Below are 57,671 nucleotides of genomic sequence, written 5' to 3' on the forward strand. Positions count from 1 at the left end.
CGAAGAGGACTACGGCATCCAATATGCCCAGCTGTCGAAACATCTGATCCGCGATGCGCGCCGCAACGGCCAGTCGCAGAACCACCTCTACAAGCTGGTCCACCGCGGCTACACCGGCATGATCAATTCCGGCGAAAGCCCGCGCGGCGTCGCGGCCTGCCCCTATGATTTCTACAAGAACTGGATCGCCGATCCGGAAGGGACGCGGGACATGGTCGAGGCGATGACCCGCTCGACGCCGGGGACGGAGGAATGTCCGATCGACGGCATCCCGAATGGGTCGGCGGCGAGCAATTACTGAGCTATTGCGGACGGCGCGCTTGCCATTCATGCGAATGCGCCGAGGAATGGGGGCACGGGGCGCGGCCCTGGATGATCAGCCAAGATGTGAACGGCTGTACATGGAGCGGACATTCTGACGCATGGGCGCATGCGCGGGGTAGGAATTGAGCCCGGCAAAACCGTGGCTCGGTTGCAACATGAGTTGTTGAATCTGCCCAAGTTGCGGTCCCGTTGGCTGATTCTCGAGGAACCGTAGTTCTACCGGCCAGCCTCATGGCCTAAGTTCCTCGCGGCGCCGCTGGGGAGCGCCGCGGGTGAGGGGAAGAGCGTGGGGGCTTGGTTGCCATCGAGCGGGCGGGGTTGCTCGCGTCGTGCCACCGCTGTTCGCGCGGCATTCTGGATCGGCCTCGCCTTGAGCGCGGCGGCGGCGGCGAGCCCCGCAGCAGCGCAGCAAATCTTCAACGGGTCGCAGACCACGCCGAACGGCGCCGTCAACGGCGGAGGCGGCGTCTGGGACACCACCACCACGAATTGGACGGACGTCTTCGGTTCGACCAGCACTGCTTACGATCCCTCGTCAGTCGGCACGGTGTTCGGCTACTCGGGAGTCTCGACGCCGGCAAGCGGTGGCACGGTGACGGTTACGCCAGGCGGCGTGCAGCTCACCAGCCTCGTGGGCTTCGACCTCACCGGCGACGGTTCTGTCTACACCATTCAGGGCGGCGATCTCAGGCTAGCCTCCGGGGGGACGACGTTCTTCACCAACGATGTCACCGGCACGACAGACCCATCGGCCGTGATCGCCTCGCGCATCACCGGCAGTGGTGGCATCTCCGTGCAGGGACCCGGCATCCTGGCGCTGCTCGGCGCCAACACCTATACCGGCGACACTTTCATCTGTTCGTGCGCAGCGCTGCAGCTCGGTGACGCCACCCACACCGCGAGCATCATTGGCGCCGTTAACAACGAGGGCCTCTTCAATATCGTCAATGCCGATACGTCGGGAATTACATCGCTCCTGAACGCTATCTCCGGCACGACGATGTTCCTCAACGCGACCTCCGCCAGCTCTATGGTGATCACCAATAACGGCCAGCTGTACTTCGGTGATCCGCTCGGGGGCGGCACCGACACCGCCACGGCCGGCCGGGCGACCATCATCAATGACGGCGGCTTGACCGGCTTCTTTGGCCGGACCAATGCGGGCACGGCCAACATCACCAACCAGAATGGCGGCGGCACCGCATTCCTCGATCAATCCTCGGCGGGCTCCGCGACCATCGTGAACAAGGATTTCAGCGGGACCGTGTTTGGTACGCTGTCCGGGTCCGATACTGCGACCGCCGGCAATGCAACCATTATCAACGAGGCCGATGGCCTGACCAATTTCGGTGCGTTCACGACGGCCGGCAACGCCACGATCATCACCAAGGACGGTGGCAAGACCGAGTTCTTCGATAATTCCACCGGCGGCAATGCGCGCTTCATCACCACCGGCACAGGCGTCGTCGATTTCGGGATCAGCCTCGGCCCGAAGGGCGACGGCCGCATCACGGCCGGTTCGATCGAAGGCAATGGCACCTACTATATCGGTGGCGGCAACACGCTCGTCGTCGGCAGCAATAACCGCTCCGCGCTGGTCGATGGCGTCATCGGCGACTACGATCCCTGCGGGTGTGGTTTCATCGGCTCCGGCTCGCTGGAAAAGGTCGGCAGCGGAACGCTGATCCTCTCCGGCACAAACACTTACACCGGTACGACGACGGTGAATGGCGGCATCCTGCGGGTTGATGGCGACATCTCGCAATCGAGCCTGACCACCGTGAATGCCGGCGGTGCGTTGTTCGGCGCCGGGATTGTCGGCAACACCGTTATCGCCACCGGTGGCATCTATGCGCCCGGCGACGGCGGCCCGGGCTCAAGCATGCAGGTCCAGGGCGATCTCACCTTGCAGCCCGGCTCGGTCTATGTTGTGCAGGCCGGTAGTGGATTCAGCACGAGCCATGCGCTCGTCAGCGGCAACGTCACGCTGGACGGGACCGTGGGTGTCGCGCTGTATCCCGGCAGCAAGATAATGCAGCACTACTCGATCATGCAGTTTTTCGGCAGCGCCACCGGTAATTTCGCCGGCGTTGCCGCGCCGGGTGGCCTAGTCGGCACCACGACGGTCGGGTCAAACGAAGTGTTCCTCGATTTCACGCTGAACTATGGCGCGAAATACGCGCTCAACATCAACCAGCAGAACGTCGCCACGACGCTTCAGAATTTCTTCAACGCCAATGGCTTCCTTCAAGCCGAATTCGCGGGCCTCGGCCCCAACGGCCTGACCCAGGCCTCCGGCGAACCGGCAACGGGTTCGCAGCAGACGACCTTCAATGCGATGAACCTGTTCCTTGGCCTCTTGACCGATGTGTTCGGCTCGGGACGTAGCGGCACATCAGGTGCGACGCCCTATGCCGACGAGCCGGGCGCGAATGCCTATGCCGCAACCGGCAAGGGCGGGCGTGACAAGAACGCGCGCGACGCCTTCGCCTCGATCTACCGCAAGGCACCGGCCGCAACCTTCGAGCAGCGCTGGGATGTGTGGGCGGCCGGCTATGGCGGCTCGCAGACCACCGACGGCAATGTCGCGCTCGGTTCGAACAACACCACCAGCAGCGTCTATGGCACCGCCGTCGGCCTCGACTATCGCTTCTCGCCGTCGACGATCGCCGGCTTTGCGCTTGCCGGCGGTGGGACCGGCTTCAACGTCAACGGGCTCGGCTGGGGCCGCTCCGACCTGTTCCAGGCCGGCGCCTTCGTTCGTCACACGGCAGGACCTGCCTATATCACGGCGGCACTGGCCTATGGCTGGCAGGACGTCACGACCAACCGCATCGTCACGGCCGCCGGCGTCGATCAGCTGCGGGCGCAGTTCAACGCCAACGCCCTCTCGGGCCGTGTCGAGGGCGGTTACCGCTACGCTACGCAGTGGATCGGCCTCACGCCCTATGCGGCGGCCCAGGCCACCATGTTCAGCCTTCCGAACTATTCGGAGTTCGCGGTGGTCGGCAACAGCACCTTCGCGCTCAACTATGCCGCCAAGGACGTGACCAGCACCCGCACCGAGCTCGGCCTGCGCGCCGACAAATCATTCGCCGCGGCCGGTGGCCTGATGACCCTGCGCGGCCGCGTCGCCTGGGCGCATGATTACAATCCGGACCGCACCGTCGGCGCGGTGTTCCAGACCCTGCCGGGATCGGCCTTCGTCGTGAACGGTGCAGCGCTGGCGCGCGATTCCGCGCTGACCACGGCGGCGGTGCAGATGAACTGGATGAATGGCTGGTCTGCGTCGGCGACCTTCGAGGGCGAGTTCTCGAACGTCACCCGCTCCTACGCCGGCAAGGGCGTCGTGCGCTACGCGTGGTAGGGCGCTGCCACCCTCCCCCTCCAGGGGAGGATAAGAAAGAGCGTCACTGCTTCTTCTGCGGAGGCTTGCGCGGCGGGCGCGGGGCGGCGGCAGGCGAGGGCGTGCCAGCCATCTTGTTGGCGGCCTCGCTGACGTCGAGCAGCGAGCGGCGGATGTCCTCGACGTAGGCAGCCGACTTCTTCTTCATGGCATCGGCGAGCTCGTGCAATCCCTTGATCTTCTCGAACAGCTCGTCGGCCTTGCCGTCGGCGAAGCCGGGGACCACGCCTTCGATCTTGGTGACCGCCTTGTCGAAGCCCGCGAAGGCGCTGTCGACCTTGGCCATGACGGAGTCGATTTCGCCGCCCTTGCTTCTGAGATCGGCGGTGTAGTTCTCGAACGTGCGCAGGCCGTCCTTGATCGCAGGGGCATTGCTGACGATCGTGCGATCGACACTGTGCAGGGTGTCGACGATGGATTCGGCGTCGCTGAGATCGGCGATCAGCATGGGGATGCCGTCCGTATCCAGCGGCACCGGTGGGGCTGAGGGCGCGCCGCCGATCAACGAGATCGCGGCAACGCCGGTGAGACCCTGGAACTCGATGCCCGCAACCGTGTCCTTGCGGATCGGCGCGGTGTTGTCGAGCATCACCAGCGCCACGATCTTGCGCGGATTATCCAGCTTGATCGACAGGATCTGGCCCGCGGGAACACCGTCGAAATTGACCGGCCCGCCGCGGCGCAGGCCGCTGGCGGAGCCGCCCTCGAACACCACGCGCAACTGGCTCCGGCTCTGGGCGGTGCGCCATTTCTGCACGCCGAGCACGCCGCCGAACGCCACGGCGATGACCGCCAGCGTCGCCGTTCCGATTACGAGGTTGCTCGCGCGTGCCATGCAGGGCGATTTTACGGCCAAAGCGGGATGGTTGGAAGGACGATGCTGCGGCCGCAATACTAGAGCGGGCGGGTTAACGACTTGTCCGCCGTAGCTCGAAGAGCGAAGGCGGAAGCGTAACCCGCCAATCCGCCTTACGCGACATCAATGCCCGGCCGCGCGTTTTGCAGCAGCATTGTTCAATACGATTAGCGCGTCGACGGCGACGCCCGTTTTGGTGTTGATCAGGAACGGGTTGACGTCGATCGAGGCGATCCGGTCGCCGGCATCTGCGATCAAATTGGACAGGCCGACCAGCGCTTTCACCGCGGAGGCCTCGTGCAAGGCCGGCTTGCCGCGATAGCCACGCATCTTGATACCGGCCTTGGTGCGGCCGATCAGGAGCCGGGCCTCGGCCTCGTCGAGCGGTGCGCCGGCGAGTGCGACGTCCTTCATCAGCTCGATGTCGATGCCGCCGGTGCCGAACAGCACGACCGGACCCATCTCGGCATCGAGCGACGCGCCGACCACGAGCTCGAGATCGGCCTTGACCTGCTGCGCGATCAGGATGCCGTCGAGCTTCGGCTTGCCCTTCAACTTCGCCACCCGCGCGGTGATGTCGGCGAATGCCTTCTTCACCTCCGCCGCGCTGGCGAGGTTCAGCACCACGCCGCCGATGTCGGATTTGTGCAGGATCTCGGCGCTGACGACTTTTGCCACGACCGGGAAACCGATCTGCTTCGCGATCTTCGCGGCGTCCGCCGCCGTCTGCGCAATCGCCTCCTTCGAGATCGGGATGCCGTAGGCCTTCAGCAGCTTCTTCGAGGCAACCTCGTCGAGCGCGGCACCGCTCGCCGATTTCAGCGCCTTCTCCAGCACGGCGCGGGTGGCAGGCTTCGAGCTCGAGGCGATGTCGGGCACTGCCTTGCGCAGCTTCGCATAGTCGAGCAGCGATTTGATCGCGGTCACCGCGCGGTCCATGCCCTGCATGACCGCGAGATGCGGCAGCGATTTGCGCAAGCCTTTGGTGAATTCGGTGAAGCCGACCGACATCGCGCTGATGTAGATCACCGGCTTGCCGGCCCGGCTCGCCATCCCATCGACGATGCGCAGATTGCGCTCGCGCAACTCGTGCGGCGCCTTGGGCAGTTCGGCATCGATGATGACGATGTCGATATCGGGGTCGTCGATCGTCAGCTCGATCGACTTCATGTAGACGGAGGGATCGACCACCGCGGCAAAGCCGGCATCGAGCGGATTGCCCACGATCGAGCCCGGCCCGAGCATCTTCGCCAGTTCGGAGCCGACGTGCGGGCTCAGCGGCGCAAAGTTCAGGCCTTCGGCATAGAAGGCGTCAAGCAGCATGCCACGCTTGCCGCCTGATAGTGTGACCGCGGCGAGCCGGTCGCCCTTGGGCACGGCCGCGTGAACGAAGCATTCGGTGGTCTCGATCAGCTCGTCGAGCCCGCCAACCCGGATCACGCCTTCACGGGTCGCGATGGCGTCGAACGTCTCGATCGAGCCTGCGAGCGCACCGGTATGCGCCATCGCCGCCGCGCGGCCGCCCTCGGACGAACCGAGCTTGAGCGCGATGACCGGCTTGCTTGCGGCGCGCGCGGCCTTGCAGGCGTCGCGAAACGCCTTCGTGTTGCGCACGCCTTCGAGGTAGACCACGATCACCTTGATGCTCGGATCCTCGGCAAAATAGCGCATCAGGTCCGGCGTCTCGAGCCCGGCCTCGTTGCCGGTCGTCACCATGTAGCCGACCCCGACGCCGCGATCCTCCAGCGCCTGCCGGATCGCCATGACGATGGCGCCGGATTGCCCGGCGATCGCCACCGCACCCTGTTCCATGGTGACGACGCGGTCGTCGATATTGGTGAAGAGCTTCTCGCCCGCGCTTAAGTTTCCGAGGCAGTTCGGGCCGGTGACGGCGAGCCCCGTTTCGCGTATCGCAGCTTGCAATTCGGCAGCGAGCTTCTGGCTCTCCTCATCCTGCAACTCGCTGAAGCCCGAGGTGACGATGGTGGCCGAGCGCGCGCCGGCCGCGGCGGCGTCGCGGATCACCTGCACGGCAAAGCGCGCGGGCACCAGCACCAGCACGTGATCGGGCTTTTCCGGGAGGCTCGCAAAATCCTTGTAGCAGGGCACGCCCCAGACGGTGTCGCGCTTGGCGTTGACCGGATAGAGCCCGCCCTCGTAGCCGTACTTGACGAGGTTGTTCCAGATGCGCTCGGCATAATTGCCGGGCTTGTCGGTCGCGCCCACCAGCACGATGTTGTGCGGGTGCAACATGGCGTGGATGCCCTTGACGACATCGCTGGCATCGGGCGCTGGAGACCATGGACGCGGAGAAACAGACGCAGCAGGTACCTGGGCTTCCATGGCGCTTTACCTCTTGTTCTTGTTGCAGCGCCCTGTCTTGCGCCGGCGTCTGGCGGGGCTGATCGTGATGGCTCCATGCCGCGTGGCGGAATGCTGCGTGCTTCGCGACAAGGCTAGCATCACCAGACTTTTGGCGAAAGTGCGAACGATCGGACGACGTGCCACGACTGCGTGACGCGCATTCTTTCAAATGGTGATCACGCCTCTGCCATCGTTCAGTAGCGCAGCAGGCGCAGCTTGTAGGCGTAGTGATAGGCCAACTGCTTCGCGAGATAGGAAGCGATGGCGCGCCGGATCTGCATCTGCGTCGGATCGAAGCCAAGAACGCGGCGCCGCAGGATGCCCATCTCCCTGACGCCGAGCGCGTAGGTCGAAGCCGTCTTCTGTGCATCGTGGATGCGGAAGCAGGCGAGAAATCGCGGCAGGCGCACGAACTTGAATTCCGCGGCTTGCGCCCGCAGGATGAAATCCCAGTCCATCGCGTAGTGGAAGCTCTCGTCGATGGGCCCGATCCTGTCCCACACGCGCTTGCGCCAGAACATCGTCTCCTGCGGGATGTAGTCGGCATATTGCAAAGCCTTGCCGTCATGCGGCGGCAGCACGGCGCGTCCAACCTCGAGCCCCTCGCGGTCGACGAAGACGCGATGGCCGTAGACGACGTCGACATCGGGATGCGCCATGAAGTAGTCGGCGACATAGGCGAGCGCTCCGGGAAGCAGCATGTCATCGCTGTTGAGATAAGCCATGATCTCGCAATCGGCACCGGCGAAGCCGAGATTGATGGCGTTGGACTGGCCCTTGTCCGGCTCGCTCGTCCAGCTGATGTTCTCGCCTCGGCTCTTCAGGAGATCGATCGTGCCGTCGATCGAGGCGCCGTCCTGCACGTGATAAGTGAGCTTCGGATAGTTCTGACTGACGATGCTCTCGATCGTGGCGCCGAGATATTGCGCCTGATTGTAGCTTGGCGTGACCATCGTGATCCGCGGCGCATTCGCCGGGATCGCAGGCGCAGGCGGGAAGGCAGTCAGGTTGAGCAGGCGCGGCGGATATTGCTCGAAGGTCCACATCGGAGGGCGTCGCCAGAGGCTCCGCAGCGAGGATCGTCTCTGTCCGGCAGCAATGAGGTCCTGATTCCGTTCCAGGAGCGCGACACGATTTTCGAGTTGTTCCAGCCGCTGTTCGAGGCGCTGCCTGAACTCGTCGTCCATTACAGGTTGTCCTGAAAATTACAGCGTCAAAAGATCAATCGGCTGTTCTTACAGGTCTATAGGAGACGACGCCAGTTCAGCGGCCCGATCAAGCGCGGTTCCCCGGCTGTTCGGCGCGGTCTCTATCGATCCCGGATGGCCGATTGCGAACCGCTATTCACCTGTTTCGATCAAGGTGGCATGCAGGGTGTAGCGCTCGGGTCCGGGCGTGACGGCGTCGAAGGGCCAGCAGGTTGTGAGCACCAGCTCGACATCCTGCGCCGCGGGATCGATGCCGGACTCATCGAAGCGAACCACAGCGGAGGAATCCGCCCGATAGCGAAAGTGCTTTCCGTCACGGCGTGTGACATCGATTACGTCACCAATGGCGACATTCCGCAGGAAGCGGAAATGTGTATCGCGGTGCGCGGCATATACCGCAATGCCGCGCTCGCCGGCATCAGCCGTTTGGTGGATATGGCCGGGTCCGAACGCGAGGGCCTGGCCGCTGGTGCCTTCCAGCACGATCGCGCTGGCGCCGATCCGCTTCACCTCGATCCGTGCGACCGGCCAGGTGTCGGCCCATGACCATGGCTTGACCACGCCGCCGGTCGCAACGCTCCTGTCGAACGCGCGCTCCAGCAGCACCTGCGCGAGCCAGGCCTTGGCATGAATGTAGGCGCCGTCGCCGAACAGGATGAGGCCGACAAGTGCGAGAGCGAGAGGGGAGATCAGGCGGAGCATTGTTTCCACACGCGTCATTGCGAGCGCAGCGAAGCAATCCAGAGTCCTTCCGCGGAGGCAGCCTGGATTGCTTCGCTGCGCTCGCAATGACGGCAAGAAGAAAAAGGCGCGCGCGGCCGTTGGTACGGGACGGGCAGCCGCGCGCGCTAACAGAGGAGTTCGGGGGGCTCCTCTCTCAAGCGGCGTCAGTGAGCAAGGGCTGACGCCGGTTGAACACGTACAGGATCAGGGCGAGCACGATCAGGATGAAGCCTGCGATCATCTTGAGCTCGGCAGAGGTCGCGGTCTTGGGCAGACGGATCGCATCCGGCGCGGCGGGCGTCGGCCGCCTCGCCGTCGGCTGGTTGCGCGCATCCGCATGGCGTTCGCGCAATTGTGTGGGCGTCAGATGCGGTCGCTCGCCAAAGACCTTCTCGAAATCCCAACCGGCCGGCAGGTTGAGCGGCAGCTCGCTGAGCTTGAGCGGCGCGCCCTCGGGGCGGCTCGGCGTCTTGTTGACCGCGACGAGGCTGGTCAACCGCGTGACGATCTGGTGGTCGAGCGCCAGCGCGAGGATCGCCTTGTCGGAGTCGTCGGGCGTCATCTCGCGCATGGTACGCGCCACCTCGGCATCGCCGATCTTGCGCTTGGCCCAGAGTTTTGACAGGCCCTTGCCTTCGGCGGCGTTTTGCAGCGGCAGCGTCACCGACCACGGGCGGTCGCCAACGCGTCCCTTGATCTCGAGCGAGCCGGCGAGCTTGTCGAGCTTTGCCGCCAGCACCAGCGGTTCGTCGCGATAGACGTCGGGAATGATCGCAGGCGTCACGTCCGCCTTGGTATCGGAGAACTTTACGCTGAGCCCGGTTACCGCGGGGTTCTCCAGCTTGGCGAACAGGCCGCGCATGCGCTCCTCGACCTGCTCGACGGAGCCGATATGGGTGAAGGCCCCACGGCCGAGCTCGGCGGCGCGCGTCATCAGATAGGTGTTGGGCGCGGATCCGATGCCGACCATGAACACGCGCGAGCGGCCCCGCATCGCAGTGATCGTTTCGAACAATTGCTGCTCGTTGCCGATCGCGCCGTCGGTCAGGAACACCACCTGGCGGACCATGCTGGTGTCGCCAGCCTTGTCGGTCAGCGCGGCGCGCATCGCCGGCACCATCTCGGTGCCGCCGCGGGCCTGCAAGGCACTGACGAACGACGTGGCTTCACCGACATGCGTGGCGTCGGCCGGCACGGAGGCCGGGAACAGCACGTCCATGGTGTCGTCGAAGCGGATGACGTTGAAGCGGTCGCCGGGTTGAAGGCGAGAGAGCGCGTAAGTCAGGCTGGCCTTGGCCTGAACGATCGACGTACCGCCCATCGAGCCCGAATTGTCGATCACGAACACAACCTCGCGCGGCAGCGGCTTCTGCGTCGCCTGCTCGGCACTGGGCGGGGTGACGAAGGCGAGCAGATAGTCGGCATCGCCGACACGCTCGCGGAACAGGCCAACCGACGGAGCCTTCTCCGCGGCCGGCTTCCAGGTCAGCTCGAAATCGCGGTCGGCGGCCACGGCGCCGTCAGCGAGCGTGACGATTCGCGTCGCATTGTCCGGGCTCTCGACCTTGACGTTATGGTGGTGACTCCTGACCTCGCCGAGCACGAAGCCTGCCTTCAGGCGCACCGTGATGCTGGTCGGATTGACCGGCGCGTTCCTGGCGGGATCCAGCACCGGCGGCGAGATACGGTCGCGGTCCGGCACCGGCTCCGAATTGGTCGCGCCCCAGCCTGAGCCGTCCTGGCGGAAGTCGACGCTCTGCACGATCGGCGCCGGATTGTAGCGCGGCCCGACCACCAGCGGCAGCCGCAGCGAATATTCATTGCCGGATTGATGCACCGGCTCCTGATATTCGATCTGCACCAGCACGGTTTCGCCGGGACCGATATTGGCGACCGAATTGGTGAAGATGTTCGGCCGCTCCTGCTCGGTGAGCGCGGCCTTTTGGCCGGCGCGGCGCGCCTGCTCGTAGATCACGCGTGCCTGCTGCCGCTCCTTGATGCCGCCGATGATGACGCGGTCGCCGACCACCATCTTCAGCGTGTCGACGGCGCCGCCGGCGGGAAGCGGATAAACGTAGGTCGCCTCGACCCAGTCCTTGGTCGGATTGCGGAAGACCTGGGTGACGCGGGCGCGCAGCGTCGGGCCTGATACCGTGATGTCGACGTCGATGCCGAGGCGGATCGCCTCCGTGTAGGCACCGTCCTCCTTCAGGAGAAGGGTGCCGGATTTGGCATCGCCGGGCTGGAGCAGGCTGGCCTGCTCCGTCGTCGCCGACCATCCGGGCTCAAGACTCACGAGCAGGGCCACGAAGGCGACCAGCATCACCGCGATGCCCTGCACCAGAAGAAACAATCCGAGCTTGATCAGCCGCCCCAGCATGGGGTGCCCGTCGCTGTCGGCTGTGTCGTAGCTATCCATTTCGCCTGCTCCCGAAGGGTGTTCGCTGGCTCGGAGCATCCGTCGGGAGCGCCTATATGCGCGAGCAGAATGATCGGCAATGTTCCGCCGCGGCCGGCCCCGGCAGGCCAAGGCCGGGATCGCCATGTACGGTTTTGTGCTGGTTTGTCTGCCCTGCTAGACTGGCGTCCGTGGAGCAGGGTTGACGATGCAGACGCAGGATAAAGTCACCGACAGGCAGCTTTCGGACGAGCAGAGCCGCGAGATCGCGGAGACCATTCGCGAGGAGCTCGCCAGGCGCCGGATTTCCCGGCAGGCGTTGGCCGAGCAGGCCAAGCTCAGCCTGTCGACGCTGGAGAAGGTGCTCGGCGGCCGGCGGCCGTTCACGCTGGCAACGACCGTGCGGCTGGAGCAGGCGCTGGGCGTCTCCTTGCGTAAAAGCGCCGCCGTGGTGACGCCTCCGGCCGCAAACGATGTCGCGCCCGACAGCCTCGGCTCCTATGCGCATCGCGCGGTGACCTGGCTCGAGGACGTCTACATCACGCTGCGACCGTCCTTCGGCGACAAGGATGCGATCTTCGCCTATCGCACCGAGATCGTCTGGGAGCCGAAGGTGTCTTCACTGGTGTTCCGCGAGGGCGAGCGGACCGATGCCGCCTATGAGCATACCGGCGAGGTTGCGGTGCCGCATCAGTCCGGCTTCATCTATCTCGTCATCATCAAGCACGGCCAGCATCGCGTGATCACGGTGTCGCGGCCGACGGTTGCCGGCGAGATGTACGGCATCATCTCGACGCTCCGCGCCGGACCCGGCTCGCAACTGACGCCGATCGCAGCGCCGATCGCCTATGTGCCGCTCCGCAACGTCGCGAAGCCGTCCCTGGGACGGGTCGGCCCCGACGATGCCAACCACGCATTGTATGGAAAGCATCTGCGCCGCACGGTGGAGGAATCGTTCGCGTTGTTTCTGTCGGTATAGTCCGCGAGAAAGAGTCCGGAATGGCGTCGCGTGCATCTATAAGGGAACATGCAGGACGTGCCCGCACCATACGGTGGTGAATCTCCGCTGTTCTCCATCATCATCCCGCTGGAACATCACCGCGGGCAGTGGGAGCTGTCCTGGCTCGGCTGGACGTCGCAGACCGCCGACAAATCGCTTTACGAAATCATTCTGGTGGTGCCGCCTGATTTCGAGGCACTCAATGAGCTGAAGGCGCTGGCCGGCGGCAAAGCGCGCCTCGAATTCACCAATTCGGACCATGACATCGGGCTCTGCGCCTTCGGCGCCGCCAAGGCCCGCGGCAAATATCTGTTCTTTACGGAGTCGCATTGCCGGCCCGAGCCTGACGTGATGGAGGCCTGCATCCGCGCGATCGGCGCTCGTCCCGACTGGGCGGGGTTCTCCTGCCAGTCGGTGCCGATCTGCCATAATCGGCTGTCCGTGGCGGAGGCCGCCATGTACCAGGCCGACATCGAGTTCGGCATGAAACAGCATCCCTGGCGCAAGGTGCTGGACCAGTGCTTCGTGACGCGGCGCGACGTCTATTGGGAATGCGGCGGCCTGCGCGAGGAGCTCGGCCATTTCGCCGAATGGGTGCTCGCCGCCGCGTATCACGCGAGGGGCCATACGATCGGCTATCTCGAGGAGGCGCGCTTCCATCACTACTATATCGGCGAAATCGGCGAGCTGAAGACATTCACGCTCGATTTCGTGCAGGGCGAGATCCGCCATCTCAGCGAAGCGCGCAACGATCCCGGCAGCGAGCTGCTCGAAACTCCGGTCGAGTGGAGCAGCCGCGGCGACTTCAACGTCGTGCTGGCGCGTAGCGCCCTTGGTGCACGGATGCGCGCCGGCCGCGTGACAAGCGAAGGCCTGCAGGCGATCGGGCGTTGGGGCGCGATCGCACTGGCCGGCGACCGCCTTGCGCTTGGTCTTGCACGTGTGTCGGCAGGCTATGCGCGCTGCAGTCTGACCCTGCTCACCATGGGCGGCTCTCGCGGCAGCATCGCGCGCTGGCTGAAGCGTTATATCGCCGCGCTGATCCACTATCAGCGCCTCTATTGTATCCGTGGCATTCGGGGGAGCCTTGGCGGAGCTGCGCAGAATCTCGGCGATCAGATGGTCGCACAGGCCGGCTTCCATGCCTGGGAGGTCTGGCAGGGCCGCAGCTTCCGCTGGAGCGAGCCGGAAGCCGCCTTGCGGATCGAGGCGCCACCGGGGCGCACCATCATTCGGATCGCGTCGCCGGAGATTCGCGGGCCGCTTGATCGGATCGGCGTGCAGTTCTATCTCGACGGCGTGCGCGTTGCGGATACCGCGACTGCGATCGACGCGGGTGCCTTCGTTCTTCAGCTCGATCTGCCGCCATCGGGCAGGGCGATCCTGGCATGGGCCTGTCCGCGCTTTGCGGCCATCGATGACCCGCGCCGGCTCGGCCTGCCGGTCGCGGGGATCGACGTCAGTGCGGGCGAAGACGTCAGCTGGACGTCTCCACCCGTTGCTGCGATGCGTGGCTAGCCGCCCGTTTCGGCGCTGATGATGTCGCCGAACAGCTCCCACTGGCCCTTCTTGAACCGCCACATCTTGAGCTGCTCGATTGGCGCGAAGTCGGTGGCCGAGGTGTTGATCTTGATCCCCGGGATCAGCGTATCAGGGACGAAGTCCTTCAGGCTCGCGGCCTGCTTCATCACGTTCTCTCGGGTCAGATTGTCACCCGACTGCTTCAGCACCTGCACCATCGTCTGGGCCGCGGCATAGGCGTAAACCAGATTGGCGTCCGAGATGTTCGCGCCGGGCATGTACTTGTCGATAAAGGTCATGAACTTCTTCATGCCCTCGTCGTCCTTCCACTGCGGATCCGACGCATCCTTCAGATAGCCGGCCGACAGCACGCCCTCGGATGCATCGAGGCCGGCCGGCTTCATCACCGCGCCGATCGACACCGAGACGTCGGTCATCAGGTGCATAGGCTTCCACTCCAGCTCCGCGATCTTCTTGATCGCCTGGGCCGCGAACTTTGGGGTCGCGATGTTCACGAAGACATCGGCGCCGGTGCCCTTGAGCTTGACGATATGGGCATCGATCGACGGCTCCGACGTCTCGTAGCTCTCCTCCGCCACGATCAGCTTCGACGCCTTTTCGCCGAACACGTCCTTGATGCCGGCGAGGTAGTCTTTGCCGAAATCGTCGTTGGCATAGAAGATCGCGACCTTCGCGTCCGGCTTCTCCTTCAGAATGTATTTTGCGAAGATCTGTGCCTCGACCCGGTAGCTGGGCTGGAAGCCCATGGTCCAGGGAAAGTTCTTCGGGTCGTTCCACTTGCTGGCGCCGGTGGCGAGGAAGAGCTGCGGCACCTTCTTTGAATTGTGATATTTCTGCACGGCGGTCTGGGTCGGCGTGCCCAGCGCGTTGAAGACCAGGAAGACCTCGTCGCTCTCGATCAGCTTGCGGATCTGCTCCACGGTCTTCGGCGGCGAGTAGCCGTCATCATAGGAAATCCAGTTGATCTTGCGGCCGTTGATGCCGCCCTGGTCGTTGATCATCTTGAAATAGGCTTCCTCGGTCTTGCCGATGATGCCGTAGGCGGACGCGGGACCGGAATAGGCCTCGACATTGCCGATCCTGATCTCGGTGTCGGTGACGCCGGTGTCGTACGCCTTCTGCGCATACGCGGACGGGGTCGCAAGCAGCGTCAACGCCGTTGCCGCGGCAAGCAGGGAGAGTTTCTTGTTCATGAAAATTCCTTGGGGTTTTCTTTGCGGTTTCTTCTGGGTTGGAGCAGGCACGTCAGAAACGAAGAAGCGCCCCCAAGGGGCGCTTTGATCAGGCGTTGGCGACTTTCTTGTCGACTTCGGACGCCACCGAGAATTCTTTCCGCAACGTCGGCTTGTGGATCTTGCCGGTGGCGTTGCGCGGCAGCGCATCGACGAAGCGCACCTGTCGTGGGCATTTGAAGCGCGCGAGATTGGCCGCGCAGTGCGCAAAGACATCCGCCTCGGTCAGCCGCTGACCGGGCTTGGCCGCGACGATGGCGAGGCCTACCTCGCCCCATTGCGGATCGGGAATGCCGATCACGGCGGCTTCCGCGATCGCGGTGAGCTGATGCAGGACGTTCTCGACCTCGGCCGGATAGACGTTCTCGCCGCCCGAGATGTACATGTCCTTCCAGCGGTCGACGATATAGTAGAAGCCTTCCTCGTCGACGCGCGTCGCATCGCCCGTGTGCAGCCAGCCGTCGGTGAAGGACGTCTTGTTCGCCTCCGGCCGGTTCCAGTAGCCCGGCGTGATGTTCGGGCCCTTGACCCAGAGCTCGCCGAGTTCGCCGACCTCGGCGTCGCTGCCGTCGGGGCGCACGATCCGCACCTCGGTGTGCAGCACCGGCTTGCCGGCCGAGCCCGCCTTGCGCGCCGCATCCTCGCGATCCAGTACCAGTACGGCCGGCGAGGTCTCGGTCATGCCGTAGCCCTGCTGCAGTGCGACGCCGCGTGCCTCCCAGACTTTCAGCAGGGGCACCGGCATCGGCGCGCCGCCGACACCGCAGACGATCAACCGGGTCAGGTCGGTGGTCGCAAAGGCCGGATGCTGCGCCATGAACTGGTAGATCGCGGGCACGCCGAAGAACACGTTGATGCCCTGTGCGGGATCGTTGATCAGGCCGAGCGCCGTACCGGGATCGAAGGCACGCATGATCATCACGGTGCCGCCGGCATGCAGCACCGGGTTGGTGTAGCAATTGAGCCCGCCGGTGTGGAACAGCGGCAGCACGGTGAGCAGCACCGAGGCCGGGCCGATGCAGGCCGGGCCGCCGAGATTGACGCAATTCCAGAACGTCATGCCATGGGTGATGGTCGCGCCCTTGGGATGGCCCGTGGTGCCCGATGTGTACATGATGGTCGAGACGTCATCGAGCGTGACCTCCTCGGCGCGGGCAAGCGGCTTGGCGGACGCGATGCCGGTCTCGTAAGCGCCGCCGGGGCCGAGCAGCAGGCTGGTCGCGACGTTGCAGAGCTTTGCGACGGCGAGCGCGGTCTCGGCGAGATCAGTGTCGTGAATCATCACCTTCGGCGCGCAATCGCCGGTGATGAACTGGAGCTCGGGAACGGTGAGGCGGGTGTTCAGCGGCACGAAGACCGCGCCGAGCCGTCCGCAGGCGAACTGCACCTCCAGCGTGTCGGTCGTGTTCAGCGCCAGCACCGCGACGCGGTCGCCGCGCGACACCTTGAGTGCGTCACGGAGAAATCCGGCCAGGCGCGAGACGCGGGCATCGAGCTGCGAATAGGTGAAGCGGCGCTCGCTCGCGAGGTCGATCACCGCGACCTTGTCAGGCGTGCGGCGGCCGTGATGGACGATCCAGTCGTAATAACGAACGGCCAAAATCCCTCCCTCGGCGGTCTTGTGCCGCCTGCGTCCCTATTTGCCGGGCACCATGCCCGGCGTGGCCCTGGGGCCAGCCGGAGTTTGTGCGCACGTCTTTTTTTGCCCCGGAGTTGGCCTGCGAGCGGCGAAAATCGTCTTGCGTTGAGTTGCTAGGCGATGGGCTCCCGTGCAGCGGTTCCCCCGGTCAGCCACTCTGCGCAAGTGAACGGCAGATGTTCCGGCCATGGTGGCCAACACGAATCCGCCAGCAGGGCGAGACGACGATGAAGAGCCCGTTCTATACCGCCGAGCATGACGCCTTCCGCGAGGTGATGCGCCGCTTTGTCGAGAAGGAGATCACGCCCTTTGCCCATGAATGGGACGAGGCCGGCGAATTTCCCCGCGTGCTTTATCGCAAGGCGGCCGAGATTGGCCTGTTGGGGCTCGGATTCCCCGAGGAATATGGCGGGATCGCCGCCGACCAGTTCATGAAGATCGTGGCGAGCCAGGAATTGGCGCGCGCCGGCGCCGGCGGGGTCAGCGCCAGCCTGATGAGCCACACAATCGGCTCGCCGCCGATCGCGCGGGCGGCGCGCCCGGAGCTCAAGGCACGGGTGCTGCCGCAAGTGCTGTCGGGCGAGAAGATCTCCGCGTTGGCGATCACCGAGCCGGCCGGCGGCTCCGATGTCGCGAACCTCCGCACCAAGGCGCGGCGCGATGGCGATCACTACGTCGTGACCGGCGAGAAGACCTTCATCACCTCAGGGGTGCGCGCCGATTATCTGACCGTTGCGGTGCGTACAGGCGGCGAGGGCGCCGGCGGCGTCAGCCTGCTTCTGATCGAGGGTGACACGCCCGGCCTGTCACGGACGAAACTGAAGAAGATGGGCTGGTGGGCCTCCGACACCGCGACGCTGCATTTCGATGACTGCCGCGTGCCGGCCGAAAACCTGATCGGCGAGGAAGGCCAGGGCTTCAAGATCATCATGCGGAATTTCAACAGCGAACGCATGGGCATGGCGGCGGGCTGCACCGCCTTCGCGCGGGTCTGCCTCGACGAAGCGATCGCCTATGCCAAGGAGCGCAAGACTTTTGGCAAGCCGCTCGCCCAGCACCAGGTCATCAGGCACAAGATCGTCGACATGGCGCAGAAGGTCGCGGCATCCCAGTCGATGCTGGAATTACTGGCCTGGCGGCTGGAGCAGGGCGAGAGCCCGGTCGCCGAGATCTGCATGATGAAGAACCAGGCCACGCAAACCATGGCGTTCTGCGCCTCGGAAGCCGTGCAGATCTTCGGCGGCGCCGGCTTCATGCGCGGCATCAAGGCCGAGCGCATCTACCGGGAGGTCAAGGTCAACGCCATCGGCGGTGGGACGGAGGAGATCATGAAGGATTTGGCCTCAAGGCAGATGGGGTTGTGACTTTCTGTCATTCCGGGGCGACGCGAAGCGTCGAGCCCGGAATCCATCGGGCCGCACACACCGCAGAGGAATGGATTCCGGGTTCGCGCTTCGCGCGCCCCGGAATGACGAGAGGAAAAAATGCTATTCACCGCCGACCACGACGACATCCGCCGCTCCTTACAAAAATTCATCGCCAACGAGATCAACCCTCATGTCGATGAATGGGAGAAGGCCGACATCTTCCCGGCGCATGAGCTGTTCAAGAAGATGGGCAGCCTCGGCTTCTTGGGGCTGAACAAGCCGGTCGAATTCGGCGGCTCCGGCCTCGACTATTCCTATGCGCTGATGATGGCGGAGGAGCTTGGCGCCATCACCTGCGGCGGCGTGCCGATGGCGATCGGGGTGCAGACGGACATGGCAACGCCGGCGCTGGCGCGGTTCGGGTCGGACGAGGTGCGGCGCGAATTCCTCAGCCCGTCGATTACCGGCGACTACGTCGCCTGCATCGGCGTCTCCGAGCCCGGCGCGGGTTCGGACGTTGCCTCGATCAAGACAAATGCACGCTCCGACGGCGACGATTACGTCATCGATGGCGGCAAGATGTGGATCACCAACGGCACCCAGGCCGACTGGATCTGTCTGCTCGCCAACTCCGGCGATGGGCCGGTTCACCGCAACAAGTCGCTGATCTGCGTGCCCATGAAGAGCAAGGGCGTCACGGTGGCGCGAAAGCTCGACAAGATGGGCATGCGCTCCTCGGACACCGCGCAGATCTTCTTCGACAATGTCCGCGTGCCCAAGCGCAACCGCATCGGCGAGGAGGGCAAGGGCTTTACCTACCAGATGATCCAGTTCCAGGAGGAGCGGCTCTGGGGCGCGGCGGCCTGCCTCAAGGCGCATGAATACATCATCAACGAAACCATCGAGTACACGCGTAACCGGAAGGCATTCGGGAAGTCGATCCTCGACAACCAAATCGTGCACTTCAAGCTCGCGGAGATGCAGACCGAAGTCGAGCTGTTGCGCGCGCTGATCTATCGCGCCGCCGAGCAACTCGTGGCCGGCGAGGACGTGACCAAGCTTGCGACCATGGCCAAGCTGAAGGCCGGGCGGCTCGGCCGCGAGCTCACCGACGCCTGCTTGCAATATTGGGGCGGAATGGGCTTTACCAACGAGACGCCGGTCAGCCGTGCCTATCGCGATAGCCGGTTGACGTCGATCGGCGGCGGTGCCGACGAGGTCATGCTGATGGTCCTGTGCAAGATGATGGGCACGCTGCCCGGCAGTAAAGGGAATGCCTGATGATCACGCTCTATCACTGCGACGCCGCGCGCTCGTTCCGTCCGCTCTGGATGCTGGAGGAGATGGGACTTCCGTATGAATTGAAGATGCTGCCGTTCCCGCCGCGGGTCTTCGCCAAGGAGTACCTTGCGCTCAATCCGCTCGGCACCATTCCCTTCATGGTCGACGGCGAGACGAAGATGACCGAGTCTTCCGGCATCTGCCATTACCTCGGCATCAAGCACGGACCGACGCCGTTGATGGTCGGACCCGAGGATCCCGCCTATGGCGCGTTCCTGAACTGGATGTATTTCAGCGATGCCACGTTAACCTTCCCGCAGACGCTGGTGCTCCGATACACCCAGCTCGAGCCGGAGGAGCGCCGCAATCCGCAGGTCGCAGGCGATTATGCAAAATGGTTCCTGGGGCGCCTGCGCGCGGTCGAGGCGGCGACGGCCAATGCCGAAACATTGTGCGCAGGCCGCTTCACTGCCGCTGACATTGTCATCGGCTACGCGCTCCGGCTCGCCAACAACGTCGGCCTCGCCAAGGATTTCGGGCCAAATGTCGCAGCCTATTGGGCGCGGCTGCAGCAGCGCGACGGATTCAAGCGCGCGGTTGCCGCGGAGCAGAAGGCCGGCGTCGAGCAGAATGTTGCGCCGCGCGTGAGGGCGTAAGCATTCCGTAGGATGGGACTGCGGTCTCATCGCGGTTTCGGGACGACTGATCATCGTCCCGGAATGGTAATCTTTTGCGCGCCATGACAGCGCTATCGCGCCGTGACAGCGCCCAAATTTCCGCTAAGGTGACCTCCGTCCGCAGCGGCCAAAGAGCCGCGCGAGGAGGATCCCAATGGAAGATAACGGTCGCGAATCCGACCATCTGATGCTGATCACGCCGGAGCGGGTATTCTATGCCGGTCTGCTCGGCCGCCCCCGCAAGCGCACCCCCGGCTGCTGCCACGTCTATGTCGCGGTGAAGGGCAGCCTGCATCTGACGATCGAGGACGCCCTCGCCACCGGCGAGCTGTTCGTGACCCTGCCGAACCAGCGGCATTCCATCGCCAGCGACTACCGCACTGCAATCAGCGTCACGCTCGAGCCGGAAAGCATGCCGGACGGCGTGATCGAGGCCCTGGCCGAGCGGCTGACAGGACCTGACCGGGCCGCCTATGCCCGCAAGATCCTCGCCGCCTATGCGCTGCTGCGCCAGAGTCGCTATGGCGACATCACCACCGCCGAATTCGACGAGATGTGCTTTGGCGAGGCCCTGCCGCGCCGCGTGCTCGATCCGCGCGTGATGCGCGCCGTCGCCCGCATCGGCCGCTTCTCCGGCGAGCCAGTGACGGCGGATACGTGCGCCGCCGAAGCGGGCCTCTCGGCCTCGCGCTTCCTGCATCTGTTCAAGGAAGAGACCGGCATCTCGTTCCGCTCCTTCCGCGCCTGGAAGCGTGCGCGGCATTTGCTGCACTTCGCCAACCAGGACCTCAATCTCGCCCACCTCGCGCAGGACATCGGCTATCCCGACTCCACCCATTTCAGCCATTCGATCCGCCGCTTCTATGGATTGAAGCCGCGCGCGATCTTCGTCGGCTCGCGCGACCTCGCGATCTACCGCAGCACCGAGACGGTGAGGCTCGCGGAGGCGAGCTAGCGTCGCTCTGGTAGGGTGCGCAAAGCGAAAGCGTGCCCACCATCTTCGCCAAGCGTTGAGACGTGTGGTGGGCACGGCGCAAAGCGCCTTTGCCCACCCTACGATAGCTCGTCTTTGGCTAGCTTCTCCGCGCAAGAAGCCGGATGCCCGCGCGTCACATGATCACAAGCGTTGAATTCTCAACGTGCGAGACATTAGTGGCATGAGCGACAAGGCCGTCATCACCTGCGCGCTGAACGGCGTGCTCACCGATCCGAAGCAGCACAACGTGCCTGTGACGCCCGAGCAGATGGCGCGCGAAGCCAAGGCTGCGTTCGACGCCGGCGCCAGCATCATGCACATCCATTTGCGCCAGCAGGCGCCGGACAAGGGACATCTGCCGTCCTGGGACGTGAGCGTCAGCAAGGAGATTCAGCAGGCCATCCGCGAGGCCTGCCCCGGCGTCATCATCAATCACACCTCGGGCGTGTCAGGGCCGAACTACAGCGGCGCGCTCGACTGCATCCGCGAGACCAGGCCCGAGATCGCGGCCTGCAACGCCGGCTCGCTGAACTATCTGAAGGTCAAGGCCGACAACACCTGGGCCTGGCCGCCGATGATGTTCGACAACGCGGTCGAGAAGGTGAAGGACTATCTCGACGTCATGAACGCGGTCGGGACCATCCCCGAGTTCGAATGTTTCGACGTCGGTATCGTCCGCTGCGTCGGCATGTATCACCAGGTCGGCATGTACAAAGGTCCGCTCGAATACAATTTCGTGATGGGCGTTGCCTCCGGCATGCCGTCCGATCCCGATCTGCTGCCGATCCTGATCAAGCTGAAGCGCCCCGAGGCGCATTTCCAGGTCACCGCGATCGGCCGCGAAGAGATCTGGCCGCTGCACCAGCGCTGCGCCGAGCTCGGCGGTCATCTCCGCACCGGCCTGGAGGACGCCTTCTATCTCGCCGACGGCAAGAAGGTGACGTCGAACGGCCAGCTCATCGAGGCCATCGCCGCCTGCGCCCGCCGTGCGGGCCGCGAGATCGCAAGCCCCGCCGAGGCGCGGAAGATCTTTGGGACGAATAGGTAAGGTATCGCCTCAACCGTCATTGCGAGCGAAGCGAAGCAATCCAGGGTCTTTCCGCGGTGACGGTCTGGATTGCTTCGTCGCTTCGCTCCTCGCAATGACGAGCAGGATAGAGTTATGTCCATTCTCGACAACACCATTTCCCCCGGCAGCGCTGCCTATCACGCCAATCGCGACGGCATGCTCGGTCTGATCGACCGCATGCGCGCGCTGGAAGAGCGCACGCGTGCGGCGTCGGCGGCGGCAAAGGATCGCTTCCACAAGCGTGGCCAGCTGCTGCCGCGCGAACGCGTCGCGCTGGTGCTCGATCCCGGCGCGCCCTTCATCGAGCTGTCGACGCTCGCCGGCTACATGTTCGACGTATCAGATGCGAACAAGAGCGTGCCCGGCGGCGGCGTCATCGCCGGCATCGGCTTCGTCTCGGGCATCCGCTGCATGGTCAGCGCCAATGACGCCGGCATCGACGCCGGTGCGCTCCAGCCCTATGGTCTCGACAAGACGCTCCGGGTGCAGGAGCTCGCGCTGGAGAACAAGCTGCCCTACGTCCAGCTCGTCGAAAGCGCCGGGGCCAATCTGCTGCGCTACCGCGTCGAGGACTTTGTCCGTGGCGGCAACATCTTTCGCAATCTCGCGCGGCTCTCGGCGGCTGGGCTGCCGGTCGTCACCGTCACGCATGGCTCGTCCACCGCGGGTGGCGCCTACCAGACCGGCCTGTCCGATTACATCGTCATGGTGCGCGGCCGCACCCGCGCCTTCCTTGCCGGGCCGCCGCTGCTGAAGGCAGCGACAGGCGAGATCGCGACCGAGGAAGAACTCGGCGGCGCCGAGATGCACACGCAGGTCTCCGGCCTTGGCGATTACCTCGCGGAGGACGACCGCGATGCGTTGCGCATCGCGCGCGAGATCATGGCGGCGCTGGAATGGGAGCGGCCGGGCCGAGCGGATTCACAGTTCAAACCGCCACGCTACGACCAGGACGAGCTGCTCGGCATCATGCCAATGGACCACAAGCGCACCGTCGACATGAAGCAGGTGATCGCGCGCATCGTCGACGATTCCGACTTCACCGAGATGGCGCCCAATTACGGCCCCGCCACCGTCTGCGGTCACGCCCGCATCGAGGGCCAGGCGATCGGCATCATCACCAACAACGGCCCGCTCGATCCCGCCGGCGCCAACAAGGCGACGCATTTCATCCAGGCCTGCTGTCAGACCCGCACGCCGATCCTCTATCTCAACAACACCACCGGCTACATGGTCGGCAAGGCCTATGAAGAAGCCGGCATGATCAAGCACGGCTCGAAGATGATCCAGGCGGTGACCTCGGCGACGGTGCCGCAGATCACCATCTATTGCGGCGCCTCGTTCGGCGCCGGCAATTACGGCATGTGCGGGCGCGGCTTCCATCCGCGCTTCTGCTTCTCCTGGCCCAACGCCAAGACCGCCGTGATGGGTGGCGAGCAGGCCGCCGAAACCATGGCGATCGTGACCGAGGCCGCCGCCGCGCGCCGCGGCAAGCCGGTCGAGAAAGAAAAGCTCGACGCGATGAAGGCGCAGATCATCGGCGTGTTCGACGGCCAGATGGACGTGTTCTCGACCAGCGCCCGCGTGCTCGACGACGGCGTGATCGATCCGCGCGACACCCGCGCGGTGCTGTCCGAGGTGCTCGCGATCTGCCGCGAGGGCGATGCGCGCACGCCCCAGCGCATGCAGTTTTCGGTGGCCCGCCCATGAGGAACGGATCAGTGCAGCACCGGCCGTTCTTTAGGGTTTTAGTTGCCAATCGCGGCGAGATCGCGCTGCGGGTGATGCGGAGCGCGCGGCAGCTCGGCCTCGGCGTCGTTGCGGTTTATTCGGATGCCGATCGCGATGCGCTCCACGTGCGGCAGGCCGACCAGGCCGTGCGCATCGGCGAAGCCCTGCCGGCGCAATCCTATCTCAACATTCGCGCGATCATCGCTGCGGCCAAGGCGAGCGGCGCGGATGCCGTGCATCCCGGCTACGGCTTCCTCGCCGAGAACGAGGATTTTGCGCAGGCCTGCAAGGATGCGCGCCTCGTCTTCATCGGTCCCTCGCCGCAGGCGATCGAGGCCATGGGTAACAAGGCCGGCGCCAAGGAGATCATGAAGAAGGCCGGCGTGCCCTGCGTGCCCGGCTATCAGGGTGCCGACCAAAGCGACGAGGTCATGCTCGCGGAAGCCAGGAAGATCGGCTTCCCCGTGATGATCAAGGCGGTTGCGGGCGGCGGCGGCCGCGGCATGCGGCTCGTCACCGATGCTGCATCCTTCCCCGATGCGCTGCGCAGTGCGCGGTCTGAAGCCAAAGCCGCATTTGGCGATCCGACCGTCATCCTCGAACGCGCCATCCAGAATCCCCGACACATCGAGATCCAGGTGTTCGGCGACAGCCATGGCAACGCCATCCATCTCGGCGAGCGCGACTGCTCGGTGCAGCGGCGACATCAGAAGCTGATCGAGGAGGCGCCATCGCCGGCGGTCACGCCGGAGCTGCGCGCGAAAATGGGTGAGGTCGCGGTCGCGGCGGTCAAGGCGCTGCGCTATGAGGGCGCCGGCACGCTGGAATTCCTGCTCGACGCGAGCGGTGAGTTCTACTTCATGGAGATGAACACGCGTCTCCAGGTCGAGCATCCCGTCACCGAGGCGATCACCGGGCTCGATCTCGTCGAGCTGCAGCTGCGTGTCGCGCGTGGCGAGCCTCTGCCGGTGAAGCAGCAGGACATCCGATTCTCGGGCCACGCCATCGAGGTGCGGCTGTGCTCGGAAGATGCCGCGCAGGATTTCATGCCGCAGTCCGGCCGCATGGCGCGCTGGCAGGTGCCTGACAGCATCCGCGTCGAGCACGCGCTGCAATCGGGCGCGGAGATCCCGCCGTTCTACGATTCCATGATCGCCAAGGTGATCAGCCATGGCGCGACACGGGAGGAGGCGAGGGGGCGGCTGATCGTCCGCCTGGAGCAACTCACTGCATTTGGCGTGACCACCAATCAGGCGTTCCTGATGTCGTGCCTGCGTCATCCCGGATTTGCCAAGGGCGAGGCGACGACAGCCTTCATCGGGACGCATCGCGACGAGTTGCTGGCGCCCTCGGCGAATGCCGCATTCGATACGGCACTTGCGGGCCTGCTGCTCTACGTCACCAATCCGCGCGCGCCGTCATGGCAAAGCGGACGGAGTCTGGCGGCAACATTTCCGCTACCGGCGAAAGTCGAGATCGCCAGCCACACCCACGAGCTCGAAGTCACGCGTGAGCGCGGTGGCGGCTACATCGTCGCCGCCGACGGCCGTCAGGACAGGTTCGAGATCGACCAGCTCGATCCCGACGCCATCCGCTTCCGCCACGACGGCGTGATGGACAGCGCAAAATTCCTGCGCGATGGTGACCGGCTCTACCTTCAGCATCGCGGCATCCCGCTTGCGGTCACCGATCTCACCCTTGCCGCGCCAAAGGCGGCTGCGAGCAATGGCGGCGATGGCAGAGTCCGCGCCGCCATGAACGGCCGCGTCGTCGCCGTGCTGGTCAAGCCCGGCGACCGCGTCACCGCCGGTCAACCGGTGATGACCTTGGAAGCAATGAAGATGGAGCACGTCCACAAGGCCGGTATCGACGGCGTGGTCGCCGCGATCGACGTCGCCGAAGGCGAGCAGGTCACGACGGGCAGGATCGTCGCGGAGATCGGGGCGGGTTAGCCTCTCTCCGTCATTGCGAGCGAAGCGAAGCAATCCAGTCTGCATCCGCAGAAGCGCTCTGGATGGCTTCGCTGCGCTCGCAATGACGATGGGGAGAGATGCCGTCTCAAACTCAACTCACCGCCGTGGCTGCACGCGGGTGTCCAAATAAATCCAAATAATACAATATGATACTGCCTGTTTGATCTCGCTCACGATTATTATTGAACATTGTTCAATTCTGGGTTACTAATATTGAGCGATGTCAAATCATGTGGAGGCCTGCATGTTGCGCGCAAATCACCACGCCCGAGAGACCGATGCCCTGCTGCCGTCAGTGTCCCGCCGGTTCTCGTTCGCCCCGCCGCAAGTTCGCGAAAAATATTTGATCGGTGCGCTCTTCGTCTTGACGCTGGTGGCGCTCCTCGCACCCGCGATGCCCGCCACCGGCTGGCACATCCCGCATTTCGTCGACACCCGCACCTGGCTGGGCGTGCCCAACGCCGGCGACGTGCTGAGCAATCTTGCCTTCCTGGCGATGGGCGCTTGGGGCTTGCTGCGCCTGCGTGCCCACCCTGATGCGCCCGCAGGTGCAGGTTGCCTCTTCGTGGGTCTGATCCTCACTTGCATAGGATCGTGCATCTATCATCTGGATCCCGACGCGCCGCAGCGGCTGGTGGCCGATCGTCTCGGTATGGCGGTGGCGTTCGCGGGCTTTCTGGGCATCGCGGCCAGCGAGCGCATCAGCGTGCGTGCCGGTCAGGCGGTGGTGGTGCTGGTGACGGTTGCGGGCCTGCTCGCGGCCTGGGTGGCACGCGAGAATCTCACGCCATGGGTGGTCGTGCAGTTCGGCGGCATGGCGTTGGCCGTGGGACTGGCGTTGACACGGCCCCGGCCCGGTGCGCTTGGCGTGTCTCTGGGCGGCGTGATCTTCTTTTACGCGCTGGCCAAGCTTTTCGAGCTGGGTGACGTGACCATATTTGAAGCGACAGGCCACATTGTCTCGGGCCACACGCTCAAGCATCTGGCCGCCGCGCTGGCGGCGTGGCCGGTGATCCGGGCTTTGCGGCCTACTGGCTCCGTCCCGTCCCCTCGTTGAGCAGGCACGCCACCTGATGTCCGCCGCCTGCGTCCACCAGCGCCGGCCGCTCCGTCTTGCACCGCTCGATCGCAAACCGGCAGCGGGTGTGAAATGCGCAGCCGGAGGGCGGATTGACCGGACTCGGCACGTCGCCGTCGACCAGCGGCGCGAGCTTCTTGGCAAACGGGTTTGCAACCGGCACTGACGCGAGCAGGGCCTGCGTGTAGGGATGGCGCGGATTGCGGAACAGCTCGTCCTTGCCGGCGATCTCGACGATGCGGCCGAGATACATCACGGCGACGCGGTGGCTGATATGGGCGACCACGGCGAGGTCATGCGCGATGAAGAGATAGGAGAAGCCGTGCGCCTTCTGCAAGTCGATCAGGAGATTGATCACCTGCGCCTGGATCGAGACGTCGAGCGCGGAGACCGGCTCGTCGCAGACGATCAGGCGTGGCCCCAGTGCCAGCGCGCGTGCGATGCAGATGCGCTGGCGCTGGCCGCCGGAGAATTGATGCGGGAAGTTGCGCATCTGATCAGGCCGCAGGCCCACCTGCTCGAACAGTTTTGCGGTACGCGCTTCCAGCTCCTTCCCGCTCGCGAGCCCATGCACGGCGAGGGGTTCACCGACAATATCGCCGGCGGTCATGCGCGGATTGAGCGAAGCGAACGGGTCCTGGAACACGATCTGCATCGAGCGGCGATGCGGCCGCAGCGCGGTCTTGGAGAGACGGGTGATGTCCTCTCCGTCAAGGCGGATCTGACCCGAGGTCGGCTCGACCAGCCGCAGCACGCTGCGCGCCACCGTCGACTTGCCGCAGCCGGATTCACCGACCAGGCCGAGCGTCTCGCCGGTATGAACCGAGAACGAGACGCCGTCGACCGCATGCACGGTGCCGACCTGCCGCCGCAACACGCCGGCGCGCACCGGATAGTGCTTCTTGAGATCGGTGACTTCGAGCAGCGCTTCGGTCATGCCACCTCCGCCACTTCGGCCGCGCGCCAGCACGCCGCGAGATGGCCGCCGCCCCAGTCCTCCAGCGGCGGATATTCGGCCTCGCAACGCTTGATCGCGAGCTTGCAGCGCGGCGCGAAGGCGCAGCCTTTCGGCAGCCGCACCAGCGACGGCACGGTGCCGGGAATTTCGTTGAGCCGCGCCTGCACCGGAATACCTGACGCCGGCACGGCCGGGATCGAGGCCATCAGCCCGCGCGTGTAGGGGTGCTTGGGATCGGCGAACAGCGCTTCCACCGTTGCCTCCTCCACCTTCTTCCCCGCATACATCACGATCACCCGCTGCGCGGTCTGCGCGACGACGCCGAGATCATGCGTGATCAACACGAGGCCGGTGCCGAGCTCCTTCTGAAGGTCGAGGATCAGCGCCAGGATCTGTGCCTGGATGGTGACGTCGAGCGCGGTGGTCGGCTCGTCCGCGATCAGCAGCGCCGGCCGGCAGGCGAGCGCCATCGCGATCATCGCGCGCTGGCGCATGCCGCCGGAAAGCTGATGCGGATATTCCCGCGCGCGCCGCGCCGGTTCGGGAATGCGTACCAGCCGCAGCATCTCGACCGCGATGTCGCGCGCTTCTCTGGCCGGCATCGCCCGGTGCAGCCGCACCGCCTCGACGATCTGGTCACCGATCCGCATCACCGGATTGAGCGAGGTCATCGGCTCCTGGAAGATCATGGAGATGCGATTGCCCCTGACAGCGCGCATCTCGGCTTCATCCAGCGCCAGCAGCTCGGTGCCTTCGAGCGTGACCGACCCGCCGACGATGCGGCCGGGCGGATCGGGCACCAGCCGCATCAGGGACAGCGCGGTGACGCTCTTGCCGCAGCCGGATTCGCCGACGATCGCCAGCGTCTCGCCGCGCCTCACGGTGAAGGAGACGTCGTCGACGGCCTTGAACAGGCCGGAATTGGTGAAGAACACCGTCTTCAGGTTCTTCACATCGAGCACGAGATCGGATCTGTCTGCCATCAGCCGCGCTGCCGGGGATCGAGGATGTCGCGCAGGGCGTCGCCGAACAGATTGGCGCCGAACACGGCGAGGCTGATCGCGATGCCCGGGAAGATCACCAGCCATGGCGCAGTGCGGACATATTCGGCGGCGGATTCCGAGAGCATCCGGCCCCATGACGGATAGGGCTCGGGAATGCCGAGGCCGAGGAAGGAGAGCGAGGCTTCGGTGAGGATGGTCGAGCCGAGCTGCGCGGTCGCGAGCACGATCAGCGGCGCCAGCGTGTTCGGCAGCACGTGGCGCAGCGCGATCCGCACCTCGCTCATGCCGATCGACTTGGCGGCTTCGATAAAGGGCAGCTCGCGCAGCGCCAGCGTGTTGGCGCGAATGACGCGCGACACCGTCGGGATCAGCGGAATGGCGATGGCGATGATGACGTTCGGCAGGGACGGACCGAGCGCGGCGGTCATGATCAACGCCAGGACCAGCAGTGGAAGCGCTTGAAGAATGTCGGAGACGCGCTGGAATACGAGGTCGACCCAGCCGGAGAGATAGCCGGAGGTGAGGCCAACGATGACGCCGATCGTACCGCCAAGTGCCGTCGAGCCGATGCCGACCGCGAGCGAGATCCGCGCGCCGTGGATGATGCGGCTGAACACGTCGCGGCCGAAGGAGTCCGTGCCCATCCAGTGCGCCAGGCTCGGGCGCGCCAGCGCACGGGCGGCGTCGATGGTCAGGGGATCGTAGCGCGCGATGAAGTCGGCAAAGATCGCCGTGAGCACGAACAGCGTCATGATGATCAGCCCGGCCGCGCCCAGCACGTGCCGCTGTGCCAAATACAGTACGCGCCGCCAGCCGCCGGTCGCATGCGCGCCGGCCCGCCTCAGTTCGAGATCATAGTCAATCGCGGCCAAGCTGATCTCCTAATCCGTATACCGGATGCGCGGATCGAACACCGCGTAGAGCATGTCGACGATGAAGTTCGCGCTCACCACCACGACCGCGATCAGCATCACGAGGTTCTGCACGATCGGATAGTCGCGCCAGCGGATCGCTTCGACCAGGAAGCGTGCGACGCCGGGGATGTTGAACACGGTCTCGGTCACGATCAGGCCGCCGATCAGGAACGCGGCCTCGATGCCGATCACGGTGATGACGGGCAGGATCGCGTTCTTCAGCGCATGCTTATAGTTGACGGCGGCGTCGGAGGCGCCCTTGGCGCGCGCGGTGCGGATATAGTCCTGCCGCAGCACCTCGAGCATCGAGGATCGCGTGATGCGCATGGTCAGCGCCGCGCTGCGGAAGCCGACGGCTGCCGCAGGCACGGCGTAGGTCGCGAACGCCTCGAGCCAGGTCTTCGGATTCGGATTGAAGATCGGCATCTGGTTGAACATCGCCACCGACGCCGTGAGGATCAGCAGGCCGAGCCAGAACGAGGGCAGCGACAATCCGCTGAGGCTGACGACGCGCAACGCGTAATCGAGCCGTGTGCCCTGCTTCACCGCGCTGATGACGCCGAGCGGAATGCCGATCGACGCCGAGAACAACAGCGCCAGCCCGGCGAGCCGCGCGGTGATCGGGATCCGCGGCAAAATCTCCTGAAGCGCGGGCTTCTCGGAAACATAGGAGTAGCCGAAATCGCCGCGCAGAAAGCCGCTGATCCAGTGCCAATACTGCACGACCAGCGGCTGGTCGATGCCGAGCTCCTTCTCCAGATTGGCCTTGTCGGCGGGGTCGACGTAGCCCGCCGCGGCGAACAGGATGTCGACGATGTTGCCGGGCACGATGCGCAGCAGGAAGAAGATGACGACCGAGATCCCGAACAGGGTCACGAGCATCAGGAACAGGCGCCGCACCAGATAGGCAAACATGCATCGCCTCCTGTCGAAACCGTCAGCCGCCTGCGCTACTTGTCCATCCAGACGTCCTCGTAGCGATACCCATTATAGGAGCTGTTCGACATCACCGTTACGCCCTTGACATAGGGCTGCCAGCAGGAGCCGGTGCGCGCGTGGAAGATGATCGGGCGGGCGACGTCCTCCTGCAGCTTCTTGTCGATGTCCCACACCAGCTTCTTGCGCTTGTTGATGTCGGTCTCCTGCGACTGCACGTCGAACAGCTTTTCGATCTCCTTGTTGCAGTAATTGGTGTAGTTGCGCTCGGACCCGCAGGAATAGTTCTCGTAGAACGACTGGTCGGGATCGTCGACGGCGTTGCCGGTCAGATTGAGCCCGAGCATGTAGTCCTTGCGTGCGATCTTCGGGAACCAGTTCGCGGTCTCGACCACGTCGAGCTCGCCGTCGATATAGATGCTCTTGAGCTGGTCGATCAGGATCACCGCGGGATCGCGATAGACCGGGATGTTGCGGGTCGAGACCTTGACGGCGAGATGCTTGTCCGGCCCGTAGCCGGCCTTCTGCATCAGCTTCCTGGCTTCCTCGCGGTTGGCGTTCACATCGGGGCCATAGCCGGGAATGGTCTCGAGCATCTCCTTCGGCATGCCCCACAGCCCGTTCGGCGGCGGCAGCATGGTGCCGCCGACATCGCCCTGCCCCTCGAACATGATCGAGATGAACGCCTTGCGGTCGAGCGACAGCGCCATGGCGCGGCGGATGTCGATATTGTCGAACGGTGGCGCGGAGGAATTGACGATGATGTTGGTGGCGACATTGTTGGGCTCGACCACGCAGACCGCTTTCGGCGCCTGCGATTTGACGTCCTTCAATAGCGGAATGCTCACTTCGGTCGGGAACGCCATGTCGAACTTGCCGGCGACGAAGGCGAGGATCGCGGTCGAACGGTTCGGGATGATGGTGAACTCGATGCCGTCGAGATAGGGCCGCCCCTCGCGCCAATAGTCGGGATTGCGGGTCAGCTTGATCGATTCATTGGCCTTGAACTCGACGAATTTGAACGGGCCGGTCCCGATCGGGTGCGTGCGCATGTCGCCGGGCGAGACGTGACAGGGATAGACCGGCGTGTAGCCCGAGGCGAGCAGGGCCAGCAGCGACGGCTGCGGCCGCTTCAAGTTGAAGGAAACTTCGAGGTCGCCGTTGGTGGAGACGTCGTTGACCTGTTCGTACCAGGTCTTGCGCGGATTCTGCCGGAACTTCTGCTGCGACTTGCCCATCAACATGTCGAAGGTGCATTTGACGTCCGCGGAGGTGAACGGCTTGCCGTCATGCCATTTCACGCCCGGGCGCAGCTTGAAGGTCAGCGTCTTGTTGTCGTTGACCCAGGCCCAGCTCTCGGCGAGTTCCGGAATGATATTGTCCATCCTGTTCTGCGCCTCGTCCTGCTTGTAGATGACGAGGTTGTTGAACACAGGCATGAAGGGAACATTGAGCGAATAGGTCGCGCCTTCATGGATCGAGGCATTGCCGGGGCTGTCGCGGTGGTACATCCGCAGGATTCCGCCCTGTTTGGGCCCGCCGGCGAGCGCGGTGGTCGAGGTCGTCAGCACAGATAGCGCCGCCACTGCGGCGAGCGCCCACACGCTCCGCATGCTCATCCTCCCTGGACATTAGTCTTTTGGGCCTTTGCGGCCTGTTTGTCAGACGATAGCGACGCACGTGCAGCGAGGCAACCGGCAAGGCCGCTCGCCGCCTCGACAATTCGGATGACGGAAGGCCGCAGGCGTTCACACTCTCTTCATGTGAGAGTGCAGGTGCGAAGGGACGGTTCCTGTGCAGATGTTGCGGGCAGCTGCCTCAACAAACTCCGCCGTCGTCCCGGACAAGCGAAGCGCAGATCCGGGATCCATAACCACAGGAAGTCGTTTGATGAAGACTCGGAGTTACCTGCTCGCGTGACGACTCCTGCCGGTGGTTATGGGTCCCGGGTTCGCGACTTCGTCGCGCCCCGGGACGACAGTGGGGCTCACACGATCCGTGACGTCTTGTTCCCCCAATAGCGGTCCCGCAGCAGCCGCTTGTACAGCTTGCCCGTCGGCAGCCGCGGCAGTTCCTTCTCGAAATCGACCGAGCGCGGCACCTTCTGCCGCGACAGCGATTGGCCGCAGAAGGCGATCAGTTCTTCGGCGAGCGCCTCGCCCGGCACGATGCCGGGCATCGGCTGCACCACCGCTTTCACCTCTTCGCCGAGATCGGGATTGGGCACGCCGAACACCGCGGCATCGGCGACCTTCGGATGGGTGATCAGCAGGTTCTCGCATTCCTGCGGATAGATGTTCACCCCGCCGGAGATGATCATGAAGGTCGCGCGGTCGGTCAAATAGAGGAAACGATCCTCGTCGACATAGCCGACGTCGCCGACCGTGCTCATGCTGCCGTCGGCCGAGCGCGCCTCCCTGGTCTTCTCGGGGTCGTTGAAATATTCGAACGACGATGCCGTCTTGAACCAGACCTGGCCCGGCGTGCCGGTCGGGCACGCCCTCATGTTCTCGTCGAGAATGTGGAGGTCGCCGAGCAGCACCTTGCCGACGGTGCCGCGGTGGCTAAGCCATTCCTCGCTGTTGCAGGCGGTGAAGCCGAGGCCTTCGGTCGCGCCGTAATATTCGTGGATGATCGGCCCCCACCATTTGATGATGTCGTCCTTGACCAGTGCCGGGCAGGGCGCTGCGGCGTGGATCGCGATCTCCAGCGACGACAGGTCGTAGCGGCCGCGCACCTCCTCCGGCAGCTTCAGCAAGCGCGAGAACATCGTCGGCACCAGCTGGGTGTGGGTGATACCCCATTGCTGGACGAGCTGGAGATAACGTTCGGGATCGAACGTCTCCTTGATGATCACGGTGCCGCCCATGCGGATCGTGAGGTTCACCGCGGCTTGCGGCGCGGAGTGATAGAGCGGGGCAGGCGAGAGATAGACCATGCCCTCGCGATAGCGCCAAAGCTTTGTCAGGAAATCGAACAGCGGCAGATTGTGCTTCGGCGGTTCCTCCGGCAGCGGGCGCAGGATGCCTTTCGGCCGTCCGGTCGTGCCGGATGAATAGAGCATGGCGGTGCCGAGCCATTCATCGGCGATCGGAGCCTCGGGCAGGTCGGCGGTCACCTCGGCGAGGCCGACGATACGGTCGCTCTCGCCGGGGCCGTCGGCGACGATGCAGAGCTTGATGTCCGGACAGGCCTTGATCGCCTCGCGGGCGATGTCGAGTTTCGCAACGGACGTGATCAGGATTTTCGACTGGCTGTTGACGAGGAGATAGGCGAGCTCGCCCGGCGTCAGGAACGAGTTGATGCAGGTGTAGTACAGCCCGGAGCGCTCGCCCGCGCCGCAGGCTTCGAGATAGCGCGAATTGTTCTCCATGAAGATCGAATAATGGTCGAGCCGCTTCAAGCCGTGCTCGCGGAACAGATGCGCCAGGCGGTTGCTGCGCGCATCGAGCTCGCGATAGGTGACGGCCTCGCCGGTTGCAGCCATGATGAAGGCGGGTTGGAGCGGGCGTAGACGAGCATGCTGACCTGGATACATCAGTCCTCCGGCTTGAAATTATGCGGCGAGAAGCAGGATTTCGCGAATGTCGGCGGGGCCGTCGATCTTGCGCGGGTTGCGCGGGATCCAGTTCGTGCGCATCGCCTGTTCGGCGATGGCGTCGAAATGCTCCGGCGAGACGCGGACGTCGGCGAGGCTGCGCGGCATGCCGAGCGAGCGGATGAAGGCATCGAGCACGTCGCCGGCGTTGTGGCCGGGAAAACCCATCGCGGCGGCGACGATCATCTGGCGCTCGGAATTGTCGCGCGCATTCCAGCGCATCACCGCCGGCAACATGATGCAGGAGGTGTAGCCGTGCGGCACGTCGAAGGCCGCACCCAGGACATAGCCGATGCCGTGGCTCGCACCCATCGGCACGCCGGCGGCGAGCGCGCCCATCGACAGCCAGGTGCCGATCTGCGCATCCATGCGGGCGTCGAGGTCGGCAGGGTCGGCCTTCACCCGCGGCAGCGCGTCGGCGAGCATGGCCAGCCCCTTCACCGACTGCGCGTCGGCATAGGGGTGCGTCTCGCGCGAGCAGATCGCCTCGACGCAATGGTCGACGGCGCGGATGCCGGTGGAGAGAAACAGCCATTCCGGCGTGTGCACGGTGATGGCGGGATCGAGGATGGTCGCACGCGGCACCGTGAGCGGATGCCGCAGCATCTGCTTCACATGCGTGCCACGGTCGGTGACGCCGGCGATCGCGCTGAACTCGCCGCCGGCGATCGTGGTCGGCACGCTGATCTGCCGCACGTCAGGGGCGGTCATCTCGGGCGCGACGCCCTTGTGGACGCGGATGCGCTCGATGCCGTCGACATCGTCGATGCCGTTGGCAAGGCAGAGCTGCACCGCCTTGGCGCCGTCGGTGATCGAGCCGCCGCCCACGGTGACGATCAGGTCGGCGTTCACTTCGCGTGCGGCATTGGTCGCCGCGATCACTGCCTCGCGCGGTGTGTGCGCCGGCATGGCGTCGAACAGGCCGGCGCAGCGCGCGCCGAGCGCGTCCTTGATCTTCGCGATTTCGTCGGTCTGACGGTTCAGCGTGCCCGAGACCATCAGGAAGGCGCGGCGCGTCCCCAGCCGGTCCATCTGCGCAACGACGGCCTCGGCCGCGGGATGGCCGAACACGACCTCCTCGATCGCGCCGTAAACGACACGTCCCTGGTGCACGCCTGTCCTCCCAGGACAATTCGGCTTTGTTTTTCTGGGAGTAATCTAGCCGAGCGGACGGTGTCCGTCATGTGCGAAGACGCTGGCCACGCTCCCACCCTCCCCTTGAGGGGGAGGGTCGATCGCGCGCAGCGCGAGCGGGGTGGGGTGATCTCTCCACACGGATACTGTTCGACGCGGAGAGACCGTCACCCCACCCCGTCTCATGTCTCGCTTCGCTCAACATGAGCCGACCCACGGGCGAGCTACGCTCGTCCCGGACCCCTCCAGGGGAGGGTGGCGAGCGCCGCGTCTTGATTGCTGACCTTACGCCGACGCGCATCAGCTGCCGCTTGTCATCATCTCTCTCGCTGTCAACCCGTCATCCGGCTAGGGCATCCTCCCAAGCGTTGCGCGCGCTTTCGTCTTGAAGATTTCATCATTGAAACCCATCTTGTGTCGCCCGCGGGTAGGCGAGTACGCTGCTTTTGCTGCGGCAAATGTGCGAGGGACTTGGGATGAGCGGACCGGACCGAAACGAGCATTTTGTCAAAACGCACGATTTCGTCCTACCTCGACTTTGCGCAATTGCCGGGCTCCTCGCCGCGACGTTCGCTCTCACTGGTTGCGGACAACCGGCCTCGCAGGCCGCCGCCCCACCGCCGCCGCCGGTGACCGTCGCCCAGCCCGTCAAGCGCACCGTCACCGATTGGGACGAGTTCACCGGTCGCTTCGAGGCGGTCGAGGAGGTGCAGGTGCGCCCCCGTGTCGGCGGCTTCGTCAACTCCGTCGAGTTCCAGGACGGCGCGATCGTGCATCAGGGCGACCTGCTCTACGTCATCGACCCGCGCCCGTTCGAGGCGGTGGCCGAGCAGGCGGACGGCCAGTTGTCCGACGCGCGTGCCAAGGTGGAGCTCGCCAAGCGCGAGCTCGACCGTGGCCTGAACCTGGTCCAGACCAGCGCGGTCTCCGAGCAGGCCGTCGACCAGCGCCGCCAGGCCTTGCAGGCGGCGCATGCCGCGGAGACGCAGGCCGCAGGTGCGCTGAAGGCCGCCCGGCTCAACATCGAGTTCACCCATGTGACCGCGCCGCTCACCGGCCGCGTCAGTCGCCATCTCGTCAGCCCCGGCAATCTCGTGCAGGGCAGCGATACCGGCACCTCGACGCTGCTCACCTCGATCGTCGCGCTCGACCCGATCTACGTCTATTTCGACATGGATGAGGCGACCTTCATCAAATACAGCAAGCTGTGGTTCGAAGGCCGCCGCCCGAGCTCGCGCGACACCGCGAACCCGGTGCAGGTGACGCTCGCCGGCGAGACCAAGCCGTCGCATGAGGGCACCATCAACTTCCTCGACAACCGCCTCGATGTCTCCACCGGCACGCTGCGCAGCCGCGCCGTGATCAAGAACACCGATCTCTCGATCCTGCCGGGCCAGTTCGGCCGCGTCCGGCTGATCGGCAGCGCACCCTATGAGGCGCTGCTGATTCCCGACGTTGCCGTCGCAACCGACCAGTCCCGCAAGATCGTGTTCGTCGTGAAGCCGGACGACACCGTCGAGGCGCGCCCCGTGGTGCTCGGTCCGCTCGATGAGGGCCTGCGCGTGATCCGCGAGGGGCTGAAAGCGGAGGACCGCGTCATCGTCAACGGCATCCAGCGCGCCCGCGTCGGCGCCAAGGTCGCTCCGTCTCCCGCGCCAGCGCCGGCCAAGTCCGGTGACAAGTCATGAACCTTGGCCGTCTCTCCATCAACCAGCCCATCCTGGCGATGGTGCTGTCGATCGTGCTGCTGATCGTCGGCGCGCTCGCCTATACGACGCTGCCGGTCTCCGAATATCCGCAAGTGGTGCCGCCGACCGTCGTCGTCACCACGCAATATCCCGGCGCCTCGGCGCAGACCGTGTCCGACACGGTCGCAGCTCCGATCGAGCAGCAGATCAACGGCGTCGAGGACATGCTGTATCTCTACAGCCAGGCGACCTCGAACGGGCAATTGACGATCACCGTCACCTTCAAGCTCGGCACCGATCTCGACAAGGCGCAGGTGTTGGTCCAGAACCGCGTCGCGATCGCACAGCCGCAACTGCCGGACGAAGTGCAGCGCAACGGCGTCGTCACGCGCAAGAACTCGCCCGACATCCTGATGGTCGTGTTCATGCTGTCGCCGGACGATACGTTCGACCAGCTCTATATCTCCAATTACGCGCTGCTCCAGGTCCGTGACCAGTTGCTGCGGATCGACGGCGTCGGCGATATCCAGATCTTCGGCGCACGCGACTATTCGATGCGGCTCTGGCTCGACCCTGATCGTATCGCCAATCTCGGCCTGACCTCGACCGAGGTGCTGGCGGCGATCCGTGCCCAGAACGTCCAGATCGCGGGCGGCCAGATCGCCGAACCGCCGATCGCCGACCGGGCCTTCCAGCCAAACCTCGTTTTCACCGGGCGCCTGAAGGACCAGAAGCAGTTCGAGGACATCCTGATCAAGGCCGGCTCCGACGGCCGCACGGTGCGGCTGCGCGACGTCGCCCGCATCGAGCTCGGTGCTCTCGCGTACTCCACCAACAGCTTCCTGCTGCGCAAATCAGCGGTCGCCATGCTGGTGACGCAGCGGCCGGGATCGAACGCGCTCGCGACGGCGAAAAACATCTCCGACACGATGACGACGCTCAAGCAAAGCTTCCCGAAGGGCCTCGACTACAATATCGGCTACAACCCGACCGAGTTCATCGCGCAGTCTGTCCACGAGCTGATCAAGACCATCTACGAGGCCATGCTGCTCGTGGTCATCGTGGTGCTGGTGTTCCTGCAAGGATGGCGGCCCGCGATCATTCCGATCATCGCGATCCCGGTCTCGCTGGTCGGCACCTTCGCGGTGATGGCGGCGCTCGGCTTCTCCATCAACAACCTCACTTTGTTCGGCCTCGTGCTTGCGGTTGGCATCGTGGTCGACGACGCCATTGTGGTGGTGGAGAATGTGGAGCGCCATCTCGAGCACGGCCTAAGTCGGCGCGATGCGGCGCTGAAGACCATGGAGGAGGTCGGCGGCGCGCTGGTCTCGATCGCGCTGGTGCTCTGCGCCGTGTTCGTGCCGACCGCATTCATTGGCGGCATCTCCGGGCAGTTCTTCCAGCAATTCGCCGTCACCATTGCGGTGGCGACCGCGATCTCCTGCTTCTGCTCGCTGACGCTGTCGCCGGCGCTGGCTTCGATGATCCTCACGCCGCACGCAGAGAAGCGACCGCCTGCCGCCTGGAATCTCCTCGCGCGTGGCTGGAATGCGTTCACCGGCGTCTTCAACCGCGTGTTCGACCGGCTCTCGCATGGTTATGCCGGCCTCGCCAATTTCGTGATCCGCCATTCGGTGGTGATGATCCTGATCTATGTCGTGCTGATCGGCAGCGCCGGCTGGCTGATCGCGACCACGCCGCAGGGCTTCATTCCCGCGCAGGATCGCGGCTACGTCATCATCTCCGTGCAATTGCCGGGCGCGGCGTCGCTGGCGCGCACCACCGAAGTCGTGCGCGAGATCGAGCGGATCTCGCTGGACACGCCCGGCATCGTCCGCGTCGCCGCCTTCGCCGGCTTCTCGGGCGCCACCCGCACGCAGGCGGGCAATGCTGCGGCGCTGTTCCCGGTTTTCGACGAGCCCGAGGCGCGGATGAAGAAGGGATTGTCTGCGAACGCCATCACGGTCGAACTGCGCAAGCGCCTGGCCGCAATCCAGGGCGCCTTCATCATCGTGATTCCGCCGCCGGCCGTGCCCGGCATCGGCACCGGCGGCGGCTTCACCATCCGCGTCCAGGACCGCCAGGGCCGAGGACCTGAGCTGCTCGCCGCGGCCACCGACGAGCTTGTCGCCGCGGCGCGCAAATCGCCGTTGCTGCTCGGCCCCACGGTTTTCTCGCCGTTCTCGGCCAACACGCCGCAGCTCTTCGTCGACATCGACCGCACCAAGGCGCAGAAGCTCGGCGTGCCCATCGCCAGCATCAACGACACGATCCAGACCTACTTCGGATCGACCTACGTCAACGACTTCAACCTGTTCGGCCGCACCTATCACGTCACCGCGCAGGCTGACTTCCCGTTCCGAAAAGAACCCAGCGACCTCTCGCGGTTGCGCACGCGTAACGCCTCCGGCGACATGGTGATGCTGGGCAGCGTGGTCGAGTTCAAGGACGTCTCCGGCCCCGACCGCGTCGCGCGCTACAATCTCTATGCTGCGTCCGAGCTCCAAGGCGAGCCGGCGCCGGGCACCAGCTCGACCACCGCGCTCAACACCATCAAGAAGCTCGCGGACGACATCTTGCCGAGCGGCTTCACCTTCGAATGGACCGATCTCTCCTACCAGCAGGTCACCGGCGGCAATGCGGGCCTGCTCGTGTTCCCGATCTGCGTGCTGTTCGTCTATCTCGTGCTCGCCGCGCAATATGGCAGCTGGACGCTGCCGTTCGCGGTGATCCTGATCGTGCCGATGTGCCTGTTGGCCGCCACCATCGGCGTGCGCATCATGGGGCAGGACGTCAACATCCTCACCCAGATCGGATTCGTCGTTCTGGTGGGGCTAGCTGCAAAGAACGCGATCCTGATCGTCGAGTTCGCACGCGACATCGAGAAAGAAGGCAAGCCGCGGCTGGAGGCCGTGATCGATGCCTGCCGCCTGCGCCTGCGGCCGATCCTGATGACCTCCTTCGCCTTCATCCTCGGCGTGCTGCCGCTGGTGATATCGTCCGGCTCCGGCTCGGAGATGCGGCAGGCGGTCGGCGTTGCCGTGTTCTTCGGCATGATCGGCGTCACCCTGTTCGGCCTGCTGTTCACCCCGATCTTCTATGTGGTGGTGCGGAACCTGGCGGAAGGGCGGAACGAGGGGAAGAAGCCGGAGGTGGCTGCTTCTTAGTCGTTGCGGGTGGCCACTGGCGTATCCACACCCTCGCTGTCGTCCTCGCGTAAGCGGGGACCCATACCCCCAGGGGGAAGTTGCGGCGCGAGACAGGTAACTCCGAGCCTTCGCAATGCTTCTCCCTGTGGTTATGGGTCCCGGGCTCGCGCTACGCGCGCCCCGGGACGACAGCGGTGGTTGGCGCGCAGAATCCCATACTAACGGCCTACGCCGAAATGGATGGGCAGGCGCGGGGTTCTTCACTAGTATCCGCGCGATTTCAAAACAGAAAACTGCTGGGAGCCAACATATGAAATCAGCACTTTTGGCCGCTGTCGCAACGTCTGCTCTGTTGCTGGCTGCGCCGGCCTTTGCGCAAGGCGTCAAGATCGGCATTCTCAACGATCAGTCCGGCGTCTATGCCGACTACGGCGGCAAATACTCGGTCGAAGCCGCCAAGATGGCGATCGAGGATTTCGGCGGCGAAGTGCTTGGCCAGAAGATCGAGATGGTCACCGCCGATCACCAGAACAAGCCGGATCTCGCCACGTCGATCGCGCGGCGCTGGTACGACGTCGAGAACGTGGACATGATCACGGAGCTGACGACCTCCTCGGTCGCGCTCGCGATCCACGAGCTCTCCAAGGAAAAGAAGAAGATCGACATCGTCGTCGGCGCCGCGACCTCGCGCCTCACCGGCGATGCCTGCCAGCCCTACGGCTTCCACTGGGCCTATGACACCCGCGCGCTCGGCGTCGGCACCGGCGGCGCGCTGACCAAAGCGGGCGGCGACACCTGGTTCTTCCTCACGGCCGACTATGCCTTCGGCTATGCGCTGGAAAAGGACACCAGCGAGATCGTCACCGCCAATGGCGGCAAGGTGGCCGGCTCGGTCCGCGTGCCGCTCAACTCGTCGGACTTCTCCTCCTTCCTGCTCCAGGCGCAGAGCTCGAAGGCGAAGATCGTCGGCCTCGCGAATGCCGGCCTCGACACCACCAACTCGATCAAGCAGGCGGCCGAGTTCGGCATCGTCTCCGGCGGCCAGAAGCTTGCCGGCCTCCTGATGACGCTCGCCGAGGTGAATGGTCTCGGCCTGCAGGCCGCGCAAGGCCTGGTGCTGACCGAGGGCTATTACTGGGACCTCAACGACCGCACCCGCCATTTCGGCGAACGCTTCTTCAAGCGCACCAGCCGGATGCCGAACATGATCCAGGCCGGTACCTATTCGGCGACGCTGAGCTATCTCAAGGCGGTCAAGGCCGCCGGCACCAAGGACCCCGACGCGGTCGCCAAGAAGCTGAAGGAGCTACCGGTCGACGACGACTTTGCGCAGGGCGGCAAGGTGCTCGAGAATGGCCGCATGGTCCACGACATGTATCTGTTCGAGGTCAAGAAGCCGTCGGAATCGAAGAAGCCGTGGGACTATTACAAGCTGCTCGCAACCGTCCCCGGCGACAAGGCATTCTTCGCCGCCAAGGACAGCGGCTGCCCGCTGACGAAGTAAGGCTCTCGTGTCCCGGACGCGCTGCAGCGTGAAACGCTGCTGCGCAGAGCCGGGACCCACATTTCTCCATGGGGCGAGACCAGATTGGGTCCCGGTTCAGCCGCGCGGCGTTACACGCTGCACCGCGCCCTGGAGACGGGCGCGCGTGATGCCGCGCCTCACACCATCCGCAACACCACCGCCCCCAATGCCCCCGCCCACAGCGCAATCGCCGCAATGCCCTGGATCGCAAAGCCCGGGCCGCGCTTTGCCGCCGCCTGCGAATAGCCGATGAAGTAGACGATGCGGCCGATGATCCAGACCGCGCCGATGCCGGCTGCAATGGCGTCGCCGATATAGATCGCGAACAGCCAGAGCGCCGGCAGGAAGACCGGCATCCATTCCAGCGTGTTCGCCTGGATGCGGAAGGCGCGCTCGAAATCCGGGTGGCCCGACATTGCCGGCACCTTGACACCGGTCTTGGTGCGCGCGCGCGAGACGTTGATGCAGGTGAACATGTAGAATGCGATCGCCAGCAGCGTGACGAGGGCGGTGAGATGATACATCGCAGATCCTTTTGAGGAGGTCGCGCCTCAATAGCCGGTCAGCTCGAGATAGCCAACGCCGTCATGCGTGCCGGCAAAGCTGATCGGCCCTTCCCAATAGGAGAAGCCGGTCCCCATCCAGGCTTTTGGGTTAAGCGGCTTGCAGGCAATCGAGAGCGATCGTGAGGGGATCGCGATCTGCCATTCCACCGGCAACTTGCGCCCCGCGATCTCGGCGGTCGCTTTCGGACTCATCTGGATATCGTCACCCGCGATCATCTGCGTGTCACCCGCGGCGCTGATCCAGTTGCCGAACGGGTAGTCCTTGCCGTCCTTCTGCCGCAGCCGGTACAGCATCAGCTTGTCGCCGGATGCGAGATGTAGCGACAGCCAGTCCCAGCCGGTCTGGTCGGCATCGAGCGGCTGGCTGCTCCACTCGCGGTCCATCCAGGCCTGGCCCGAGACATCGACGGATTTGTCGTCGATCGTGAGGCTGCCGCGGGCGCGGTAGAACGGCTGGCTGTAATAGTAGGACGCCTGCCCGCGCTCGGACTTGCGGCTGTAGCCGTGATCGCCCTGCAACACCACCGGGCGGTCTGCGTCAAACGTCAGCGCATAGCTGAAATCGGTGCCCGACGCCTTCAGCGTCAGCGGCGCCAACGTGCGATCGTCGGTGCGCTCGGACCCTTTCATCTCCCAATCATCGATCCACGCCGCAAATGGCTTTGCGGTGACGCCGGCCTGTCCAATGCCGCCGCGCGAAAACACCTCGCTGAAGCGGTGGGTGTCGGCGCGAGTCACTGCCGCATGTGCCATCCAGATCTGCTGATTGGCCCAGCCCTCGCCTTGCGGGCCTGGCTGCGCGGCCTGGCGGAACAGCGTCCATTGCAGGCCGCAAGCCGCGCCGCTGCCATCGACGAGGTTCGCGGTGAGATACCACCATTCGATGCGAAACTCCGGATGCGGGCCGTGATCGGCCGGGAAGCTGAACGTCTTTCCCGGTGTCACCTTCGCAAAGCCGTCGGCGGTCTCGCCGAGCCCGGCATAACCTTGCGCGCCAGCGCGGCGGGCCGCCGCGAGTGCGGCGATGCCGCCGGCAAACGCGCGCCGCGTGATTTTATCAGCGCTCATTGGCAAACACCTTGACGAGGCTCGCCGGCTGCATCCGCGCCAGGCGTATCATCGGCAGCAGCGCGGCGAGCAGCGAAGCGATCAGCGCGACCGCGACCAGCTCCACCAGCTGCAGCGGAAACACGTGGAACGGCAGCCGCCAGCCGAACGCCTTCACATTGACGATCGCGATCAGGCACCACGCCACCAGCAATCCGAGCGGTACGGCCAGCAGCGCCGTGAACAGCGCAACCGACAACGTCTTGGTCAGTTCGATCGCGGCAAGGCGCGGCCGGGTGATGCCGATCGCCCACAACGGCGCAAGCTGCGGCAGGCGGGAATTCGCCAGCGTCAGCAGGCTGGTCAAGAGCGCAATGCCGGCAACGCCTAGCGTGAAGGCATTCAGCGCCGACGTTACCGCAAAGGTGCGGTTGAAGATCCGGATCGATTCCGCCTTCACTGTCGCCTGATCCGCGACGCTGCGGTCGTCGAGCGCGAATTGCTTCTGCAACGCCGCGATCAGGCCGGGGATATTTTCCTTCGCGACGATCAGGCCGATTCGCGTCTGCGGCGTCTGCGGAAAGTGCCGGATCAGCGCCGCGACGTTGACGGCGAGCTGCCCCTTGGGGTTGCCGTAGTCGGCATAGATGCCGGCGATGTCGAGCTCCCAGGTGCCGCCGGGCGCCGGCACCTCGATGACATCGCCGACGCGGACGTTGAGGCGGCGGCTCAGCTGCTCGCTGATGAAGGCGGCATTGCCGGGCACGAGCTGGGTCCAGGCGCGCGGCGCGGTCTCCAGCAGCGGCCAGCGTTCGCGATAGAGCGCGTGATCGGGCAGGCCGAGCAGCTCCACCGGCTGCCCCTGAACCTGCGTATCGGCGCGTCCGCCTGACAGGATCGCCTTCACGTCGCTGCGCTCCTTCAGCCAGCTCCGGATCGCGACGCCTTGCGCATTGTCGGAGGCGCTGATGTAGACGTCGGCGGCAAGCCGGCCGTTAAGCCAGCCGACGAATGTGCGGCTGAAGGTCTCCACCATGGTGGACACCCCGACATTGACGGCCAGCGCGAGCAGCAGCGCCATCAGGGCCAGCGACAAGCCGGAGAGCTGTTGCCGGCTGTCAGCCCAGAACCACAGCGCGAGCGGCCCCTTCGCCCAGCGCTGGCCCACGAGCAGGATGATTTCGAGGAATGCCGGCAGGATCAGCGCCGCACCGAACATCAATGCGGCCAGCACGCCGAATCCCGCAATCAGCGATTGTCCGTAGTGCAGGAGCAACAGCGCGACCGCGAACACGGCGCAGGCCGCAATGCTTTGCAGGACCAGCCAGCGGCGCTGCCGCTGCTGCCAGGCGTACGGCTGTGCGGTCGCCAGCACCGGCATCCTGATCGCCTTGATCAGGCTGGTCGCCGCGGCCACGAGTGCACCCGCAATGCTGATGCCGATACCGGCAAGCCACCATTCGGAGCGCAATGTGAGCTGTCCCGGGATCTGCGCGCCATACAGCCCGCGCAGCGACGCCGCGACGTCGGGCAACAGCGCAGCCGCGATGAAATAGCCGCAGACGAGCCCGATCAGTCCGGCGACCAGCGCCAGCGCCACCAGCTCGACCACCAGCACCGTGTTGACCAGCCGCGCCGAGGCACCGCAGGCCCGCAACGTGCGCAGCATCGGCAACCGCTGCTCGAAGGCGAGGCCGACGGCGGAGTTGACGATGAAGAGACCGACGAAGAACGACAGCAGGCCGAAGGCGGTCAGGTTGAGATGGAAGCTGTCGGTGAGGCGCTCCAGCTCCGTCTCCGCATTCGGCTCGACCAGCTGCAACTGCTCGCCAACGACGCTCGCCAGTGGCGCCGGCTTGCCCTTGGGCTTGCCGATCAAAAGCCGCGACACCTGGTCCGGCTTGTTCAGTAGCCGCTGCGCCACGCCGATGTCGACGACCAGCACGCCGGGCACGAGCTGCGGCAGCACGCGCAGCGGCGGCAGCTTTGCGCCGTTGCTGATCGGCGGTGCCGCGCCTTCCTGTTCCTGCAGATCGCTCAGCGTCTCCCGCGCCACCAATGTCTGGCCGGGCGGCGCAACAAAACTGCTCAAATCCGAGGCGCCGAGGCGCGGCGCGTTGCCGACGTCGGCCGGCATCGTGACCGGCTCGATGCCGAGCAGCCGCACCGAGCGCCCGTTGACCTGGACGCGGCCTTCCAGCACCGGCGAGACCGGCCAGCCCGCGCGGCGAAGCTTGACGAACAGCTCCTGCGAGAAGGTCGCGGCATCAGGCGCCACCAGCATCGCCGTGCGCACGCCGCCGAACGTCGCCGCCGCGCGGTCATAGGCATTGCGGGCCTGCTGGTTGATCGCCTGCACGCCGCTCCACAGTGCGGTCGCCGCGATCAGCCCGATCAGGAGCGTCGCGAACTGCATCTTGTGCCGCCGCCAATGGCTCAGGAGCACCGCGAGGACCCACAGCGCGCGCCTCATGCGATCCGCCCCGCATGCAAGGTGACGTGGCGGTCGAGCGTGCCGGCCAGATGCAGGCTGTGCGTCACCATCAGGAAGCCGCAGCCGGTGCGTGTGACGAGATCGCGCGTCAGCGCCAGCACGTCGTCGGCGGTATCTTCGTCGAGATTGCCGGTCGGCTCGTCCGCGAGCAGGAGCGACGGCTTTGTCGCCAGCGCCCGGCCGATCGCGACCCGCTGCTGCTGGCCGCCTGATAATTGCTCTGGATGACGCTTGAGCAGATTGCCGAGCCCGAGCCGCTCGACCAGCTCCTTTGACCATGCCGCATCGTGACGGCCGGCGATCCGCGCCTGGAAGACCAGATTGTCGGCGACCGACAGGCTCGGGATCAGATTGAACTGCTGAAAAACCAGGCCGATCCGGTCGCGCCGCAGCTCGGCCCGGCCCGCGTCCGAGAGCTTGGTGACCTCGGTGTCCTCCAGGCGAATTGTGCCGCTGTCGGCCGCATCCAGACCCGCGATCAGGTGCAACAGCGTGCTCTTGCCGCTGCCGGACTCGCCGGTCAGCGCGACGCGCTCGCCGGCCTTGAGGTCGAGGTCGACACCACGCAGCACGTGGACCGGCTCGCCGGCCGAGGAGAAGGTCTTTGAGAGGTTTCGGATGCTCAGCAAGGTCAATGCGCCGGACGGAATTAACTCAATGCTGCGTAGCACACTTGCCGTGGAAATGCCGGGGTTGCGTTGGCCTTGAAGCCGTTGTTAGCTCCCAAAACGGCCAAATCAAAAACGTGCCGACAAAAAGACATACGGGGAGATTGATGAGCGCTCAGGGAACGCCCGACGTTGCGGGCAGGACGGCAGGGGAAACCAAGGCAACGCCGAAGGGCGCCTGGACCGTCACTTTTCTCCTCTTTCTCTTCATGGTGGTGAACTTCGCGGACAAGATCGTCGTCGGTCTCGCCGGCGTGCCGATCATGACCGACCTGAAGCTCGATGCCGAACAATTCGGCCTGCTCGGCTCCTCGTTCTTCTTCCTGTTCTCGATCTCGGCCATCGTGGTCGGCTTCATCGTCAACAAGGTGCCGACGCGCTGGGTGCTGCTGACGCTGGCGGTGATCTGGGCGTTGGCGCAGTTTCCGATGGTCGGCACCGTCTCGTTCACCACGCTCCTGATCTGCCGCATCGTGCTGGGCGCGGGCGAGGGACCTGCCTTCTCGGTCGCAGCCCACGCCATCTACAAATGGTTTCCCGACGAGAAGCGCACGCTGCCGACCGCGATCCTGTCGCAAGGCTCGGCCTTCGGCGTCATCCTGGCCGTGCCGGCCTTGAACTGGGTCATCGTCAATCACTCCTGGCACTACGCCTTCGGCGCGCTTGGCGTCGTCGGCCTGCTCTGGGTCTGCGCCTGGCTGACGTTCGGCAAGGAAGGCCCGCTCGAGGACACGCAGGTTCTCGCCGTCACCGAGCCGAAAATCCCCTATGTGCAGCTTCTGACCTCGCGCACCTTCCTCGGCTGCGTGATCGCGACCTTCGGGGCCTATTGGGCGCTGTCGCTCGGCCTCACCTGGTTCACGCCGTTCATCGTCAAGGGCCTGGGCTTCTCGCAGAGCCAGGCCGGCTACGTCTCGATCCTGCCCTGGGTGTTCGGCGCGACCGTCGTCATCCTCACGGGGTGGGTCTCGCAGGTGATGATGGCGCGCGGCTACACGACGCGCATCTCGCGCGGCGTGCTCGGCTCGGTGCCGCTGATCATCGGCGGCCTGATCCTGGCGATGATGGCGCATGTGCAGGGTGCTGGCCTGCAGATCGCGCTGCTCGTCGTCGGCTCCGGCCTGTGCGGGGCGATCTACGTCGTCTGCCCGCCGATGCTCGGCGAGTTCACCCCGGCGTCGCAGCGCGGCGCGGTCATCGCGATCTACGGCGCGCTGTACACGCTGTCGGGCATCATCGCGCCGAACGTGATGGGCGCCGTGATCCAGCGCTCCGGCAACATGGTCGACGGCTACCTGACCGGCTTCACCATCAACGCGGTGGTCATGGTCGGCTCCGGTGTCATTGGTCTGCTGCTGCTCTGGCCGAACACGGAAAAGGCCAGGCTGACCCGCGGTGCGGCCCCGCAGGCCGCGGCGCTGAAGGGCGCGGTGTCGCCGACGTAAGGGGCGCGATTGCTCCAGGCACACTGTCGTCCCGGGGCGCGCGAAGCGCGAGCCCGGGACCCATAACCACAGGGAGTGGTTTGGGGTGAGTAGGTAACTCCGAGCCTTCGCAAAACGATTGCTGCGGCGTATGGGTCCCCGCCTTCGCGGGGACGACAGCGAGAGTGAGGCGCGGCCTTCGCGCTTCACTGCATCTCACAGCGCTAGCTCGCCATCCCCTGCGCACCCCGGATCAACTTCCCCGGTCGCCTTCCCGTGGCCTCACCCTGCCGCCGCGTCACCACGCCCGACACGATCGTCGCGTCATACCCATCGACATCCTGCAACAGCCGCCGCCCGCCGACCGGCAGATCGTAATGCACCTTCGGCGGATGCAGATGCAGCCGGTCGTAGTCGATCACATTGACATCGGCTTTGTAGCCGGGGGCAACGAGCCCGCGATCGGTGAGGCCGACCGAGAGCGCGGTCTTGCGCGACTGCGCGGCGACCACGAAGGGAATCGTGAGCTTCTCGCCGCGCGTGCGGTCGCGGGTCCAGTGCGTCAGCAGATAGGTCGGGAAGCTCGCGTCGCAGATGATGCCGCAATGCGCGCCGCCGTCGGAGAGGCCCGGCACCGATTGCGGATCGATCAGCATCTCGCGCGTCGCATCGAGATTGCCGTCGGCATAGTTGAGGAAGGGCACGTAGAGCATGCCGCGGCCCTCATCCGACAGCATCGCATCGTAAGCGAGCTCTTCCGGCTGGCGGCCTTGCTTGCGCGCCTGCGGCCCCAGCGCGTTCTCCGGCGGCTGCTCGTAATCGGGGGGATCGCCGAGCAGGAACATCTTGTCGTAGTTGGGCCGGAAGAACAGCGGATCGTCGGTCGCGGTCGCCGTCTCGCTCAGGATCGCCTTGCGTACCTCCGGCTGATGCAGCCGCGCCAGCCGCTCCTTCAGCGGCAGATGCGCAATCGCCTTGTAGCTCGGATGGGTCTGGAACGGATTGCGCGACAGCTCGAGGCCGAGCAGCAGGCCGACCGGGCGTGCCGCTATCTGCGCGGTGATGGAAAGGCCGCGCCTGGCGGCCGCATTGATCTCGTCCAGCGTCTGGCGCCAGCGGTTTGGCGCCTTGTCGTTCTGCGTGATCGAGAACGAGATCGGGCACTTTGTGGCATCCGCCACCCGCAGCATCATCGGCAGATCTTCGTGGAGGGTGGAGAGATCCAGCACGAATTGCAGCACGCTGCGGCCCTGGCTGTGCATCGCGCCGGCAATCGCGGTGAGTTCGTCCTCGCCCGCCTTCAGCGTCGGCGTGAAATCGCCCGTCGAAGTGCGGTGGTTGAGCGTGCGCGAGGTCGAGAAGCCCAGCGCGCCCGAGCGCACCGCCTCGCCCGCGAGCTTCGCCATTGCCGCGTTGTCCTCGGCGGTCGAGGGATCGCGGCGCGCGCCGCGTTCGCCCATGACATAGACGCGTAGCGCCGCATGCGGCAGCTGCGCGCCGACGTCGATGTCGAAATCGCGCTTCGACAGCCAGTTCATGTAATCCGGAAAGCTTTCCCACGCCCAGGGAATGCCGGCGCTCAGCACGGGCTCGGGAATGTCCTCGACGCCCTCCATGAGCTGGATCAGGCGGATGTGGTCGGCGGGCTTGCACGGCGCAAAGCCGACGCCGCAATTGCCCATGATCGCCGTGGTGACGCCGTTCTGCGACGACGGCGTGATGTCCTGGCTCCAGGTGACCTGGCCGTCATAATGGGTGTGCACGTCGACGAAGCCTGGCGTGACGAGCTTGCCGCGCGCGTCGATCTCTTCCTGTCCCTTCGCGGAGATCTTCCCGACCTCGGTGATCTTGCCGGCGGTGATGGCGACATCGGCCTCGAACAATTCGCCGCCGCTTCCATCCGCGACGGTGCCGCCGCGGATCACGAGATCAGGGGTGCTCATGGTGTTTCTTCCCAGTTTGTTGTTTTGCTTGAGCGCATTTTCGGGCGCGCAAGCGAAGTGTCAACCGCGGGGAAGTGCGCTCAGGGTTGCGTGGCAGCCTTGGCTTGCGGCTTCCGCTCCGTGAACGGCGACAGCACCACGGTTGCCACCATGAAGATCACGGACGCCCCGAACACCCAGTGCGGCGCGCTCTGGTCCATGATCCAGCCGAACAGCAGCGGGCTGACGATGCCGCCGAGATTGAAGCCGGTGGAGACGATGCCGAAGGCGCGGCCGGCCGCACCCGGAGGCGCCGCATTGCGCACCAGCATGTCCCGCGACGGCGCGATCACGCCGGAGAGGAAGCCCGCCATCATCATCGCGGCGGTCAGCATCCAGCCGGGCAGCGTGACCAGCGCGATCAGCAGCACGATCGCTGCGTTCGCGGCAAAGCAGGCGGCTGCGACATAGCCGTGGCGCGCGGTGCGGTCGGCGAGGAAGCCGCCGGCGAGCACGCCTGCGGCGCTGGCGGCGAGGAACGCGGTGAGCGCGACGTTGGCGGCGGAGTAGGACGCGCCGTAACCGCTCATCAGCGCCACCACGCCGAAATTGTTGATGCCGGCGACCGACAGGCTGAGCAGCATGAACAGCGCGGTGAGCGTGATCAGCGCCGGCGTGATCACGGCCTGCTTCGGCGCGTTTTCGTTGCCCGGCTTGGTCTTGTGCGCGCCGGCATCGGGAATGTTCATGACGACCAGCAGCAGGGCCACCAGCACGGCGATCGCGCCCGACGCGATCAGCGCACCCGTGCCGCCGGAGACGGTGACGAGCGCCGCGATGATCGCCGGCGCCACGGCGCCGCCGAGATAGCCGGCAAAGGTGTGGACCGAGAAGGCGCGGCCCATCCGCGCCTCGTCCATATGCTCGGCCAGGATGGCGTAGTCGGCGGGGTGGTAGACGCTGTTGGCGAGACCCAGCAGCACCGCGCAGGCAATCAGCGAGGCATAGCTGAGATGCAGGCCGAGCAGGATCAGCGCGAAGCCGCCGAGCGCGAGCCCGCCCAGCAGGATCTTGCGCGCGCCAAAATGGTCGACGAGATAGCCGGTCGGCGCCTGCGTCAGGCCGGATACGACCGCAGAGACGGTGAGCGCGAAGCCGAGCTCGATATAGCCGACGCCGAGCTGGCTCTTCAGGAACGGAAACAGCATCGGCAGGACCAGCAGATGGAAATGGCTGACCCAATGCGCGATCGAAATCCCGGTCAGCGTGCGCAGCGCGCTGTCCGCCTTGCCTTGTTGCGGTGCGGCGAGAACGTCGACCATTGCAGTTCCGTTTCACGTCCTAAAGGGGGACGCGCAAACTATCGGGCAGAGCCGTTATTTGTCCATGAACGCGGGCGCATGGCAGGTAGCGCGGGTGGGGCGCCGCGATCTGGGGGAGGGAACGCACCGTTCGTGGGGCAGGCTTCAACTCACAACGGCTCGTCATCCGAACCGTAGCGGTCGCGTTTCGGCGTCGCGATGTCGCCGTCGTCGCAATCGTCGTCGTCGAGCGGAGGCGGGGGCTTCTTCGCCTTGTCGTCCGCTTGCTTGTCATCAGCGACTTTGGGCGGCTTGCGCGGCTTGGCGGTCTTGGCCATGGGTGATCCCGGATGGTGATGCGTCATCCGCTTCTACCCCGAAAATATGTGCGGTTCCTGACTTACCGCAAGAAGGGGGCGTCAGTGCACCACAGGCCCGCCGGCCTTCTTCCAGGCATCGATGCCGCCGGCGATGTGGGCAGTGTTGCTGAGGCCGGCTTCCTTGGCGGCGGCGACAGCCATCGCCGAGCGTTCGCCGAAGGCGCAGAAGAACACGACGCGGCGGCCGGTGGCGGCCGCGACCTCGCGCAGCATGCCGCCGGGCTTCAGACTGTCTTCAACGGACGGATAGGGCGTATGCAGCGCGCCTTCGAGCATGCCGTGCTTCATCCGCTCATTGGTCTCGCGCAGATCGACCAGCAGGATATCGGGACGGCCGAGGATGCGGATCGCCTCGACGGCGCTGACCGCGCGGCCCTCTTTCTCCAGCTCCTCCTGATGCAGGCCGACATGCATGTTGGCGGGCACCGCGACGTCCATCATCTTCGGATTGGGCAGCTTCAGGTTCGCCATCAGCTCGATATATTCGTCGACCGAACGCACCTGGAGCCGCGGATTGTAGCGCTTCTCCTCGCCGATGGTGGAGACCGTGTCGCCCTTGTAGTCATGCGCCGGGAACACCATCGTCTCGTCCGGCAGCTTGAGCAGACGGTTGAAGATCGACTCGTACTGCGCGCGCGACGAGCCGTTCTGGAAATCGGTGCGGCCGGTGCCGCGGATCAGAAGCGTGTCGCCGGTGAAGACGCGGTCGCCCATCAGATAGGAGTAGGAATCGTCGGTGTGGCCGGGCGTGTACATCACGTCGAGCGACAGGCCCTCGATCGTCACCTTGTCGCCGTCGGCGACCCGCATCGCCACCACGTCGGCCTTGGTCTGGTCGCCCATCACGGTCATGCAATGGGTGCGGTCGCGGAGCTCACCGAGGCCGGTGACATGGTCGGCATGCAGATGGGTGTCGACGGCTTTCACCAGCTTGAGGTCGAGCTCGCGCAGCAGCTGGCAATAGCGGTCGACCTTCTCCAGCACGGGATCGAGGATCAGCGCCTCGCCGCCGGGGCGGCTGGCGAGGACATAGCTGTAGGTGCCCGAAACGCTGTCGAAGAGCTGGCGAAAGATCATGGCAAGACCCGGCGTGGAACTGGTTTCGAGGATTCTACTACGCCAGAGGCTGGAAAGAGAAGCAATTCACTGTGTAGACAAGAAAACTTAGAAGATTTTTGTTCTGCGTGATGGGGCCGCGGCCGGATCGGCAGAGCCGGATTGCGCGCCCGAGAGCCGTCAGGGACGCCATGGTGTCGCCCCACCCACCGCTGTCATTCCCCGCGAAGGCGGGGAATCCAGTACGCCGCGGCTTCTCCGTACCCCTCGCTGTCTCTGGAATACTGGATCGCCCGCTTTCGCGGGCGATGACAGTGAGTGTGTTGCAGGGACGTGCCACAAACTCCGGGCACCCCTACGGCCGCACCACCGTGTACCCATTCTCCGCCAGGAACAGGATCTGCCCGACGCCCACCTGCACCGGCGTCGCAGTCGGAATGAACTCCGGCCGTCGTCCGGTCTCCCGCTCGATCGTGTCGACCGTGTTGAGGCAGATATCGAAGCGCACGCCCTGTACGATCAGGCTTTCGACCTGCTTGCGGCGCTCGTTGCCGGTGAACAGGAGATCAATGCCGGGACCGAAGGCCACCACCTCGATCGCGACCTTGTCGGGATCGTAGGCCTTCAGGAGATTGTTGGCGACGCTTAGCACCAGCGCGTGCTTCTTCGCATCGCTGTCGGAGAGCTGAAGCACGATCTTGTGCTCGGCGAACGGCTTGTCCTGGAGCGGCACCTGCTGTGCCGAGGCCCACGGCGTGGCGAAGGCGAACGTCGCCAGCAGCATCGCGCGACAGATTTGCCACCGCATCATCCCTGTCCTGCAATGCCTGGATTGCCCTCGACGCCCTTCAGCGTCACGCCGGAGCCGAGCCGCTCCTGAAACATCCGGCCCGAGCGCAGATATTTGGCGACGACATCCCACACCGGTGCGCCCTGCTGGCCGTTGACCGAGGCCCAGCCCGCGACCTTGTAGCGGTTGCTCGCGCTGAGCGCCTTGCCGCCATTGAGCTTCAGTTCGGAGATGCGGCTGCCGATCGCAGCCGTCGGCGTGCAGGTGTAGCTGAGCCCGCCGGCGCGCACCATGTCGCCGCCCTGCTGGTAATAGGGATCGGGGTTGAAGAGGTTGTCGCAGATGTCTTCCAGCACCTCCTTGATCTGGGCGCCGGTCATCTCCTGCACATAGGTCTCGGGATAGGTGATCGCGGTTTCCGCGAGCACGTCCTCCATGGTCAGCGGCTGGCCGGACAGTGCGGTGACGCCCCAGCGGAAGCCCGGCGACAGCGCGATCTCGGCATCGAGCTCGCTGCGCAGCGCGGTGCAGATCAGCTCGTCGACGGGGCCTGCGAAATTGTCGCGGCGATACAGCAGGCGGTCGGGCGTTGCGATCTTCTCCGACCAGTCGGTCACATGCGGCGCGCGCACCCGGCCGATCAGCTCGGCCATGCCGGGGTCGGGCTTCAGCAGCTCGGAATAGACCGGCAGCAGATGGTACCTGACATCGCCGACCTTGCCCTTGTCGAGCGCGAGATCGAGGACGCCCAGAAATTTTCCGTTGGAGCCGGCATTGGTGACGAGCGTCGTGCCACTCGCGTTCTTCACCGCGATGGGCTGCGGGATCGCATCATGGGTATGGCCGCCGAGGATGACATCGATGCCGGTGACGCGGCTCGCGAGCTTGAGATCGACGTCCATGCCGTTGTGCGACAGCAGGACGACCGCATCGACCTTCTCAGTGCCGCGCAAGGCATCGACATGCTTCTGCAACTCCTCCTCGCGGATGCCAAAAGTCCAGTCCGGCGTGAACCGCTTGGGATGCGCGATCGGCACATAGGGGAAGGCCTGGCCGATGATCGCAACGCGATGGCCGCCGAGCTCCTTGATCATCGAAGGCTTGAACACGCGCCCGCTCGCCTTGTCGAAGGCGGGGGCGTCGTTGAACGCGGCCTCCTCGGTCAGGAAGACGTTCTGCGCCAGAAATTCGCCCTTGAAGCGCTCGAGATTGTCGCGGAGCGCCTGCTCGCCATAGGTGAATTCCCAATGCCCGGTCATCGCCTCGATGCCGAGCAGATTGGCGACCTCGACCATGTCGCGGCCCTGCATGATGTTGGCAAGACCCGTTCCCTGCCAGAGGTCGCCGCCGTCGACGAGCACGGAGTGCTTTTCGCCGGCATCGCCGCGCAAGCGATCGATCAGTGTCTTCAGATGGGCGAAGCCGCCGAGCTTGCCGAAGCGGCCCGCGGACTTCTCGAACTCGAAGCAGCTGAAGGCATAGGCATCGGCGCTGTCGGAGCGGATCCCGAACCGTTCGAGGAAAGCGCGGCCAACCAGATGCGGCGGCCGTCCCGCCATCTCGCCGATGCCGATATTGACGCTGGGCTCGCGGACATAGACCGGGTTGAGCTGCGCATGCGTGTCGGTGGTGTGCAGGATGCGCGCATTGCCGAACCGTTCGAGGTCGTAAATGCTCGCGGTCTCGGCGCCGCGCGCAAGCCGCGGCAGGCTGAGCGATGTGGCGACAGCAGCGGTGCTCTTCAGGAAATCGCGGCGGCGGATGGCCATCCAGAAATTCTCCGCGCCTCTCAACGGCAATTCGACGGTTCCACGAGATTTTTAGTCTAGCGGATTTCCATCGCCTTCCACGCCTCTTTTTCTGACGTCGCCTGGAAGATCGAGGCCTTCGCCAGCGCCTCGGCTTCCTTCGAAGCGACAACCGCGCGGTCGAAATCGCCGCCGTCGGCCGCCTTCTTGGCTGCCGCCAGCGCAGATACGGTCACGGTCCACTGGTTGCGCATGCCGGCTGCCTCCTTGGAGGCGGCCTCCGCAGCGGCATAGGCCGCCTTGTAGTCCGCCTCGTTTGCCGCGCGCGCTGCTGGCGCGAGGCTCAATGCGAGCAACATGGCGAGAGGAAGTGACAGCTTCATGGCCGCGCTCCCGGCCCTGAAATCGGCAGGCCGTTGGCGACGTAGGACAGGAAATATTCGACGTCGCGATATTCATCGGCCTGCGGCTCCAGCGGAACCGCGCGGGTCTGGCTGTTACAGGTGACGAAGCGGCGGCTGGTCGTGCCCATGCCGCTCCATTCGGAGCGGTAGATCGGCATCGCGTTCAGAATGCCGAGCGCCGGTGCCAGGATCTCGGCGCGGATGCGCTCGCCCGGGCTCTGCACATGGCAGCTCGCGCAGGAGAAATTCATCTGGCCGCGGCGCGTGTAGAAGTAGCGCTTGCCGTTCTCGTACGCGGCGAGCGCGCGGGGATCATCGGGGATCTTGATATCCATCGGCTTGCCGCGCGAGGTGAACGCCATGTAGGCGGTGAGCGAAGCCATCTCGTCCTTGACGTAGGAATAGGGCGCCTCGCCATTGGCCTCGCGGCAGCGGTTGAGCGCGAGCTCCAGCGTGACGACCTTGCCTTCCCCAGTGTCGAAGTAAGGATAGTTCTGGCGGATGCCGATGCCGCCGTTCGGGAAGCAGTCGGCATAGGTCTTGCCGTTCTTGAACGGGGTCGCGAACATCTCCTTGCCGGCATCGAGCGCGAACTCGTAGGGCGGGAATTCCTCCTTCTCCTGCCACTGCCGCTTCATGTCCTCGTTCATCGAATAAGGACCGTTGACGAAATCCTCGTGCTTCACGGTCGGAAACTTCTGGAAGAAGAAGTTCTGGAACGCCTTCGCATCGGCAACGGGATCGACCTTGTCGGCCGCGATCACGCGCGGAGAGGTGAGGGCGAACGCGACCAGCGCGGCGCTCACCGAACCAAGCAGGAGACAGAAGCGGACATTCATCACGAAATCTTCGCGGTGGTCGCGTCCGACCCGCCCTTGTTGTCGGTCCAGGAGACCTTGAGGTCGTCGCCCTTTTTGGCGCCCTTGAAGCTGAACTTGACGTAGGGGTCCTTGGAGACCGCGGTGCCCCAATCGGCGACGAAGACGTCCTTGCCGTTACATTCGAACTTCAGTCGCTGGATGAAGTGCGCCGGAATCACCTCGCCCTTGGCGTCCTTGACCAGGCCAGTGTCCATGGGGTGCTGAATCAGCACCTGCACCTCGGTGATGTCGCCGTTGGCCGTGGCGCGGACGCGAATGCTGGATGCCATCTAACTTCTCCTAACCACCGCAGCCGCCGACTGTGACTTTGACTTCCTTGGTCGCGCTGTAGAGCTTGCCGTCGGCTTCCACGATCGCGGTCACGTTGGTGGTCTTGGCCATCTTCAGGCGGTTGGCGACAGCAGGGATCGTGCCATCGGCAATCTTGTAGCTCGCCGCGAGCGCGCTCGGATTCTCGGCCACGAAGAACGAGATCGAGGTGACCTTGTCGAGCGTCGTCGTCACCGAGATCGGCACCACGCCGCCGTTCTCGGCGATCTCGGGCGCATCGAGCTTGACCTTGTCGGACGGCTCGGCGGTCTTGCCGTAGAGCGCCTTGATCGCGTCCGCCTCGCTCTTCTGCTTGAACGCCTCTTCCGGATATTTGTCGTTGGCCGCCGCACGCGCGGGCGCGAACGGCAGGTTGCCGAGGCCGAGCAGCGCGACGCCGGCTGCGCCCTGAAGGATCAGGCGCCGCGTCGGATGAGGGCCGGTGGTGATGGTCATCTCAAATCTCCTGGACATTCTCTTGGCGTGCCGGCGGTCACAGGGTCTGGAGGAAATCAACGATCGCGCTGATCTCCTGCTCGGTCAAAATCCGGTTCCGGCCGAACGGCGGCATCATGGTCTGCGGATTGCGCTTGGTCTCGTCGAAGATGATCGCGACCAGCTCGTTGCGATCAGGGTATTTTGACTTGATGTCCTTGAGCTCCGGTCCGATCGTGCCCGGCAGGTCGCCGCCCTTGATGACGTGGCAGGTCAGGCAATTGCCCTTGCCGCGGTCGAAGGCGAGCTTCTGGCCGGCAGCCACGGCGGATTGCGCCCGCGCGGGGCCTGCGGCAAGGCCGGCGGCGATCGCCAGCAGGACGTAAAGGACGGGCGTCCGTGGGAAGGCGGTCAAGGCGTCATTCCGAGGCGTTATGTCGATGATCTCGTTCGCGGAAATATAGTGTTCCAAAGCACAAAGGGCATCGGCTGACAA

The 57,671-nt window shown here is 65.0% G+C and carries 45 protein-coding genes (1 of these 45 only partly in view); 16 read left to right on the forward strand and 29 right to left on the reverse strand.

The annotated features are described in order from the left end of the window. Together ABIB95_RS13240 and ABIB95_RS13245 are read left to right on the forward strand one after the other, a co-directional pair. Window positions 1-301: the end of an aliphatic amidase gene (locus tag ABIB95_RS13240; RefSeq protein WP_354239868.1), read on the forward strand. 740 nt of this gene lie to the left of the window's left edge; 301 of the gene's 1,041 nt are visible here — the last part of the coding sequence; its start codon lies off the left edge, out of view; the stop codon is at window positions 299-301. Window positions 302-694: 393 nt separating this feature from the next. Next, entirely contained in the window at window positions 695-3,691 is a 2,997-nt protein-coding gene (locus ABIB95_RS13245; RefSeq protein WP_354239869.1) for an autotransporter outer membrane beta-barrel domain-containing protein, read from the forward strand. 43 nt (window positions 3,692-3,734) lie between these two features. Here the strand turns inward: ABIB95_RS13245 and ABIB95_RS13250 are convergent, their stop codons facing one another. The 5 genes from ABIB95_RS13250 to ABIB95_RS13270 form a co-directional block, all read right to left on the reverse strand. Then, a complete protein-coding gene (locus tag ABIB95_RS13250) occupies window positions 3,735-4,565 on the reverse strand; it encodes an MlaD family protein (protein WP_354239870.1) in 831 nt (276 codons plus the stop codon). 144 nt (window positions 4,566-4,709) lie between these two features. Beyond that, the gene (locus ABIB95_RS13255) at window positions 4,710-6,929 is read right to left on the reverse strand and encodes an acetate--CoA ligase family protein (protein ID WP_354239872.1); all 2,220 of its coding nucleotides are present in this window, start codon (window positions 6,927-6,929) and stop codon (window positions 4,710-4,712) included. Window positions 6,930-7,144: 215 nt separating this feature from the next. Further along, the gene (locus ABIB95_RS13260; RefSeq protein ID WP_354239874.1) at window positions 7,145-8,137 is read right to left on the reverse strand and encodes a glycosyltransferase family 2 protein; all 993 of its coding nucleotides are present in this window, start codon (window positions 8,135-8,137) and stop codon (window positions 7,145-7,147) included. Window positions 8,138-8,290: 153 nt separating this feature from the next. Then, on the reverse strand, window positions 8,291-8,860 hold the full coding sequence (locus ABIB95_RS13265; RefSeq protein ID WP_354239876.1) for a class GN sortase: 570 nt from the start codon (window positions 8,858-8,860) through the stop codon (window positions 8,291-8,293). A gap of 175 nt (window positions 8,861-9,035) precedes the next feature. Further along, the gene (locus tag ABIB95_RS13270) at window positions 9,036-11,300 is read right to left on the reverse strand and encodes a marine proteobacterial sortase target protein (protein ID WP_354239878.1); all 2,265 of its coding nucleotides are present in this window, start codon (window positions 11,298-11,300) and stop codon (window positions 9,036-9,038) included. Between the two features lie 187 nt (window positions 11,301-11,487). Between ABIB95_RS13270 and ABIB95_RS13275 the strand changes: the two genes are divergently transcribed. Next, window positions 11,488-12,258 (forward strand): helix-turn-helix transcriptional regulator, encoded by a 771-nt coding sequence (locus tag ABIB95_RS13275; RefSeq protein ID WP_166071581.1) that lies wholly within the window; start codon window positions 11,488-11,490, stop codon window positions 12,256-12,258. 48 nt (window positions 12,259-12,306) lie between these two features. Next, window positions 12,307-13,797 carry a glycosyltransferase family 2 protein gene (locus ABIB95_RS13280; protein ID WP_354239881.1) on the forward strand — a complete coding sequence of 497 codons (1,491 nt, stop codon included), beginning with the start codon at window positions 12,307-12,309 and terminating at the stop codon, window positions 13,795-13,797. Here ABIB95_RS13280 and ABIB95_RS13285 read toward each other — a convergent pair. Beyond that, on the reverse strand, window positions 13,794-15,014 hold the full coding sequence (locus ABIB95_RS13285; protein ID WP_354239883.1) for an ABC transporter substrate-binding protein: 1,221 nt from the start codon (window positions 15,012-15,014) through the stop codon (window positions 13,794-13,796). The genes ABIB95_RS13280 and ABIB95_RS13285 overlap by 4 nt on opposite strands. A gap of 88 nt (window positions 15,015-15,102) precedes the next feature. After that, window positions 15,103-16,653 (reverse strand): acyl-CoA synthetase, encoded by a 1,551-nt coding sequence (locus tag ABIB95_RS13290; protein WP_354239885.1) that lies wholly within the window; start codon window positions 16,651-16,653, stop codon window positions 15,103-15,105. A gap of 266 nt (window positions 16,654-16,919) precedes the next feature. Between ABIB95_RS13290 and ABIB95_RS13295 the strand changes: the two genes are divergently transcribed. The 8 genes from ABIB95_RS13295 to ABIB95_RS13330 all read left to right on the forward strand — a co-directional run bounded on the left by ABIB95_RS13295 (window position 16,920) and on the right by ABIB95_RS13330 (window position 26,823). Then, a complete protein-coding gene (locus tag ABIB95_RS13295; protein ID WP_354239887.1) occupies window positions 16,920-18,056 on the forward strand; it encodes an acyl-CoA dehydrogenase family protein in 1,137 nt (378 codons plus the stop codon). A gap of 120 nt (window positions 18,057-18,176) precedes the next feature. Further along, window positions 18,177-19,340: an acyl-CoA dehydrogenase family protein gene (locus ABIB95_RS13300; protein ID WP_354239889.1), complete on the forward strand. Its 1,164-nt coding sequence runs from the start codon at window positions 18,177-18,179 to the stop codon at window positions 19,338-19,340. Then, window positions 19,340-19,996, forward strand: coding sequence for a glutathione S-transferase family protein (locus ABIB95_RS13305; protein WP_071909062.1), 657 nt, complete (start codon window positions 19,340-19,342; stop codon window positions 19,994-19,996). The genes ABIB95_RS13300 and ABIB95_RS13305 overlap by 1 nt, the downstream gene beginning before the upstream one ends. 175 nt (window positions 19,997-20,171) lie before the next feature. Continuing rightward, window positions 20,172-20,972, forward strand: a complete 801-nt coding sequence (locus ABIB95_RS13310) for an AraC family transcriptional regulator (protein ID WP_354239891.1) — start codon at window positions 20,172-20,174, stop codon at window positions 20,970-20,972. Window positions 20,973-21,174: 202 nt separating this feature from the next. Then, window positions 21,175-22,041: a beta-keto acid cleavage family enzyme gene (locus ABIB95_RS13315; RefSeq protein WP_028155241.1), complete on the forward strand. Its 867-nt coding sequence runs from the start codon at window positions 21,175-21,177 to the stop codon at window positions 22,039-22,041. Between the two features lie 114 nt (window positions 22,042-22,155). After that, window positions 22,156-23,772: an acyl-CoA carboxylase subunit beta gene (locus ABIB95_RS13320; protein WP_354239893.1), complete on the forward strand. Its 1,617-nt coding sequence runs from the start codon at window positions 22,156-22,158 to the stop codon at window positions 23,770-23,772. Continuing rightward, the gene (locus ABIB95_RS13325) at window positions 23,769-25,745 is read left to right on the forward strand and encodes an acetyl/propionyl/methylcrotonyl-CoA carboxylase subunit alpha (protein ID WP_354239895.1); all 1,977 of its coding nucleotides are present in this window, start codon (window positions 23,769-23,771) and stop codon (window positions 25,743-25,745) included. Before ABIB95_RS13320 ends, ABIB95_RS13325 begins: the two co-directional genes overlap by 4 nt. A gap of 265 nt (window positions 25,746-26,010) precedes the next feature. Beyond that, window positions 26,011-26,823, forward strand: coding sequence for a hypothetical protein (locus tag ABIB95_RS13330; RefSeq protein ID WP_354239897.1), 813 nt, complete (start codon window positions 26,011-26,013; stop codon window positions 26,821-26,823). Here ABIB95_RS13330 and ABIB95_RS13335 read toward each other — a convergent pair. From ABIB95_RS13335 to ABIB95_RS13365, 7 genes are all read right to left on the reverse strand, one after another. Then, window positions 26,795-27,781: an ABC transporter ATP-binding protein gene (locus ABIB95_RS13335; RefSeq protein ID WP_354239899.1), complete on the reverse strand. Its 987-nt coding sequence runs from the start codon at window positions 27,779-27,781 to the stop codon at window positions 26,795-26,797. The two genes, ABIB95_RS13330 and ABIB95_RS13335, sit on opposite strands and share 29 nt — an antisense overlap. Beyond that, the gene (locus ABIB95_RS13340) at window positions 27,778-28,785 is read right to left on the reverse strand and encodes an ABC transporter ATP-binding protein (RefSeq protein ID WP_354239901.1); all 1,008 of its coding nucleotides are present in this window, start codon (window positions 28,783-28,785) and stop codon (window positions 27,778-27,780) included. Before ABIB95_RS13340 ends, ABIB95_RS13335 begins: the two co-directional genes overlap by 4 nt. Next, a complete protein-coding gene (locus tag ABIB95_RS13345) occupies window positions 28,785-29,678 on the reverse strand; it encodes an ABC transporter permease (protein ID WP_063979980.1) in 894 nt (297 codons plus the stop codon). Before ABIB95_RS13345 ends, ABIB95_RS13340 begins: the two co-directional genes overlap by 1 nt. A 9-nt stretch (window positions 29,679-29,687) precedes the next feature. Next, window positions 29,688-30,635, reverse strand: a complete 948-nt coding sequence (locus ABIB95_RS13350) for an ABC transporter permease (protein WP_354113340.1) — start codon at window positions 30,633-30,635, stop codon at window positions 29,688-29,690. A 35-nt stretch (window positions 30,636-30,670) separates the two neighbouring features. Beyond that, a complete protein-coding gene (locus ABIB95_RS13355) occupies window positions 30,671-32,269 on the reverse strand; it encodes an ABC transporter substrate-binding protein (RefSeq protein ID WP_354239904.1) in 1,599 nt (532 codons plus the stop codon). A 374-nt stretch (window positions 32,270-32,643) separates the two neighbouring features. Then, on the reverse strand, window positions 32,644-34,194 hold the full coding sequence (locus tag ABIB95_RS13360; RefSeq protein WP_354239906.1) for an AMP-binding protein: 1,551 nt from the start codon (window positions 34,192-34,194) through the stop codon (window positions 32,644-32,646). Between the two features lie 18 nt (window positions 34,195-34,212). After that, entirely contained in the window at window positions 34,213-35,367 is a 1,155-nt protein-coding gene (locus ABIB95_RS13365) for an iron-containing alcohol dehydrogenase (RefSeq protein WP_354239908.1), read from the reverse strand. 497 nt (window positions 35,368-35,864) lie between these two features. Here ABIB95_RS13365 and ABIB95_RS13370 point away from each other — a divergent pair, with 497 nt between their 5' ends. The 3 genes from ABIB95_RS13370 (at window position 35,865) to ABIB95_RS13380 (ending at window position 41,729) form a co-directional block, all read left to right on the forward strand. Then, window positions 35,865-37,076 (forward strand): efflux RND transporter periplasmic adaptor subunit, encoded by a 1,212-nt coding sequence (locus ABIB95_RS13370; protein ID WP_063979975.1) that lies wholly within the window; start codon window positions 35,865-35,867, stop codon window positions 37,074-37,076. Next, the gene (locus ABIB95_RS13375; RefSeq protein ID WP_354239910.1) at window positions 37,073-40,243 is read left to right on the forward strand and encodes an efflux RND transporter permease subunit; all 3,171 of its coding nucleotides are present in this window, start codon (window positions 37,073-37,075) and stop codon (window positions 40,241-40,243) included. The genes ABIB95_RS13370 and ABIB95_RS13375 overlap by 4 nt, the downstream gene beginning before the upstream one ends. A gap of 292 nt (window positions 40,244-40,535) precedes the next feature. Continuing rightward, window positions 40,536-41,729 (forward strand): ABC transporter substrate-binding protein, encoded by a 1,194-nt coding sequence (locus ABIB95_RS13380; protein WP_063979973.1) that lies wholly within the window; start codon window positions 40,536-40,538, stop codon window positions 41,727-41,729. A 158-nt stretch (window positions 41,730-41,887) separates the two neighbouring features. On the opposite strand, the gene ABIB95_RS13385 is transcribed toward ABIB95_RS13380, so the two are convergent. Genes ABIB95_RS13385 through ABIB95_RS13400 form a run of 4 tightly spaced genes read right to left on the reverse strand, consistent with a single transcriptional unit; the run spans window position 41,888 to window position 46,486 of the window. Continuing rightward, window positions 41,888-42,274 carry an MAPEG family protein gene (locus ABIB95_RS13385; RefSeq protein ID WP_063979972.1) on the reverse strand — a complete coding sequence of 129 codons (387 nt, stop codon included), beginning with the start codon at window positions 42,272-42,274 and terminating at the stop codon, window positions 41,888-41,890. A 27-nt stretch (window positions 42,275-42,301) separates the two neighbouring features. Then, window positions 42,302-43,384, reverse strand: a complete 1,083-nt coding sequence (locus ABIB95_RS13390) for a lipocalin-like domain-containing protein (protein ID WP_354239912.1) — start codon at window positions 43,382-43,384, stop codon at window positions 42,302-42,304. Next, window positions 43,374-45,836 carry an FtsX-like permease family protein gene (locus tag ABIB95_RS13395; RefSeq protein WP_354239914.1) on the reverse strand — a complete coding sequence of 821 codons (2,463 nt, stop codon included), beginning with the start codon at window positions 45,834-45,836 and terminating at the stop codon, window positions 43,374-43,376. The genes ABIB95_RS13390 and ABIB95_RS13395 overlap by 11 nt, the downstream gene beginning before the upstream one ends. After that, window positions 45,833-46,486, reverse strand: a complete 654-nt coding sequence (locus ABIB95_RS13400; RefSeq protein ID WP_354239916.1) for an ABC transporter ATP-binding protein — start codon at window positions 46,484-46,486, stop codon at window positions 45,833-45,835. The genes ABIB95_RS13395 and ABIB95_RS13400 overlap by 4 nt, the downstream gene beginning before the upstream one ends. 146 nt (window positions 46,487-46,632) lie before the next feature. On the opposite strand from ABIB95_RS13400, the gene ABIB95_RS13405 reads away from it, so the two are divergent. Then, on the forward strand, window positions 46,633-47,970 hold the full coding sequence (locus ABIB95_RS13405) for an MFS transporter (protein WP_354239918.1): 1,338 nt from the start codon (window positions 46,633-46,635) through the stop codon (window positions 47,968-47,970). Between the two features lie 203 nt (window positions 47,971-48,173). On the opposite strand, the gene ABIB95_RS13410 is transcribed toward ABIB95_RS13405, so the two are convergent. From ABIB95_RS13410 to soxX, 11 genes are all read right to left on the reverse strand, one after another. Then, window positions 48,174-49,892, reverse strand: a complete 1,719-nt coding sequence (locus tag ABIB95_RS13410; protein ID WP_354239920.1) for an N-acyl-D-amino-acid deacylase family protein — start codon at window positions 49,890-49,892, stop codon at window positions 48,174-48,176. An 80-nt stretch (window positions 49,893-49,972) separates the two neighbouring features. Continuing rightward, on the reverse strand, window positions 49,973-51,193 hold the full coding sequence (locus ABIB95_RS13415; protein ID WP_354239922.1) for an MFS transporter: 1,221 nt from the start codon (window positions 51,191-51,193) through the stop codon (window positions 49,973-49,975). A gap of 149 nt (window positions 51,194-51,342) precedes the next feature. After that, window positions 51,343-51,510: a hypothetical protein gene (locus tag ABIB95_RS13420; RefSeq protein ID WP_354239924.1), complete on the reverse strand. Its 168-nt coding sequence runs from the start codon at window positions 51,508-51,510 to the stop codon at window positions 51,343-51,345. 81 nt (window positions 51,511-51,591) lie between these two features. After that, window positions 51,592-52,629 (reverse strand): MBL fold metallo-hydrolase, encoded by a 1,038-nt coding sequence (locus ABIB95_RS13425; RefSeq protein ID WP_166347966.1) that lies wholly within the window; start codon window positions 52,627-52,629, stop codon window positions 51,592-51,594. Between the two features lie 334 nt (window positions 52,630-52,963). Next, a complete protein-coding gene (locus ABIB95_RS13430) occupies window positions 52,964-53,419 on the reverse strand; it encodes a DsrE family protein (RefSeq protein ID WP_354239927.1) in 456 nt (151 codons plus the stop codon). After that, a complete protein-coding gene (soxB, locus tag ABIB95_RS13435; RefSeq protein ID WP_354239929.1) occupies window positions 53,416-55,167 on the reverse strand; it encodes a thiosulfohydrolase SoxB in 1,752 nt (583 codons plus the stop codon). Before soxB ends, ABIB95_RS13430 begins: the two co-directional genes overlap by 4 nt. A gap of 56 nt (window positions 55,168-55,223) precedes the next feature. Beyond that, the gene (locus ABIB95_RS13440) at window positions 55,224-55,529 is read right to left on the reverse strand and encodes a hypothetical protein (RefSeq protein WP_354239931.1); all 306 of its coding nucleotides are present in this window, start codon (window positions 55,527-55,529) and stop codon (window positions 55,224-55,226) included. Further along, on the reverse strand, window positions 55,526-56,389 hold the full coding sequence (soxA, locus tag ABIB95_RS13445) for a sulfur oxidation c-type cytochrome SoxA (RefSeq protein WP_354113866.1): 864 nt from the start codon (window positions 56,387-56,389) through the stop codon (window positions 55,526-55,528). The genes ABIB95_RS13440 and soxA overlap by 4 nt, the downstream gene beginning before the upstream one ends. Next, window positions 56,389-56,700, reverse strand: a complete 312-nt coding sequence (gene soxZ, locus ABIB95_RS13450) for a thiosulfate oxidation carrier complex protein SoxZ (protein WP_354239933.1) — start codon at window positions 56,698-56,700, stop codon at window positions 56,389-56,391. Before soxZ ends, soxA begins: the two co-directional genes overlap by 1 nt. Before the next feature lie 10 nt (window positions 56,701-56,710). Beyond that, window positions 56,711-57,196, reverse strand: a complete 486-nt coding sequence (gene soxY, locus ABIB95_RS13455) for a thiosulfate oxidation carrier protein SoxY (protein ID WP_354239935.1) — start codon at window positions 57,194-57,196, stop codon at window positions 56,711-56,713. A gap of 37 nt (window positions 57,197-57,233) precedes the next feature. Further along, complete coding sequence (gene soxX, locus ABIB95_RS13460; RefSeq protein WP_354239937.1) at window positions 57,234-57,590, reverse strand: sulfur oxidation c-type cytochrome SoxX; 357 nt, start codon at window positions 57,588-57,590, stop codon at window positions 57,234-57,236. Window positions 57,591-57,671 lie beyond the last annotated feature (81 nt).

The sequence above is a fragment of the Bradyrhizobium sp. LA2.1 genome, from assembly GCF_040547725.1.
Lineage (GTDB): Bacteria > Pseudomonadota > Alphaproteobacteria > Rhizobiales > Xanthobacteraceae > Bradyrhizobium > Bradyrhizobium barranii.

Bases quoted from the DNA above. Each gene is read 5' to 3' on its own strand.
- ABIB95_RS13250 (WP_354239870.1), bottom strand. From the start codon at position 4,565: ATGGCACGCGCGAGCAACCTCGTAATCGGAACGGCGACGCTGGCGGTC.
- ABIB95_RS13255 (WP_354239872.1), bottom strand. From the start codon at position 6,929: ATGGAAGCCCAGGTACCTGCTGCGTCTGTTTCTCCGCGTCCATGGTCT.
- ABIB95_RS13260 (WP_354239874.1), bottom strand. From the start codon at position 8,137: ATGGACGACGAGTTCAGGCAGCGCCTCGAACAGCGGCTGGAACAACTC.
- ABIB95_RS13265 (WP_354239876.1), bottom strand. From the start codon at position 8,860: ATGCTCCGCCTGATCTCCCCTCTCGCTCTCGCACTTGTCGGCCTCATC.
- ABIB95_RS13270 (WP_354239878.1), bottom strand. From the start codon at position 11,300: ATGGATAGCTACGACACAGCCGACAGCGACGGGCACCCCATGCTGGGG.
- ABIB95_RS13275 (WP_166071581.1), top strand. From the start codon at position 11,488: ATGCAGACGCAGGATAAAGTCACCGACAGGCAGCTTTCGGACGAGCAG.
- ABIB95_RS13280 (WP_354239881.1), top strand. From the start codon at position 12,307: ATGCAGGACGTGCCCGCACCATACGGTGGTGAATCTCCGCTGTTCTCC.
- ABIB95_RS13285 (WP_354239883.1), bottom strand. From the start codon at position 15,014: ATGAACAAGAAACTCTCCCTGCTTGCCGCGGCAACGGCGTTGACGCTG.
- ABIB95_RS13295 (WP_354239887.1), top strand. From the start codon at position 16,920: ATGAAGAGCCCGTTCTATACCGCCGAGCATGACGCCTTCCGCGAGGTG.
- ABIB95_RS13300 (WP_354239889.1), top strand. From the start codon at position 18,177: ATGCTATTCACCGCCGACCACGACGACATCCGCCGCTCCTTACAAAAA.
- ABIB95_RS13305 (WP_071909062.1), top strand. From the start codon at position 19,340: ATGATCACGCTCTATCACTGCGACGCCGCGCGCTCGTTCCGTCCGCTC.
- ABIB95_RS13310 (WP_354239891.1), top strand. From the start codon at position 20,172: ATGGAAGATAACGGTCGCGAATCCGACCATCTGATGCTGATCACGCCG.
- ABIB95_RS13315 (WP_028155241.1), top strand. From the start codon at position 21,175: ATGAGCGACAAGGCCGTCATCACCTGCGCGCTGAACGGCGTGCTCACC.
- ABIB95_RS13320 (WP_354239893.1), top strand. From the start codon at position 22,156: ATGTCCATTCTCGACAACACCATTTCCCCCGGCAGCGCTGCCTATCAC.
- ABIB95_RS13325 (WP_354239895.1), top strand. From the start codon at position 23,769: ATGAGGAACGGATCAGTGCAGCACCGGCCGTTCTTTAGGGTTTTAGTT.
- ABIB95_RS13330 (WP_354239897.1), top strand. From the start codon at position 26,011: ATGTTGCGCGCAAATCACCACGCCCGAGAGACCGATGCCCTGCTGCCG.
- ABIB95_RS13335 (WP_354239899.1), bottom strand. From the start codon at position 27,781: ATGACCGAAGCGCTGCTCGAAGTCACCGATCTCAAGAAGCACTATCCG.
- ABIB95_RS13340 (WP_354239901.1), bottom strand. From the start codon at position 28,785: ATGGCAGACAGATCCGATCTCGTGCTCGATGTGAAGAACCTGAAGACG.
- ABIB95_RS13350 (WP_354113340.1), bottom strand. From the start codon at position 30,635: ATGTTTGCCTATCTGGTGCGGCGCCTGTTCCTGATGCTCGTGACCCTG.
- ABIB95_RS13355 (WP_354239904.1), bottom strand. From the start codon at position 32,269: ATGCGGAGCGTGTGGGCGCTCGCCGCAGTGGCGGCGCTATCTGTGCTG.
- ABIB95_RS13360 (WP_354239906.1), bottom strand. From the start codon at position 34,194: ATGTATCCAGGTCAGCATGCTCGTCTACGCCCGCTCCAACCCGCCTTC.
- ABIB95_RS13370 (WP_063979975.1), top strand. From the start codon at position 35,865: ATGAGCGGACCGGACCGAAACGAGCATTTTGTCAAAACGCACGATTTC.
- ABIB95_RS13375 (WP_354239910.1), top strand. From the start codon at position 37,073: ATGAACCTTGGCCGTCTCTCCATCAACCAGCCCATCCTGGCGATGGTG.
- ABIB95_RS13380 (WP_063979973.1), top strand. From the start codon at position 40,536: ATGAAATCAGCACTTTTGGCCGCTGTCGCAACGTCTGCTCTGTTGCTG.
- ABIB95_RS13385 (WP_063979972.1), bottom strand. From the start codon at position 42,274: ATGTATCATCTCACCGCCCTCGTCACGCTGCTGGCGATCGCATTCTAC.
- ABIB95_RS13390 (WP_354239912.1), bottom strand. From the start codon at position 43,384: ATGAGCGCTGATAAAATCACGCGGCGCGCGTTTGCCGGCGGCATCGCC.
- ABIB95_RS13395 (WP_354239914.1), bottom strand. From the start codon at position 45,836: ATGAGGCGCGCGCTGTGGGTCCTCGCGGTGCTCCTGAGCCATTGGCGG.
- ABIB95_RS13405 (WP_354239918.1), top strand. From the start codon at position 46,633: ATGAGCGCTCAGGGAACGCCCGACGTTGCGGGCAGGACGGCAGGGGAA.
- ABIB95_RS13410 (WP_354239920.1), bottom strand. From the start codon at position 49,892: ATGAGCACCCCTGATCTCGTGATCCGCGGCGGCACCGTCGCGGATGGA.
- ABIB95_RS13415 (WP_354239922.1), bottom strand. From the start codon at position 51,193: ATGGTCGACGTTCTCGCCGCACCGCAACAAGGCAAGGCGGACAGCGCG.
- ABIB95_RS13420 (WP_354239924.1), bottom strand. From the start codon at position 51,510: ATGGCCAAGACCGCCAAGCCGCGCAAGCCGCCCAAAGTCGCTGATGAC.
- ABIB95_RS13425 (WP_166347966.1), bottom strand. From the start codon at position 52,629: ATGATCTTTCGCCAGCTCTTCGACAGCGTTTCGGGCACCTACAGCTAT.
- ABIB95_RS13430 (WP_354239927.1), bottom strand. From the start codon at position 53,419: ATGATGCGGTGGCAAATCTGTCGCGCGATGCTGCTGGCGACGTTCGCC.
- soxB (WP_354239929.1), bottom strand. From the start codon at position 55,167: ATGGCCATCCGCCGCCGCGATTTCCTGAAGAGCACCGCTGCTGTCGCC.
- ABIB95_RS13440 (WP_354239931.1), bottom strand. From the start codon at position 55,529: ATGAAGCTGTCACTTCCTCTCGCCATGTTGCTCGCATTGAGCCTCGCG.
- soxA (WP_354113866.1), bottom strand. From the start codon at position 56,389: ATGAATGTCCGCTTCTGTCTCCTGCTTGGTTCGGTGAGCGCCGCGCTG.
- soxZ (WP_354239933.1), bottom strand. From the start codon at position 56,700: ATGGCATCCAGCATTCGCGTCCGCGCCACGGCCAACGGCGACATCACC.
- soxY (WP_354239935.1), bottom strand. From the start codon at position 57,196: ATGACCATCACCACCGGCCCTCATCCGACGCGGCGCCTGATCCTTCAG.